Below are 44,048 nucleotides of genomic sequence, written 5' to 3' on the forward strand. Positions count from 1 at the left end.
AATGAAAATATTTTTATTTAGTTTTCAAGGAGCTTTATTTGCTTCTAAATATATAATACGAGGAGGAAAACAGATGAATAACAAAAACATTGTAGCAAAAGCCATTTACGACGTTGTTAAAGATGATTTAACGCTTGAGCAAGTCACACAATTTTTAGAAAATCCAAAATCAGCAAGCCATGGGGATGTGGCTTTTCCAGCCTTTGGTTTAGCCAAAGCGTACCGCAAAGCACCCCAACAAATTGCCCAAGAATTAGCAGAGAAAATTGACGGTAGTCACTTTGAAAAGATTCAAGTTGTGGGACCTTACTTAAACTTCTTTATGGATAAAGGCGTTGTCACACAAGCGATTTTAGCTAAAGTCATTCAAGAGAAAAATCATTACGGCGATCAATCGATTGGTAATAATCAAAATGTACCGATTGACATGTCTTCACCAAATATTGCTAAACCAATTTCAATGGGACATTTACGCTCAACCGTTATTGGGAATTCAATTGCTTTTATTTTAGAAAAAATTGGTTACCAACCAATCCGGATCAACCATTTAGGTGACTGGGGTACGCAATTTGGGAAATTAATCGTAGCTTATAAAAAATGGGGTAGCGAAGAAGCCGTTAAAGCTCAACCAATTAATGAATTACTACGTTTATACGTTGGTTTCCATGAAGAAGCTGAAAAAGACGCGACTTTAGAAGATGAAGCACGTGCTTGGTTTAAAAAATTAGAAGACGGCGATGAAGAAGCATTGCATTTATGGCAATGGTTCCGTGACGAATCAATGAAAGAATTCAACAAAATTTATGATATGTTAGAAGTTTCGTTTGATTCATTAAACGGCGAAGCTTTCTACAATGATAAGATGGATGAAATCGTTGAAATGTTAGAAGAAAAACACTTATTGGCAACAGACCAAGGTGCAGATATCGTAGACTTATCAAGCTATGATTTGAATCCGGCCTTGATTCGTAAATCAGATGGCGCGACTTTATATATTACGCGTGATATGGCAGCAGCTTTATACCGCAAACGTACGTATAACTTTGCTAAATCATTGTATGTTGTGGGGAACGAACAAAGTTATCATTTCAAACAATTAAAAGCTGTGTTAAAACAAATGAACTTTGAATGGTCAGATGATATGCACCATATTCCATTTGGTTTAATTACGAAAGATGGTAAGAAATTATCCACTCGTAAAGGGAAAATAGTCTTATTAGAAGAAGTTTTAAATGAAGCGATTGCTCTGGCCCATGCTCAAATTAGTGAGAAAAATCCAACGCTTGAAAACAAAGATGAAGTTGCTCGTCAAGTTGGGGTTGGCGCGGTTGTTTTCCACGATTTAAAAAATGATCGCTTAAATAGCTTTGACTTCACCCTTGAAGAAGTGGTTCGCTTTGAAGGTGAAACGGGTCCATATGTTCAATATGCCCACGCTCGTGCGATGAGTATTTTAGAAAAAGCAGCATTTGAAGTCGATGAAAAGGCTGCTTATCAATTGAATGATGAAGGTAGCTGGGAAGTAATGAAATACATCCAAAGTTACCCAGATGTAGTCATGCAAGCGGCTGAAAAATATGAGCCATCAATTATTGCAAAACATGCGATTAAACTAGCACAAGCATTCAATAAATACTACGCAAACACTAAAATCTTAGTCGAAGATTCTGAAAGAGATGCGCGTCTAGCTTTAGTATATGCGGTGACGGTTCTATTGAAAGAAGATTTAAGGTTATTAGGGTTACATACTCCAAATAAAATGTAATTAATCTAAAATTAATGAGATAAAAATATGTATCAGAATGGGGATATGGCCGATGTCATGTCCTCATTTTATTTGTCTAGCGGTTAACTCTAATACCTAATTGGCCGATTGAAGAGGTAAGATAACGACGTCTTATTAAGAGAAAAAGGGGGAGTATTCAATGATGTATTTAGTTGTTGCTGTCACGTACAACAAGCAAAAGAAAGTTAAAAAGTTCAAAACGTATCGAGAGGCTCTATCTTACGCCACGAACTATCGTGTTGTTTCTCAAAGTCAGGTGATTAAAAATGAGGTCGTCATTGCTGATTTTATATTTTAAACTAAAAAAGGTTTTTCGTAGGTAATAGTACTACGAAAAACCTTTTTTATTAGTGTGATTGTTTGAAAAGCGTTTCCAAATGGATGGCCGCTTCTTCGTTCGGTGAGATAATAACCACGATATCAAATCCCGCAAGCGAACAAACTTTCTCTTTCATTTCGACTTCGTCAATGGCAGCCGCTAAAATCGGTGCATTGTTTGGAATCGTATGTAAAATGGTCATAAATTGGACACGATCGATCTTTGTGACAACATCTTGAACCATTTGGTTGAGATGGTTATTTTCAGCGACATCATCATTTGTTTTTTCTTCGAATTGTTGAAAAAAGGTTTGACCGGTAGCATCAACAGTTTTGACGATTTTTAAATCACGAATGTCACGAGAAATTGTAGCCTGTGTGGCATTAACCCCATGCTCCTGTAATAAATGGCGCAATTCATCTTGTGTTCGGATAGTGTTTTTCTGAATGAGATCACCAATAATCGCGTGGCGTTCACTTTTTTTCAAATGACTTCCTCCTTGTATAATATTCAGACCTATCATACCAAAAATGTATAAATTTTCATAGAAATAAATGAGGAGTCTAATGGAAAAGCATGTTAAAATAATACACACAAGAAAGTACGAAAGATTAGGAGTGTTTTTGTGTTAGAAGCTTATTTAAATATTTTAGTTGTTTTTGCTATCATGTTGGTTGGCTATGTGCTAACTTGGCGCAAATGGTTTGATAACCATATTGCCGATGTGTTTTCAAAACTAGTCTTAAATATCGCCTTGCCGCTAAATATGTTCTTAAATATGACTGAACGCTTTACGAAGGAAGAATTTTTAGGATTGGCCAAAGGGATATTATTACCAACTGTATCAATCGTGATTACTTATTTGATTAGTATTGCCTACGCGAAGTTAACAAAAGTACCGGCTGGACGAATTGGTGCATTCAAAACGATGTTTACCGCATCAAATACGATTTTTATGGGATTGCCAGTCAATATCGCGGTCTTTGGTGAAAAAGCAGTGCCATACGCATTACTATATTATATTTGTAACACGACGTTCTTTTTTACCTTAGGAATTTATTTAATTCAAAATGATAACCTTGAGCGAGCGCACATCAGAGAATCATTTGATTTACGTTTCCTTTTGAAAAAATTATTGTCACCAGCACTGCTAGGTTTCTTTGTCGGTTTATGTTGGATGTTACTAGAAATTCCATTAGCGACCCCTTTACGCGATTTTTCACGTTATTTAAGCCAATTAACGACACCGCTGTCATTATTTGTGATTGGTATTATTATTTTCCAAACGGGAATTAAAAACTTAAAATTAGATAAAGACACGCTTGGCGTTTTACTTGGACGATACGTCATTAGTCCGCTAGTAATTATCGGGTTATCCAAATTTATAGAAGTGCCAACATTGATGTTAAATGTCTTTATTTTACAATCCGCGATGCCAGTCCAAAACTCAATGCCGATTCTTGCGAAAGGTTATGGTGCTGATGAAGGTTTTGCAACAAGTGGACTCGTTTATTCGATTATTAGTTACTTATTCGTCATTATCATCTTGTTAAAAGTTATTTACTAGAGGGTACAAGGCTGCTAAATAGGAGCAAGTTCTCGATTAAAAAAATAAGAGAACAACAAGAAGAGGTAATGATTATGAACTGGCGGTTATACTTTCGCGTGAAAAGGTCGTTTATGTTCAATCTGGTTCAAAAATCAAATAGTAGTTATGTGAAGTTTAGCTTCTGTTGTACGAAAAATTGTTGTCTACGCAATTCATTTTGTCGTTACTACAATCTATTAAAACAAAGCGCTGTCAAGCGAAAGGTAAAATGTCCTAAACCTTAGGCTCACATTAATGCAAGCTTTTCCTTCGTAAAAACTTGCATTAATGTGACCGCATTTGGTAAAATAAGATTTAAGCTGCTCGTTCAGCTTCATATTCTTCGAGTGTTTTTCCGATGCTGCGAAGATATCTTTTGAAAGACTCTAGTTTCCACGGGTGAGATTGTGGGGGAATATACTGGCGTCTTTCTTTTTTTTGCTCTGGAATCGGGTCAAACTCTGTTGAATAGTCGTCATGTTCTTTCAGTCTCCTTGTTGTGTATATTTTTTCAGCGATATTTACATAGATTTCGCCGTTAAATGCTTCGATGACGAGGGCTTTTGATCCGCGTGTAAAGTACTGATCTTCGCTACCCTCCGTCGGTAAATAGTAGTTATTTTGATACCGAATGTGATGACCACTATCGATTTTTCTATTTGCGACTCGTGCTAATAATAAATTCATCTCTGATTTCGTAGGTGCCTTCTCATAGATTGATTCCTTCGTCTTATTACCAAACTTCCTATTAAATGATTGAATCCATTTTGTTAAAAAATGATTGGCTTCCTCAATAGATTGGATCCCTGCTAATTCTAAATCTACAGGAAGTCGTGATTGAACCGTGCCGTTTAATCGTTCTACACGGCCTTTCGCTTGTGGAATAGAGGAGGTACGAATGTCAATACCGAGTTGATGGCAGGCAAAACCAAATTGCGTGAAGGTATCTTCCTCAACGACTTTCTTGGTTTTGGATTGATAGTCAAAAACGGTTCGTTTATCGGTTAAAAAAGCTAAAGGAATCCCTCGGTTACGGAGGATCTGATGGAGCACATGATAATAGCCATTGAGCGTTTCTTGCGTGTCGAAATACCCACCAACGATATCCCCAGAAGCGTCATCAATCGCTAAGTGAAGATGGGTGACGTCGTTCCCGAACCAATTGTATGAACTGGCATCCATTTGAATCAGCTCTCCTTGGTATTTTTTCCTAGAGCGGCTAGGATGGATTTTTTCGGGTGAAGCCAGTTGATCTTCGGCTCTTGGAAGCAGTGGATTATCAAGCTTTGTCTTTGCTTTCATTGATTGTGCTTTGATTCGAGCTTTTATTTTTTTTCGTGTCTTTCTTTGTGTTTTAGGTGAGATAATATTCGCTAGGTATAAAATATTTCGAATCGTTGTATCGGTGTAACAGATCGCATAATCCTCCTTTAATATTTCAGTAAAGTGCTTCACATTCGGTTTTATATTAAACTGTTGATAAAGCCCAATGATTTGTTTTTTTACATCCTCCGGTACGGCATGCATCTGTTTTTTTCCTCTATTGCCGTGTGAAAAAACAGCCTTTCCTCCTTCTTGATATTTTTGGATTAATCGATTGACTTGTCTGATCGAGAGATCTAGTTCAACACAAGCTCTCTTCTTATCTTTTCTTTTTTCTGTGACAGCTTTTATTACGTTATATTTCTTATCTTCATTCATTGTTAGTATTATCCTTTTCATGGTTTGATTTTATCACGAAGGGACATTTTGTGCTTCGATTACATTAAGACATTATCATGTTCGAACGATATACTACAATCTATTAAAACAAAGCGCTTGAAAAATCTATCAATCTATATTATACTATTTGAGGTTGTGTTTGTTCGAGTAACAGATAACAACTAAAAACCACATCTCAAAAGATGCGTGGAGTGGTGCTTGCGTGCAAGTTCTTCACACAGTTGACTTTGAGAGAGGAAAAATAAAAACCAAATGGAGGAAACAAAAATGGCAGTAATTTCAATGAAACAGCTTCTAGAAGCTGGTGTACACTTTGGGCACCAAACTCGTCGCTGGAACCCAAAAATGAAGAAATATATCTTCACAGAAAGAAACGGAATCTACATCATCGACTTACAAAAAACTGTTAAGTTAGTAGATGCAGCTTACGAGTACATGAAAAACGTTGCAGACGAAGGCGGAATCGCTTTATTCGTTGGTACAAAAAAACAAGCTCAAGAAGCAATCAAAGACGAAGCAATTCGTTCAGGTCAATACTATGTAAATCACCGTTGGTTAGGTGGAACGTTAACAAACTGGGAAACAATCCAAAAACGTATCACTCGCCTAAAAAACATCAACAAAATGGAAGAAGATGGCACTTTCGAATTACTTCCTAAAAAAGAAGTTTCTGGCTTAAACAAAGAACGTGAACGCTTAGAAAAATTCTTAGGCGGAATCGCTGACATGCCAAGAATTCCAGACGTAATGTACGTAGTAGATCCTCGTAAAGAGCGTATTGCAATTCAAGAAGCTCGCAAATTAAATATCCCAATCGTTGCTATGGTTGATACTAACTGTGATCCAGATGAGATCGATGTAGTTATCCCATCAAACGACGATGCTATCCGTGCAGTTAAATTAATTACTGCAAAAATGGCTGATGCATTTATCGAAGCAAACCAAGGTCAAGACGAAGTGGCAGCTGAAGATTTTGCAACTGAAGCAACTGTTGAAACAGCAACTTCAATCGAAGAAATTGTTGATGTTGTTGAAGGAAACAACGCTTAAGCTAAATAAGTCGTAACGAACGAGCTGTTTCAAAGGCTAGGCGCAAAGCCTTAACACTCTTTGAAGCAGCTTTTTTAAAAATAAAGAAATGATAATCATTCAGGAGGAATAGTAACATGGCTCAAATTTCAGCTAAATTAGTTAAAGAATTACGCGATATGACAGGCGTAGGTATGATGGATGCCAAAAAAGCATTAGTCGAAGTAGATGGCGATATGGACAAAGCAGTAGACTTTTTACGTGAAAAAGGAATGGCAAAAGCGGCTAAGAAAAATGACCGTATTGCTGCTGAAGGTTTAGCAGCAGTTGCAGTTGTAGGAAACACTGCTGCAATCGTTGAAGTAAACTCAGAAACAGACTTTGTAGCGAAAAACGAAATGTTCCAAGACTTAGTTCAAGAGTTAGCAACATTAGTAGCAACTAACAAACCAGCTGACATGGATGCTGCAATGGCATTAACAGCTTCAAAAGGAACTGTTGCTGAAACAATTATCGAAGCGAACCAAGTAATTGGTGAAAAAATCAGCTTCCGTCGTTTTGAAATCGTTGAAAAAGAAGATAACGCAGCATTTGGCGGATACTTACATATGGGTGGACGCATTGCAGTGTTAGCATTACTTGATGGAACAACTGACGAAACAGTTGCTAAAGACGTTGCTATGCACGTTGCAGCAATCAATCCTCGTTACGTTGACGAGTCTCAAATTCCTGCAGAAGAATTAGAGCACGAAAAAACTGTTTTAACAGAACAAGCATTAAACGAAGGCAAACCAGCAAATATCGTTGATAAAATGGTTATCGGCCGCTTGAATAAATTCAAAGCAGAAATCTCATTAGTAGACCAACCATTCGTTAAAGATCCAGACATGACAGTAGCTAAATATGTTGCAACTAAAGGCGCAACTGTGAAATCATTTGTCCGTTTTGAAGTTGGCGAAGGTATCGAAAAACGTGAAGAAAACTTTGCGGAAGAAGTAATGAGCCAAATCAAAAAATAATTCTATTTCCAATGGAATAGAAGGGAACGCATGCTTGTGCGCTCCCTTTTTTTAGGAAAAAAATAGAAATCAACTGATAAAACGAAGTGATTATGCTACAATAGAAATAGAGAATTTACGGAGGAATCATCATGACAAAACCAAAATATCAACGCGTTATTTTAAAATTAAGCGGTGAAGCTTTAGCTGGAAATGAAGGCTTTGGTATTAACCCACCAACGATTCAAGAATTTGTCACTGAATTAAAAGCAGTTCACGACTTAGGTGTAGAACTAGCAATTGTTGTTGGCGGCGGAAATATCTGGCGCGGACAAATCGGTGCACAAATGGGGATGGAACGAGCGCAAGCAGATTATATGGGCATGTTAGCGACAGTCATGAATGCTTTAGCGTTACAAGACACATTAGAAAATGCGGGTGTACCAACACGCGTACAAACGTCAATTGAAATGCGTCAAATCGCAGAACCTTATATTCGTCGTCGTGCAGAACGTCACCTTGAAAAAGGACGTGTCGTAATCTTTGCTGGTGGTACAGGAAATCCATATTTCTCAACTGATACAACAGCCGCATTACGTGCAGCAGAAATCAATGCAGACGTGATTTTAATGGCGAAAAACAATGTTGACGGTGTTTATTCGGCAGATCCAAAATTAGATGCAAATGCTGTTAAGTTTGAAGAATTAACACACTTAGACGTTATCGCAAAAGGTTTACAAGTAATGGATTCAACCGCAAGTTCTTTAAGTATGGACAATGATATTCCATTAGTAGTCTTCAATTTAAATGAGCCAGGTAATATTCAACGAGCAATTTTAGGTGAAAATATCGGAACAACCGTAAGGGGGAAATAAACATGGCAGGCCAAATCCACACAGAAGCAAAAGAAAAAATGCAAAAAGCTGCAGACGGTTTACAACGTGAATTAGGACAAATTCGCGCAGGACGTGCAAACGCAAGTTTATTAGATCGTATTTCAGTTATTTACTATGGTGCACCAACACCGTTGAACCAAATGGCGTCAATTACGATTCCAGAAGCACGTGTTTTAATGATTACACCATTTGACAAATCAATCTTAGGTGATGTTGAAAAAGCACTACAAGCATCAGATATCGGCATTACACCAACAAACGACGGTTCAGTTATTCGTTTAGTGATTCCTCAATTAACGGAAGAACGTCGTAAAGAATTAGCTAAAGAAGTGAAGAAACTAGCTGAAAATTCAAAAGTAGGCGTACGTAGTGCTCGTCGCGATGCCATTGATGCATATAAAAAAGCAGAAAAAGCTAGCGAAATTAGTGAAGATGAATTAAAAGTTGCTGAAAAAGAAATTCAAGCATTAACAGACGAATTTGTTAAAAAATTGGATGAAATTGCAGCTGAAAAAGAAAAAGAATTGTTAGAAATCTAATACAAGTAAACCCCTCGGTAACTTTTAGAAGCCGAGGGGTTTTTATTTGTGCCATTTCAATAATATGTTTGAGGTCTAAAAAAATTTCGAGTTCTTTTTAAATAATTTGTGGATAATGAAACAAGGCTATACAGTAAATAAAAATTGAAAGATTTCCACTCGGTTGCGTTTCCAACTTTAATGAAGTAATACAATTTAGCAATGTAAAATCTTACAATTAAAGCTTGAGGTGTTGGATTATTTCATTTTAATTTAGTTTCAGGTGGAATATTATAATTCATTTTTTCTATTCCAGAAAATAAATTTTTTAATCGTTTGTTTTATGTTGTTACAAAACTCATGAATCGTTGAGGAATTTAGTGAATTATCTGGTAAAGAATGAGAGGATTTCTGTGGTCAAACACACAAAGGCCGAATCGCCATACTAAAAAAAATAAATTGCCAAAATCAGATTATTTAATTAATAAATGACTATTTCAGAAATAACTTATGACCGATTTGTAAATAAGTGTCCCAATGGTTTTGTTCACTCATGGCAGAGTAATTATTTGTTTTTTTATTTAAAAATTAATAATACAAAAATAAGTATTACTCGAAAAAAAGATCGAAAAAAATAGTTTGTAATGGTACCGACCCCCGAAAGTTAGATTTATTACTTTAACTTTCGGGGGTCGGTACCGTACAAACCTTTTTTTATTTTTTGAAGATTATATTCAGTCTCAAAAATATACATAGTTATCATTCAAGACTTTTCCATATGATAAATTAAAAAAGCGTAGAGGAATAGAAAAAGGTGAAATCAGAATGAGAACATAAATCATAAAAAATTTATCTGATGGACTTTTTATAGCGCAATAAAATACATTTCATACTCTACCGACAACATGTACATTTTGTAATCCAAATTGGATAAAGAGAAAATAATTTTGGATAAAATCGACATTGAAAACTAAATTATTTTTTAAAAGGCTTCTTTTTCATAGGAAATAAGGATTTTTATTGTTATAATATTTAAGATAACTTTTTATTCTTTATTAATAAAAAAGTGATAGAAGCCAAGACGGATACAAAAATGCTCGTATATAATGAGATACAGAATTTACCAGTAATAAGACTTTTAAAAAAAAAGCGAAAAATGCTTTCAAATAAATGAAACGAGGAGTGAAGTTCATGTTGCGTTTTTTGCCGCAAAAAAATAAATATGTTCCCGAGGAAAGTGAATTTACTTTCTCAGCGGATCTACCGGTTCCTCAACATTTGGCAATTATTATGGATGGGAATGGTCGTTGGGCCCAAAATCGACGTTTGCCTAGAGTGGCGGGTCATAAAGAAGGAATGGAAACTGTCAAAAAAATAACAAAGCATGCCTCAAAATTAGGTATTAAAGTATTGACGCTCTATGCTTTTTCGACAGAAAACTGGAAACGACCCACTGAAGAAGTGGATTTTTTAATGCAATTACCGGTTGATTTTTTTGATACCTTTGTTCCAGAATTAATTAAAGAAAATGTGCGTGTCGAAGTGATGGGCTATAAGGAGTTCTTACCAAAGCATACTCAAAAAGCGGTTGAAAAAGCCATGAAACAAACACGTGACAATACCGGTTTGATTTTGAATTTTGCTTTGAATTATGGCAGCCGTGCAGAAATCCTTTCAGCAGTTAAAGCTTTATATGTTGAAATGGAAGAATCAAATGGATCGATTGATCAACTCGATGAAGCAATGTTTGGAAAACACTTAATGACCGGTTTTTTACCGGAAGAATTACGAGATCCCGAGTTATTGATTCGTACAAGTGGGGAAGAGCGAATTAGTAATTTCTTACTTTGGCAATTAGCGTATAGTGAGTTGTTCTTTACGAAAGCTTTATGGCCTGATTTCGATGAGCATGCATTGGAAACAGCGATTGCCAGTTATCAAAATCGTGATCGTCGTTTTGGTGGAATTAAACAAGAGGAGAATGAAAAATGAGACAACGTGTAATTACAGCAGTTGTGGCGTTAGCTTTGTTTTTACCGATTATTTACTTTGATTTTAAAGGGATTTCGGTTGATTTATTAGCTGTGGCACTTGCGGGAGTTGGGGTTTATGAACTATTTCGAATGAAAGGTCTAACCGTCATAAGTTTTGAGGGTATCTTATCAATTATCGGAGCGGCCATCTTAGCTTTACCGATGGATCCTTGGTTTACTTTCCTACCGGAGGGAACCGATAAATTTGCACTATTCTACTTTATTGTTTTATTGTTCTTAGGTATTTCGGTTGTTTCGAAAAATATGTATACGATCGATGAAGCGGCTTTTCCTGTCTTAACAACTTTATATGTTGGTACAGGTTTTGGAGCATTTGCGAGCGCGCGGTCAGAAAGTTTAGTTGTCTTATGTTTTGGTTTATTTATTGTTTGGGCAACAGATATCGGAGCCTACATGGTTGGTCGTGAATATGGAAAAAACAAATTATGGCCAGAAATTTCACCAAACAAAACGATTGAAGGAGCGCTTGGTGGGATTTTAAGTGCCGTTGTCGTGGCGATTGTTTATTTAATAGCTTTCCCAGCGCAAGAATATTTTGGTTATGCGACCTTGCCACTGTTATTAATGACCGTTGTATTTTCAATTGTTGGTCAATTTGGCGATTTAGTCGAGTCTGCTTTTAAACGTCATTATGGAGTGAAAGATTCAGGAATTATTTTACCAGGACATGGTGGTATTTTAGATCGATTCGATAGTATGTTATTTGTCTTTCCAATTATGCACTTGTTCGGTATTTTTTAAGAAGTAAAAGAAAAAGAGAGGTTAGAAAGTGGCTGAAAGGGTGGCTACTTTTTAATCTCTCTTTTTTCTGATTTTTTCATATCCCAACAATTAAAAATGAGGTCTTACGTTACGTTCTCGTTACAAAGTGGTAGATTAATTGTGAAATTTGTCAGTTATGATAAAATAATGGGGGGAGTGTCATATAAAAGATATAAAATCAGATGTTATTAGTGAAAGTGAGGAAAATATATGAAGACGATCTTAACGTTTTTAATTGTCTTCTCTGTTGTCGTTGTCGTTCATGAGCTTGGACATTTTTATTTTGCAAAACGTGCGGGAATTCTTGTCAGAGAGTTTGCAATTGGTATGGGTCCGAAGTTATTTAGCCATCAAGGAAAAGATGGGACGGCCTATACGATTCGTATGCTGCCAATGGGTGGCTACGTGCGAATGGCAGGTTACGAAGAAGATGAAGAGATGAAACCGGGAACGCCGATTAGTTTATTGTTAAACGATGAAGGTGTTGTCACAAAGATTAATACGAGTAAGAAAGTACAACTAGTCAATGCCGTACCAATGGAAATTGTACGCTATGATTTGGTTGATAATTTAACAATTACAGGTTTTATTAATGGTGATGAAAGTCAAACGGTCAGCTATCCTGTTAATCGCGAAGCATTTATTATCGAAGAAGATGGAACGGAACTTAGAATTGCACCGCGTGAGGTTCAATTTCAGTCAGCTAAATTATGGCAAAGAGTTTTAACCAACTTTGCCGGACCGCTAAATAATTTTATTTTAGCAGTTATCTTATTTGGAATCTTAGTTTTTTCTCGCGGAGGTGTCGTTGATTTAAATTCAACAGTCATCAGTGGTGTCGCTGAAAATGGTCCAGCAGCAGTTGCAGGCTTAAAGGCAGGCGATGAAATTACCGCAATTGATGGTGTGGCGATTGAAAATTGGCCTGAAATGCAAAAAGAAATTCAATCCAAACCGAATCAAAAAATATCCGTTGATTTTTCACGAAATAATGAAGAGAAAACCGTTGCTATTACAACGGATGCCATTGAATCTCAAGGTCAAAGTTTTGGCCAATTGGGGATTCAAGCACCAATGAAAACAGGATTTATGGACAAAGTGAAGGGTGCCTTTACAGAAAGTATCGCTAGTTTCACACAAATTTTATCTGCGTTACGTAATATTATTTTTAATTTTGATGTCGACCAATTGGGCGGTCCAGTTGCTATTTTCCAAATGTCCTCTCAGGCTGCAAGCCAAGGGATTACAACGATTATTTATTTAATGGCAATGATTTCAATGAACTTGGGTATTTTTAACTTATTACCAATTCCCGGTTTAGATGGCGGGAAATTAATTTTAAATTTGTATGAAGGTGTTCGTGGCGAGTCGCTAAGTCAGGAAAAAGAAGGATTAATTACCATTATTGGTTTTGGCCTATTAATGTTGTTGATGATTATTGTTACTTGGAATGATATTCAACGCTTTTTCTTTTAGAATAGTTTGTTGGTAAAGGAGAAAAAAATGAAACAGTCAAGTCTGTTAATTCCAGATTCCCATGCGACACTAGGAACCAAGGGGGAGGATCCTAGTCAGTTGTTTCTTGTTAATGCCGGATTTTTAAGTGCCTTTCAAGAACAGCAATATGTATTTTTACCATTGGCAATGCGTGTCATCGATAATATTAAATATATCGTTACCGAAGAATTAGAGAAACTCTCTGCTGTTGAGTTTCAGTTGCCTGTCCAATCATCTGTATTAGGAGAAGAATATTTAACGAAGTTTTTATCGAAAGAACAAAACAATACATCCGTTGAAATCCCAATTCATTTATATCAAATTCAAACGGCTTTGGTACCAACGACTGATGTCAAAAGTCCTTTTTTAACGAATGTTGAATCGACTTTTTTAGATGTTTTTTCTTTCCATGATTCACAAAAAAGTTTACAAGAAAATTATCACCAGTTCGAAAAAATGTTTGAACGAATTTTAAAACGCTGTGAACTGGCCTTTCAAAGCGTCTTAGCATTAGATGAAAAGCCTGAAGAAAAAGATACAAAAGAATTAATTGCGCTTAGTGATTTAGGTGATGAAACGTTTGTTACTTCAACTGTCGGTGAATATCGAGCAAAACTAGATATTGCTACACGCTTATCCACAACTAAGAAATCACATGCGACATTTTTGCCACTTGTTCACGAAGCATTACCAAGCGAAATTGACACGACATCAGATAATTGGTTAAGTTATCGTTTGTTGCGTATTGGAAAACAACCAATCATTCTTTTTTATAAAGCAAAAGATCGTTTAAACTTAACTAAAGTCCGCCAGTTTTTAGATGGAAAAGTGATGGAAGTTCGAAAAGTAGATACACAAAAGTATTTTGGTCAACCACTTGCGTCACTTGATTTTCGACGATTACCCGAAAATATTTGGTATCTTGGAGATCTTGAAGTTGAAAATATGACGAATGCGAATCTGCTATCTCCAATTGAGGGTACGTATTATAAAAATGTGAATCCTTTACGTGAATTTACAAACGCGAAGTTTGCTGATTTTGTTTATGTTAATGAAGGTGACACTGCACCAGATGGAACTGGCGAACTTCATTTAAAAAAAGGAATGAAAATTGGTAAGTTATTTCAAAAGCGATTGCTTGATGATTCAACATTAAAAGGAGAGAAACGCTTTAACATTGGTCATTATCAACTTGATTTGAGTCGTTTATTCTTAATGATTGCGCATCAGCATAGTCATGAATCAGGCATTTTATGGCCGATAGAAGTCGCGCCTTTTGATGTCCATTTAATTCCTGAAAATTTAGGAGATGCATATCAAGTTCAATTGGCAAAAGAAGTGGAAATGATACTTGCGAATCAAGAGTACGAAGTCTTGCTCGATGATCGTGAATTAATTATTGATGAAAAAATTCGAGAAGCTACTTTAATCGGTTGTCCGATAGTAATCCTTATTGGTAAAAAAGCAGTTGAAGGAATTGTTGAGCTAAAAATTGCTGCAAGCAAAGCAAATATTGAAGTTCGAAAAGAAGAACTGATGGATACACTGGAAATTCTTTTGCAAACAGCAGAATAATTTAAAAAGTCTGGGCGTCCTATTTGTTAGGATGTCTAGACTTTTTAGTGTGAAAAATCGTATACTTGTATTATTGAATAGAAAAGGGTGAACAGCAATTGTCGACGAATAAAGAAAAATTCGATATATTATTAGATCAAATGAATCTAAGTCCAGAATTACGGGATCATCCAATTATCCAAACGGGAGAGATCCTTCAAGTTTTAGTACATAAACAGTCAAAAATATGGGAGTTTACATTTAGCTTTTCAGAAATTTTACCTGCAATGTTATTCCAAGCTTTTTATCAACATTTAGTTGTAACATTTAAAGAAATTGCTACAACGGTGATGAACGTTCAAACGCCCAATAATCATTTTAATGAGCAGTTATTACAAGATTATTGGTTATTATCAATGGCGGCTGACGAGTTTGATACGCCATTTGTTAAACAAGTATTAAAAACGCAACTTCCAATAATCAATGGAGATAAAATTTATTTATCTGTTTCAAATGGAGCTGTTATCGGGAATTTACAACAACAATATTTTCCAGTAATTGAAGCCAACTACCAAAAATTTGGTTTTAAACGTTTCCGGATTTTACCCAAAGTAGATAAAGAACAAATTGAAGAAGATTTAAAAGCTTTGGCAGCTAGACAGCAAGAACAACAAGAAATGTACATGCAACAAGCAGCTGAAGTGATTGCTTCAAATGAAAAACGTAAAAAAGATAGTCAAGATTTGGCACCATTAAGTGGTCCAATTCAGTTAGGTCGAAATATCCCTGCGGATGAATTGATTATGCCGATGGGGAATATTTTGGAAGAAGAACGTCGTGCGACGATTCAAGGTTATGTTTTTGATGTTGAAGTTCGTGAGCTACGTTCAAAAAGAAAAATTATTATTATCAAAATGACGGACTACACATCATCGTTTATCGTTAAAAAATTCTCTAACAATGAAAAAGATGAGCAAGTTTTTGATGCGATTAAAAAAGGTATGTGGCTAAAAGTTCGTGGCAGTGTGCAAGAAGATACGTTTATGCGCGATTTAGTCATGAACGGGCAAGATATTATTGAAGTGGCTCATGAAAGTCGTAAAGATTATGCGCCAGAAGGTCAAAAACGGGTCGAATTGCATTTGCACTCAAACATGAGTACGATGGATGCGACGAATAATGTGGGGGATCTAGTTGCTCAGGCAGGCAAATGGGGGCATAAGGCGATTGCGATTACTGATCATGGTGGCGCACAAGCATTTCCAGATGCCCATCAAGCTGGAAAAAAAGCCGGCGTTAAAATCCTTTATGGTGTTGAAGCCAATGTGATTGATGATGGTGTTGAAGTGGCCTACAATGCTCAACCCGTTCCATTAAATGACGCGACTTACGTGGTATTTGACGTCGAGACAACCGGACTTTCCGCTGTTTATGATACGATTATCGAGTTAGCTGCGGTTAAAATGCATAAGGGGAATGTCGAGCAAACTTTTGAAGAATTTATCGATCCTGGGCACCCTTTATCAAAAACGACGATTGAACTGACTGGTATTACCGATGAAATGGTTCGTGGCTCAAAAAGTGAAGAAGCGGTTATCCGTGCGTTTCGCGAATTTAGTGAAGGCTGTATTTTAGTTGCACATAATGCCTCATTTGATATGGGATTCTTAAACATGACTTATAAAAAGTATGGATTACCAGAAGCAGACAATCCTGTCATTGATACGTTAGAGCTTGCACGCTATTTGTATCCAGAATTTAAACGTTTTGGTTTAGGGGTCTTGTCGAAAAAATTTGGTGTTGGCTTAACCCAACATCACCGAGCGATTTATGATGCCGAAGCAACAGGACATTTAGCGTGGATTTTTGTTAAAGAGGCGATGGAAAAACATGAAATGCTGTTACATGAAGATTTAAATCGTCATGTTGGTGGAGCCAATTCAATTAAAGCTGCTCGACCATTCCATGCAACGATTATGGCCAAAACGCAAGCGGGACTGAAAAATCTCTTTAAATTGATTTCACTTTCAAATATTCAATATTTCCATAACAAATTACCACGTATTCCGCGTTCAGAGCTGAATAAACTACGTGAAGGTTTACTTGTAGGAACGGCCTGCGATAAAGGGGAAGTCTTTGTGGCAATGATGCAAAAAGGTTATGAGGCAGCAAAAGAAAAAGCTGCTTTTTATGATTATATTGAAGTCATGCCTAAAGAAGTCTATGCCCATTTAATCGAGCAAGAGTTAGTCAAAAGTGAACAAGATTTAGAAGATATTATTGCTAATTTAGTTCGCATTGGTAAAGAGTTAGGTAAAACAGTGGTTGCGACTGGAAATGTTCATTATATGAATGAAGAAGATGCGATTTATCGTAAAATTCTAGTCAATTCGATGGGGCATGCGAATCCATTAAATCGACATTCGTTACCAAAAGTCCATTTCCGTACAACAGATGAAATGTTAACGGCTTTTCAATTTTTAGGCAACGACGTGGCGGAAGAAATTGTGATCACCAATCCTAATAAAATCGCTGAACAGTGTGATGAAGTCACACCAGTCAAAACGGATCTGTACACGCCGAAAATTACAGGGTCAGAAGATGAGATTACACAATTAAGTTATAATCGAGCAAAAGAACTATACGGTAGTCCTTTACCAGAAATTGTTGAAAAACGTTTAGAGAAGGAATTAAAATCGATTATTGGCAATGGTTTCTCGGTAATCTATTTGATTTCGCAAAAATTGGTACTAAAAAGTAATGATGATGGGTATTTAGTTGGTTCACGGGGATCGGTTGGTTCAAGTTTTGTAGCGACGATGACGGGAATTACAGAGGTCAATCCTTTGGCGCCACATTACCATTGTCCAAACTGCCAATATTCAGAGTTCTATGAAGATGGTTCTTATGGTTCCGGTTTTGATATGCCTGAAAAAGATTGTCCAAATTGTCAAACAGCTTTGAAAAAAGATGGACACGATATTCCTTTTGAAACATTCCTAGGTTTCCATGGAGATAAAGTTCCCGATATCGATTTAAACTTTTCAGGAGAATATCAACCAGTCGCGCATAATTACACGAAAGAACTCTTTGGTGAAGAATATGTTTATCGCGCAGGAACGATTGGTACAGTCGCTGATAAGACCGCCTATGGCTATGTAAAGGGCTATGAGCGTGATAATAATTTACATTTACGAAGTGCCGAAATCGATCGTTTAGCAAAAGGTGCTACGGGTGTACGTCGGACAACTGGTCAGCATCCGGGTGGGATTATTGTAATTCCAGATTATATGGATGTTTATGATTTTACACCGATTCAATTTCCAGCCGATGATTTAGATGCTGAATGGAAAACAACCCATTTTGACTTCCATTCGATTCATGATAATATTTTGAAACTTGATATTCTTGGACATGATGATCCAACCGTTATTCGGATGTTACAAGATTTATCTGGGATTGATCCAGTTACAATTCCCACACACGATCCTGAAGTCATGCGTATTTTTGAAGGAACCGATGTTTTGGGAGTAACGCCAGAACAAATTTACTCTAAAACGGGAACGCTAGGAATTCCTGAATTTGGTACACGTTTTGTTCGAGGCATGTTAGAACAAACTCATCCGTCAACGTTTGCTGAATTGGTTCAAATTTCAGGTCTTTCTCATGGAACCGATGTTTGGCTAGGTAATGCCGAAGAGCTAATCCGTAACGGTACAGCTGACTTAGCGAATGTAATTGGTTGTCGGGATGATATTATGGTTTATTTAATGCATGCGGGTCTTGATGACGGGATTGCCTTTAATATTATGGAAGGCGTTCGTAAAGGGAAAGGGATTCCTGATGATTGGCAAGAAGAAATGCGTAAGCAAAATGTCCCAGAGTGGTATATTGATTCTTGTTTAAAAATTAAATACATGTTCCCGAAAGCCCATGCGGCAGCCTATGTTTTAATGGCCTTGCGTGTTGCTTATTTCAAAGTTCATTTTCCGATTCTTTATTACTGTGCATACTTTTCTGTTCGTGCAGGCGACTTTGATTTAGTAGCGATGTCAAAAGGAAAAGACGCAGTCAAAGAGGCAATTGATGAAATTAATCATAAAGGGTTAGATGCTTCAACGAAAGAGAAAAACTTATTAACTGTTTTAGAAATTGCTAACGAAATGCTTGAACGTGGTTATGAGTTTACAATGATTGATTTGTATAAATCAGATGCGGACAACTTCATCATTGAAGGCAATAAATTAATTGCACCATTCCGAGCAGTTCCAAGTTTAGGGGCCAACGTGGCAAAACAAATTTGTGAGGCAAGAAAAGATGGTCCATTTTTATCCAAAGAAGATTTGGCTAATCGTGGAAAAGTGTCAAAAACCTTAATCGAGTATATGACTGAAAATGGTGTATTGAAAAATTTACCAGATGAAAATCAATTATCATTATTTGATGATCTTTTCTAAAATCAGTAAAAGAATCTAAGTTATATAAGAAAAATCGGTTGTTCGTCCAATTGTGTTGATACGCACAATTTGAGTAAAAATAATCATCAAAATCGGTAGAGGAATTTGATTCTCTATCGATTTTTTTGGGCATTAGCAAAGAGGGGCAGAGTCTCCCGCTCCCCTGCGAAAAATCACCTTGTTGGCAGAAGCTACGAGATCGTTTCGAGCCATGGTCTCTCGACTCGAAAGCTTCAAACTCTAGCTAAGTGCTAAAGCACCAACCTATAGTAATTCACATTTCGTCTTTTGGCGTAGCTACACAAGGCGTTTTTCTCCGGTCTGCTAGTGTGTTATTTGTTGATTCTTTAAATTGCTTCAGATTGTGAGAAAAATAATCTCTGAACGATGCAGATTCAATTTCTTAAATGGTAGAAATTACGAAAACCATAGGAAACACGTCTAATTAATTTAATTTTATTATTCAAGTGCTCATTGACGCCTTTTAGTTTTGCATCCTCCAACCAATCTTCTGGGAAAGTAATATTTTCATCTGTTAATCCAAGTATTTTTCTAGTATTATTGTCCGTGAGGCTTCACTCCTGATTTGTGTTTGTTTTCGACGACTACATTTTATCAGTTCGAAACCTCTTCTTGTTTGTAAAATAAAAAAAGTGATGAAAGAAAATCTCTATGACATTTTTCCATCAACACTAAATATTATACAACCGAAAAAACGGGGTGGGACGTTTGTCTCAGCCCGTTTTCTTATATAGTCAATTTATCGATAAAAATGCTATTTAATGGTCAACATTTTTATTAGAATAGGAGTATTAAAGCTTGTAGGGAGGTTTATTGATGTTTAAAACGCAACGATTGATAATTTAATTAGACCGTTTGAGAGTAACGAGGACGATTTGAATGCGTTACAACAAATTCTGGGTGAGGAAACGGTCAATACGTATTTACCGTGGTTTCCGATTAAGACACGCACTGAAACGATTGCATTTTACCAAGAGAAAATTGCAAAGCGAACAATATTTGCAGTATCTCGCTTCTTTTTGGCAGTTTGTTTGAAAATTGATAATCGGCCGATTGGCTATGTATCTCTTTCAACTAATGAGAATCATGACTTTGGCTATGGTCTACGTAGTGAATATTGGAATCAAGGAATAATTACCGAAGCGGCTGAAGAGGTATTGGAACAATTAAAGGCTCAAGGTTTGGATTATGTGACAGCCACGCATGATAGAGAAAATATCGCAAGCGGGCAAGTGATGAAGAAATTAGGAATGAACTATCAATATTCTTGTGCAGAAAATTGGCAGCCAAAAGGAAAAATGGTGACGTTTAGAATGTATCAGTTAAATTTTAAAGCGTCTGTTGAGACGTATAAAAAGTACTGGGATGAAAGTGAAGAACATTTTATTGAGACTGAACTTTAGTGTCTAATCTTCTATAGACGGAGCAGGGGTCTAGTTAGTATCAAAAAGCCTAATAAAATGACTAAATCATCATTTTATTAGGCTTTTTCAAATTATTATTTAACTGTTTGTTTTTTGTCTTCAAGCGTAATATTTTCAAAAGCAATTAGCTGCTCATCTGAAAAAGTTAGCTGGTAAGCATCTGGCATCTTCATTTTCAAAAAATCAGTATAACCAAATTGACCATTAGTCAAAGAATGGAAAAGGACCGATAGGGCAGTGCCATGTCCACAAATCAAGACGGATTCATTCGTGTCTTTTAAAAGTTTTTTAAAAGGTGGTAGAACTCGGTTTGCTACATCATTTAACGATTCACCACCGAGTAATTTGTAATCAAAGTCTTGCCATTGTTGTAGAGCAAAAGAATCAAAGTCTGCAAGCCACTCACCGACAGATCGTTCTCTAAATAAATCAATTGTTTGAATCTCTAGAGCTAGTTTTTGCGCAGTTGGTTTGACGGTATCAATCGTGCGTTGAAACGGACTTGAATAGATTTGAGTAATTTTTTTATCAAGAAAGTAGGCACTGATTTCTTCAGCAAGTCGTTGACCTTCTAATGTTAACGGTGCTTGTTCATGATGAACCGTTGTATCACGGATGGAATGGCGTAGAAAATAAATTTGTTTCATTAGCAAAGCGACTCCTAAAATTTATTTTTTAGTCAATTTTACAACGACTTCACAACGAGCCGTTTGTGGAAACATATCGACGGATTGCAAGTAATCCACATGATACGTTTTAGTCAGTACTTTTAAATCACGGGCTAATGTTGATACGTTACATGAAACGTAGACCAGTTTTTTTGCTGGATAGTTGGTTAGGGCTTCAAGTAACGGTTCACCTAAACCAGTTCGTGGCGGATCAACGACAATCGCATCTGGTTTAAAACCAGCGGCTAACCATTGAGGTAGTAGCTCTTCAGCGGTTCCGACTTCATAGCGTGTGTTTGTAAAACCTTTACGCAAAGCATTGGCTTTAGCATCTTCAATCGCTTGAGGAATAATATCCATTCCTCGAACTTCTTTTGCAAGGTGAGCAAGACTCAGACCAATCGTTCCAACGCCACAATAAGCGTCAACTAACGATTCATTTTTACTTAAATCTAGTGCGCGACGTGCTTCCTCGTATAAAACTTTTGTTTGTTTTGGATTCAATTGGAAGAAAGCTCTTGGCGATAAATCAAAAGTTAAATCATTGATTTTTTCTTCGATGGCTTCTTGGCCCCACAAGTGGATCGTATCATCACCCATAACAAGTGAGGTTTTTTTATTTTGTACGTTTTGCATAATTGAAACAACTTCGGGTAATTTCTCGTTAATTTCACGAATCAAATGATTTTTCTTCGGTAGCTTTGGTGTCGAAGTAATAAAAACTAATTGAACTTGTCCTGTTTCAATTCCGATTCGAACCATCAGCGTTCTTAAAATACCGCTATTTTTATGTTCGTTGTAAATTGGTAGTTGATAATGGTTAATCAGTTCTAGGACAGTATTTAAGACTTTTTGGGTTGTTTCTTCTTGTACCAAACAATTATCGATTGCTACTAAGTGGTGAGAATTCATTTCATAAAGTCCAGCTTCAGCTTGTTGAGTATGATCGTTAAATTGTAGTTGGAACTGAGCTTTATTACGGTAGCGCCATGGATCGTCCATTCCGATAGTATCTTTTAATTTATAATTACGAAAATCGGCGGGTTTAAACTTTTCAAGTGATTGTTTCAATAAGTCTTTTTTAAAGTCGAGTTGTTTGTTATACGCTAAATGTTGTAATTGACAGCCACCACAACGATCGTAAAATTCACAAGGAGGCTCAATTCGGTCTGGACTGACTTTAATGATCTTAATTAGTTCAGCCTCAGCAAATTTTGGTGAGGCTTTTGTTACACGGACTTGAACATCTTCTCCCGGTAAAGTGCGTGGCACAAAAATAATCAGTCGTTTGTAATAGCCAATGCCTTCACCGTTAATTCCTAGGCGTTTAATTTTAATTTGTAATGTTTGATTTGTGGTTACTTGTACTTGGTTCATAAGAAGGCCTCGATTTCTTTATTTGTTTTTCTCGCGTCTCTTTTTTACATTTTAGCACAGTTTTCAACCGAATTGGGAAAAGTATGATAGACTAGAAATTGGCTATTAAGAGGTGAGATAAATGGAAATTAAACAAATTAAATTAGAAAAAAATAATTTTTATACGGTGATATTTTCTGAAGGGCAAGAAGTCCAAGTCTCGGAAGATTTACTAGTGAAACATCGCCTATTAAAAGGTAGTGAAATTACGCCGGAACTTTTTGAAAAATTAAAAGCAAGTGCTGGTTATCAAATTGGATTACAAATGGCTTATAGCTATGTCAGTTACCAATTACGTAGTCAGTTAGAAATGCGTCAATATTTAAAAAAGAAGGAAGTTTCATCGGCTGATATCCAAGAAATCATGCTTCGTTTAAAGGAGCTTTCTTTAATCGACGATCAAGTCTATGCCGAAAGCTATATTCGGACGCAAATGCGAATGAGTGATAAAGGACCTTATGTTTTAACGCAAAATTTAAAGCTAAAGGGCATTGATTCTTTGATTATTGAACAAGCCATGTATTTATATACGATGGATCAACAGCTAGCCGTGGCTACTAAAGTTGCTGAAAAAGCTTGGCGTAAAAATCAAACAAAAAGTTATCAAGAAAATTTACAAAAAATCCGTACGACTTTAATGCAAAAAGGTTTTGGCAGTGAAGTCATTCAACTAGTACTTGATGAGCTAGCTTTTGAAAAGGATGAAGAATCGGAACAAAATGCGTTAATGATTGAAGGCAATAAGTTACTACGTCGTCATCAACGTTTAGAACGTAGTAAGATGATTCAAAAAATAAAAGGCCAATTGTATCAAAAAGGTTTTTCGTTGGATCAAATCCAACATTTTATTGATGAGGAAGTTAAAGAAGATGAGTAGTCAGTTAAAAAAATGGAAATCAGCAGAAATTGCGGCTTTTCAAGAGCAATTTTTATTTTGGTATTATCAACATAAGCGTACCTTACCATGGCGCGGGACGAATAATCCTTACTATATTTGGATTTCTGAAATTATGTTGCAACAAACACGGGTCGATACAGTAATCGGTTATTATTATCGTTTTATTGATAAATATCCAACGATTCAAGCGCTAGCCGAAGCCGAAGAAGAAAGTCTTTTAAAAGTTTGGGAGGGGCTAGGTTATTATTCACGTGCCCGAAATTTAAAAGTGGCTGCGCAGCAAATTGTTGCAGAATTTGATGGCCGCTTTCCTGAGACGTTTGAAGAAATTCAAACATTAAAAGGAATTGGCCCCTACACAGCGGGAGCGATTAGTAGCATTGCGTTTGAATTACCTGAACCTGCGATTGACGGCAACTTGATGCGAGTGGGTAGTCGGCTCTTTGGTATTGATGCTGATATTGCGAAAGCGAGTAGCCGAAAAATTTTTGATGAAGCTTTTAGAGAGATTATTTCACATGAAGCGCCTGGTGATATGAACCAAGCATTTATGGATTTGGGTTCGAGTATTTGTACACCAACCAGTCCAGATTGTGCCAACTGTCCTTTAAAAGACTTTTGTCAGGCCTATCAAACAAATACGCAGCTAAATTATCCGGTAAAATCGAAAAAAGTCCCGCCTAAAGACGTTTATTATGTTGCAGGTATCATTGAAAACAGCCAAAAAGAATTTCTAATTATCCAGCGACCGGAAAAAGGTTTGCTAGCTAAGTTATGGCATTATCCATTAGAAGAAGTGTCTGAAGCAACTTTTAAAGAATATCAAACGAACTATGTCAAACAGGAACAAAAGCTGTCACTAGATCTTGTGGCCGAATCAGAACTTTTTGAGATTTTTAACGAATTACCGATTGTTTGGCAAACGAGACATTTGGGTGAAGTGAAGCATGTTTTTAGTCATTTGCGTTGGCATGTCTTGATTTTTTATGGACGAACCAATCAAAAATTTGATTATGAGGGTGGACACTGGATTGCAGGAAAAGATTTTGAAACGATTACTTTTCCAACGATTCAACAAAAATTAGTTGCCAAATTTCTAGAAAATCAGAAAGTTCGTAAAGTTTTGTAGGCAAATAGCATTTTTATTGCTATAATGTTTACGATGTTGGTGTGAAAAGCACCCAAACAAATGCGGTTATTCGCTGAGGGAAGGTTGACTATGCGCGTTCCAAAAGAAGGAGAGTTTGTCAGCATTCAAAGCTACAAACATGATGGCAAGTTGCATCGTACGTGGCGTGATACCATGGTGTTGAAGACCAGTGAATATTCCATGATTGGCGTTAATGATCATACATTAGTTACAGAGTCAGATGGAAGACGATGGGTTACCCGTGAACCAGCGATTGTTTTTTTTCATAAAAAATACTGGTTCAATGTCATAGCAATGATTCGTGAAAAAGGTGTGTCCTATTATTGTAATCTAGCTTCACCCTACTTATTAGATGAGGAGGCGCTAAAATACATTGATTATGATTTAGATATCAAAGTTTTTCCTGATGGTGAAAAACGATTACTAGATGTGGATGAATATGAGTTACACAGTAAGCTTATGGGCTATCCCGATGATATCGATTATATTTTAAAAGAAAATGTCAAAATTTTAGTGGATTGGATTAACAATGAGAAAGGTCCTTTTTCTCAAGGGTATATCGATATATGGTATGACCGCTACAAGCAATTGTCTCAAAAATAACAAAAAAAACTGGATAATTATATCCAGTTTTTTTATTTTTTTTATAATTTTTTTGTTAAGGTGAAATGAGGAATACCTGCATCCATAAAGCGTTCGCCTTCAACATGATAGCCTAATTTTTCATAAAAGGGGATTGCAGATTCTTGTCCACCAAGTGTGATGCTAGTAAACTGTTGTTCTTTACAGAAGTTTTCGGCAAAGGTCATCAGCTTTTGTCCAAGGTGTTTTTGGCGTGCTTCTTTAATGACAGCCATCCGTTGTAATTTAATTTGACCATCCTCTAAAGGAAGTAATCGTAAAGTTGCTAAAGCTTTATTCTCTTCATAAAGGACAAAATGAAGTGTTAATGCTTCGTACTCATCAATTTCAAGTTCTAACGGCACGTTTTGTTCGTGAACAAAGACCTCATTACGAATGCGTAGAGCGTCAAGATAAATTTGACTCATCGTGTCTCTCGTATATTTAATTATCATGTTTTTCATCACCTCTCAACGTTAGTATAACTGCAAAAAGTCGATATGCAAACAATTGTTTTTTAAGTCAAAGAAAGTGAACGTTAGTTATTGTTTTTTGATTGCAAAGAATCTTACTTTATGATACGATTCTCTCGTGGATAATTCCACGCTTTTTTTTATCATTAATGAAAAATAAGGAGAGAAAGAAATTATGAATTCTGACCCCGATAGTCAGTCGATGATCGCGCAGATATTATTATTAGTTTTGTTAACAATGATAAATGCCTTTCTATCAGCAGCAGAAATTGCCGTTGTTTCTACCAATCGTAATCGCGTAGAACAAAAGGCAGAAGATGGCGACAAATCGTCACAAAAACTTTTGGAAATTTTAAATGAACCAACAAATTTTTTATCAACAATCCAAGTAGGGATTACACTCGTTAACATTTTATCTGGGGCGTCTTTAGCCGACAGTTTTGCGAGTCGTCTAGCACCACTAATTGGTACAAGTGCTGCAGCGCGTAGCATCGCAACATTTATTGTATTAGCAATTTTAACGTATGTCTCAATCGTATTTGGGGAACTATACCCTAAACGAATTGCGATGAATAAATCAGAAGAAATTGCCCGTTATACTTCAGGTGTGATTCAATTCCTTGGGGTATTAACGAAGCCATTCGTTTGGTTACTATCAGCTTCTACTAATTTATTGTCTCGGATTACGCCGATTACTTTCGATGATGCAGATTCTAAAATGACACGTGATGAAATGCGTTACATGTTGGCAAGTGAAGGCATTCTTGAAGAAGATGAACTTGAAATGTTACAAGGTATTTTTTCTTTAGATACAAAAGTCGCACGTGAAGTCATGGTTCCTAGAACAGATGCCTTTATGGTAGACATACAAGGTGATGTGCCGACAATTTTAAACAAAATTTTATCAGAGAACTTTTCACGTATTCCAGTATACAATGAGGATAAGGATAAAATAATTGGTGTTTTACATACAAAAACCTTATTAAAAGCCGCTTATGATGTAGGATTTGAAAATTTAAACTTTATGGAAGTTATGCAGGAACCGCTTTTTGTTCCTGAAACAGTTTTTATTGATGACTTACTTTATGAATTGAAAAAAACACAGAACCAAATGGCAATCTTACTTGATGAGTATGGTGGTGTCGTTGGGATTGTGACACTTGAAGATTTACTTGAAGAAATCGTCGGTGAAATTGATGATGAATCCGATGAAGTTTCAACATTGTATGAAGTTATTAGTGATCATGAATATATTGTTCAAGGTAAGATGTTAATTACTGAATTTAATAGTGAATTTGGTACGAAAATCGATATGCCTGATGTTGATACAATGGCTGGATATTTGATTACAGCTTTAGGAACGATTCCAGAACCAGATGAGAAATTAACATTTGATGTTGAAAATATGACATTGGAACCTTTTGAAATTGAAGGCTCACGCGTCATAAAAATCCGCGTGATGTTTCATGATAATCAAGAGGAAGAAAAAGAGCCTGAAGAAGAAAAACGTTTCTTCCGCAAAGACTCCGATGAAGATGAATCGAAAAAATAACGAAGGGGAGTTGTGACAATCATTGTCGCGACTCCTTCTTTTCTGAATAAATTAGTCAATAACCTTTTTCTATCATGGAATCCATGGTAAACTGTTCTAGTTGACTAAGAACGAATCGAAGTTTAGGTGATGATTTTATCACAAAGAAAGGAATACTTATATATATGAATAATCCGAATTTAAAAGAACAAGTTGAAAGTCGTCGTACCTTTGCGATCATTTCCCATCCGGATGCTGGTAAAACGACAATTACTGAACAATTACTCCTTTTTGGAGGCGCAATCCGTCAAGCCGGAACTGTTAAAGGAAAAAAAACCGGTAACTTTGCTAAGTCTGACTGGATGGAAATTGAAAAACAACGTGGGATTTCGGTTACGAGTTCCGTTATGCAATTTGATTATGATGGCAAACGTGTGAACATTTTAGATACCCCAGGACATGAAGACTTCTCGGAAGATACATATCGGACGTTGATGGCGGTTGATAGTGCGGTCATGGTTGTTGATAGTGCCAAAGGGATTGAAGCTCAAACAAAGAAACTTTTCCAAGTCGTTAAACGACGCGGAATTCCAATTTTTACTTTTATTAATAAATTAGACCGTGATGGTCGCGAGCCGTTAGAGCTATTAGAAGAGCTTGAAGAAGTTTTAGGGATTGAATCCTTTCCGATGAACTGGCCTTTAGGAATGGGAAAAGGTTTAGAAGGAATTTATGATATCCACAATAAACGTGTAGAATTTTATCGACCTGAAAAATATGACAATCAAAAATACATTGACTTAGATGAAAATGGCGAAATTCCAGCAGATCACCCATTACGAAACAATAGTATTTACAATCAAGTTTTAGAAGAAGTTGAATTAGTGACAGAAGCTGGCGATGAATTTGACCCAGAGAAAGTATCTCGTGGCCAACAAACGCCCGTCTTCTTTGGTTCAGCATTAACCAACTTCGGTGTGCAAACTTTCTTAGAAACATTTTTACAGTATGCACATGCGCCTTACGATCATGAAACAAAAGATGGGGAATTAGTGAGTCCTTATGAAGAAGAGTTTTCAGGATTTGTCTTCAAAATCCAAGCAAATATGAATCCAGCCCATCGTGACCGGATTGCTTTTGTTCGTGTATGTTCAGGAACCTTTGAACGCGGTATGGACGTAACCTTAGAACGGACAAAGAAAAAAATGAAACTTAGTAACGTGACGCAATTCATGGCTGATTCACGTGAAAATGTCGAAGAAGCAGTTGCCGGTGATATTATTGGTGTCTATGATACTGGTAATTATCAAATTGGTGATACGATTTATGAAGGGAAAAAAGCCGTTGCTTATGAAGACCTTCCTTCATTTACACCAGAACTATTTATGAAAGTTGCCGCTAAAAACGTGATGAAACAAAAATCATTCCATAAAGGAATTCTCCAATTGGTACAAGAGGGTGCAATCCAGTTATACAAAACATACTTGACTGAAGAATATATTCTAGGTGCCGTAGGACAATTACAGTTTGAAGTTTTCCAACATCGGATGTTAAATGAATATAACTCTGAAATCGTTATGACACCAATGGGAAGTAAAATCGCTCGCTGGATTGAACCAGAAGATCTAGATGAAAAAATGAGTTCAAGCCGTAACATCTTAGCGCGTGACCGTTTTGATCAACCATTATTCTTGTTTGAAAATCAATTTGCCGAACGTTGGTTTGCTGATAAATATCCAAATGTGAAATTGAAACAATTGATGTAAAAATAACACAGAGGTTAAATCAAACAATCACTTCGTATGCCTAACATATGAAGTGATTGTTTGATTTTTTTGTAATGACTAGATCTAAATAGGTATAGGATGTTGCGCTTACATTTGGTATAATAATCTAGAAAACATTATAATAATTTATTGATTTTAAATAATAAACTGGAAAAGGAGTTAGTCAAATCATGGATTATGGGAATCCTGAAATAAAAGAGCACAGTAATAGTCGAAGCAATCATAAAAAAAATGAAAAGAAATCAAAAGAGTCGACGAACGTCAATAAACTAGTGACAGGATTATCAAAAATGACGATAGGCAAATTTAAAGCTTATGCGATCATTGTGGCATCAGTACCGGTCATTGTAGCAGCCGTTTGGTTCATAGGAATACCCGCTTTTTCATCAATGTTTTATAGATTATCTCCTTGGTCTCAACAGACTAGTGAAATTGCGGCAAAAAACAATATCCGTGATGCGTATTCGGCAATTATCGGGACGGATGTGGGGCTAGTTTCTCAAAAAGGAATTGTTAAGTGGTTTAGTAGTAAAGAGGCGAAGGAAGTTGACATTTTTATTCCCAAGTTGATTAATTACTCGGGTCTATTTGATGATGATAGTCGTCGTGAGGAATTGAAAAATACGTTTGAAGAATCAATTAATTCGGACGTTATGAAAGAATCAGCTGTTTATTATCGGATTTTTTACGATGGTAGTACGCTTGGTCAATGGAAAAATGGTGAAAAAGTTAGCAGCTATAAAGATTTGAAAACGGCGGATAAAACGGCAATTATGAAAGATCTACGTCTAAAACTTCGAACCGAAGAAGCGATTGAATTTAAGAACTGGGAGAAAAAGAACGAGCTTGAATCCGTCAGTTTTGAATTTGAACCGAGTAGTAATAGTGTCAATGTTCAAGGAATTTTTGAAAGTGATGGTACATTGTGGTTATCACCAGATTATAAATTGTCTGCTAAGTATCAATATGAGGATGGTTCTTGGAAATTGGCAAATAGTAGTTTGAAAGTTGATAAGGTGAAGTAATGGAGAAAGACAATAAATGGGGAATAAGATTATTCATAGCGCTGACTGTGGGATGTGCTGCTTCTGCTTTTTTGGGTTATCGGGAGTACAGTCAAAAAGAAATCATGAAGCAAGAATTGAATCTCAATGGTTTGTTTATTAATATTAAAGGTGTCGAGATTGATACGACTAATGGCGAATTTTTTTCGGAAAAACCATATAAAGATATTACAATCAAGATCCCTTCAATCGCATCTACAGGTGATGATGCCACGAAAGAAAATGATGACCAAGTCAATCAAATATTGGATCGCGAGAAACTAGACAAAGGTTTTTCTACATGGCTGGTTAATACTTTCGATCAAGATTTTGCCTCAATCTATACTGATAAGGTTCAAGTTTGGTATCGAGATCACAAAATTATTGATTTTTCGAGCTACGACGAGAAATAGAAGTTGTTCAATCTACAAGGATTTTTTCTTGTAGATTTTTTGATGCTTGCGTTAAACTTTTGCTCAAACGAAAAAATGATTTTATGCTATGATAAACAGAGTGAATAAAGGGGTGAACGTCTTGTCTAGAAAATTATCAGAAATCATTCCTAAAAATAATTGGCCAGGCTTAAGGAAAGTTGGTCATCAACTTAGTCAGATGTTAATGCCTCACTTAAGTATTTTTATCGCTTTGGCTTTAATGAACTTGATTGCAAGTTTTGGATTTGAAGCGCTACGTGTTTTTTTGGATTCATTGGAATATGCATTAATTTCCTATTTATTACCGCTTTTAATTGGTTATACCGGGGGAAAACAAATTGAGCCTAAACGCGGAGGCACAATTGCTGGAATTGCCACCATCGGGATGATTTTAGGGACGAATAGTCCACAAATTATCGGAGCCATGATTGTTGGACCACTTTCGGTGTGGAGTTATGTTTCAATCAGAAAACATTGCTTACAAGCATTTAAAGACGGTTATGAAATGCTAGTAACGAATATTGTCGCTGGGGTGATGGGGGCTATTTGGTGTTTAGTTGCGCTCTTTTTTATTTCACCGATTATCAATACTTTGATGGAAAGAATCGCCATTTTAATTACAGAACTTATTCATCTCAATTTATTACCCTTGGTGAGTTTTGTCATCGAACCTTTAAAAATTTTCTTTTTTAATAATACGATTAATCATGGTGTCTTAACACCGATTGGTTTATCAATGGTTGAAAAAACGGGGCAATCGATTTTATTTTTACTGGAAACAAATCCAGGTCCGGGATTAGGTGTTTTGCTTGCTTATTATCGTTATGGTAAAAAGAAAGCGCAAACAGGTGGAGCGGCTTTGATTCATTTAATCGGTGGCATTCATGAAGTTTATTTTCCTTATGTGTTAATGGAACCGCGTCTTTTTATCGCGATTATTTGTAGTGGAATGACGGGAACGGCCATTTTTAATTGGTTTAATGTTGGTTTGAAAAACCCAATTTCACCAGGATCGCTGATTTTAATGGTTGCCAGTACACCAGTTAAAGAATTATTTGGATTGTTTTTAGGAATAACGCTCAGCACGTTTGTTTCTTTTGCGGTTGCACAATTTTTCTTAAAGCAAAAAAAATGGGAGGAATCCGATTTGAATTTTGAAGAGTTACCAGTTAGACGTAATCAAGAAATTACCCGAATAATCGTCGCGTGTGATGCCGGAATTGGCTCAAGTGCTATGGGTGCTAGCCTTTTAAGAAGAAGCTTAGAACAAGAGGGGAGCAAATTGATAGTTGATTACCAATCGGTTTATACGTTAGAAAATCGTCAAGATACATTAGTCGTCGTTCACCCACAATTAAAACAAATTGCTGAAAAAAAAGTGCCGGCAACGCAAATTATCACAATTGAAAATTTTTTAGAAACGAAAATACTTCATCAACGTGTAAAAGAGGCTTTGGGTATTTCAAAAAGAATCGAGACAACGAGCTATCAAGTGAGTCAACAAGGTGCACTCCTTCCGAAAATTGTTTTTCTTTATGCTAATCAGATGAGAGGTTCGCAAACAATGGCGATTGAGTTGTGGTCCCAAAAAGCGCAACACTATCAAAGAATCTTTGATTTTCAAAAAGAGGCGATTCAAACGTTGAATCCTAATCGTGAAACGATTTATGTACTAAGTCAAAGTCTAATGGAAAAATATCCAGAACTGAGCAACCTTGCACAAAAAATAGTAGTCGCCGATATCTTACAGGTGGCAGACTTTGAAACTTTATTAGAGAAGGGGGAAATTTAATGTTCTTGTCTCCTAGAGAAAAGGAATTATTGACGGAATTGGTTAATCAACCAAATGGGGTATCGATTAATCAAATGATTTCTTTATTAAAAGTTAGCAAACGAACAGTTTATCGTGAAATTGAAAATTTAAGTGAAACGTTAAATAAAATTGATGCCCATTTAAATAAAATTGGTCGAGGGAAATATCAATTATTAACTGATGAGGAAGGACTACGCAAGATTCATCAAGCATTACAGGTGGAAAATTGGTTGGAAATCCCAACTGATCAACGACAACGTTTGATTTTATTTGAATTATTATTAACCGAAGAACCGATTAGCTTGAACTATTTTTTAGAAAGTTATTTGATTAGCAATACAACTTTTTATTCGGATATTAAACAATTAGAGGCTCGTTTAATAAAATCCCCACTTAAAATTATCCGTAGTTTAGGTTATGAAATCGAAGGATCGGAAAAATACCGTCGATTGTTAATGGCAAGTATTTTGGAATTGGAAATTAGCGAGTATCAATTTTTTCATTATGAAGTATCAACGGCGAAGCAAAATATCTTTTTATCTTTCTTAAATCAATCACATATAGTCTATGTTCGGGAACTGCTTTTAGAAGAATTAAAAGTAGCCATCCCTCAACTCAGTGATCGTAAATTAGCGCATTTATCATTTGTCCTGATTTTGACGATTCATCGCGTTAAAAAAGAACATTTGATTGTTGAAGAGGCTTATTTAGAAGCCTTAAATAAAGAGATGCTAAATAGTAGTAAGCGAATTTTTGCTAAGTTGGCGATGGAGACGAAGCAATTATATCCAGTCAATGAAATTGTTTTCTTCGCAAGTTTGTTGAGTAATTTTGGTAATTCTTTTGAAGAAGATTTTTTTGAAGAAAACTTTGATACGGAATTAGCCTATCAAATTAAGCAATTGATTGAAGAGGTCAGTCGTGAAACGGAAGTTGATTTTTTTGAGGATTCACATTTGTATAAAATGTTATTGACCCATTTGTCTGGAATTTTTTCACGGGTTATTTTAGAAGAAGAGACAATAACGAATCCGATTTTGGAACGGATTATGCAACAGTATGAGGAAGTGGCTAGAGGAATTCGTATTTCTTTACCAAAAGTCTTTCCTGATTTGAAAATTTCTGAGGAAGAAATTGCTTATATGGTTTTACATTTTGCCAATTCACTGGAACGCAGTCCGAAAACGATTGCCATCGATATTGCAGGCTTCTCACCAAGTGGATTAGCATCAACAAGTATGTTAGAGATGAAATTACGTTGTTACTTCCCTTTTGTTGATCAAATTCACTTTTTTAGTTTGGCAGATTTAGGAACGGTCGACTTAGAAAATGATTATGACCTTGTTGTTTCGACGGCTTTGTTAGCCGGTTATAGTGGGAAATATCAGCTTGTATCGCCGTTGTTATTAGAAGATGAAGTCAATCAACTAAAAGAAGAATTCAAAAAGATTAGTCGCAAGCAAAAACGTGGGCGAGTAAGGCGGAGCGTGAAGGATATACAGCGACCAACTTATGAAGAAGTTCGTGATTTTATGGATGATGTCAACGAACTGTTGGGTTTGTTTTTTCTCACATCAATCGATAATCAAGCATCGATTGAAAATATTATCGAACAAAGTGTCGCGGTATTACCAATTGAAATAGTCAATAATCGAGAAAAAATTATTGCTAAGTTAAGTAAACGACTGAAACAATCACCGGTGGGGATACCTGGCACAGAAATGGCTTTATTTCATGCTGCCACAAGTGGTATTAAGTTTCCCATTTTTTGTATCATTGATTTAGAGCAACCAGTTACTATTTTAGGGATGGATCGACAAGAGATGAATTTACAGCGAGTGTTACTCATGTTGGCACCAAAAGAATTAACGGCAACTGAAAGTCAACTCCTTGGGAAAATAAGTGGTTCAATTATTATGAATGATCTGTATACTGAGATTTTTCGCTCAGGAAATCAAGCGATTGTCTATCAATTACTTTCTTCGTTGTTAGTCGAAGAGATGAAAGCTTAGAGGAGGGTGTCTTATGTGGCAGTTTAGTGAAGCCGATATTTTTTTAAATCAATCGTTTCGATCAGCGACGGAAGCCATTGCCTATGCGGGTGAACAATTAGTACAACGTGGTTACGTAACGAGTAATTATATTGAGGCAATGAAGCAACGTCATCGACAAGTCAGTGTCTATATTGGCAATTTTGTGGCTTTGCCACATGCGGATGATCAAGAAGGAAATATCTTAAAAGAAGGTATCGTGATCATTCAAGTGCCAGATGGTGTTGATTTTGGAACGAAAGACAAAAGACAACTTGCGACAATTATTGTGGCTGTTTCGTTAAAAAAATGGACACAGTTGACTGTCCTACAAGAATTGGCTTTATTCTTTTCGGAGATTGAAAATGTCCGAAAAATGAGCGATGCAACAGAAAAGTCAACCGTTCTAGCAATGTTAGAAAACAAATAATTAAACAAGAGATTTGAAGCGCCTTAAGTGTCAGTGATGATGCTTAAGGCGCTTTTTAGTTTTGGCATAAACGTTTGTGCCAAAGTGCGACTATTTTAACTTTTTGAAAGGGGATACACTTTAGTTGTCAAAGCAAGATAAAAAAGGAGGAAGTTAAAATGCAGACGACAAGTGTTGAAGGGAAAACATCACTAAAAGCCAAAGTACAAAAGTTGGGTAGTACATTATCAAGCATGATTATGCCAAATATTGGGGCATTAATTGCATGGGGAGTTTTAACGGCATTATTTATTCCAGATGGATATTTTCCAAATGAACAGTTAGCAGAAATGGTAGGCCCGATGCTGAACTATCTGATTCCAATTTTAATTGGTTATACCGGTGGGAAAGTCATTGCTGGTGAACGTGGAGCAGTTGTTGGTGGGATTGCTACTATGGGTGTGATTGTCGGAACAGGTATTCCGATGATGCTCGGAGCGATGATTATGGGGCCATTTGCTGGTTTTTGTATGAAACAATTTGATAAATATTTCCAACACCGAATTAAAGCTGGTTTTGAGATGTTAGTCAATAACTTCTCAGCAGGACTAATTGGTTTTGCATTAGCTATTTTAGGTTATATCGTTGTTGGTCCAGTAGTTGATACGTTAACGACAGCCATGGCAACAGGTGTGGATATTATTTTAAATGCTCACTTAATTCCATTAGCAAATATTTTTATTGAACCTGCAAAAATTTTATTCTTAAATAATGCGATTAACCATGGGATATTAACACCACTAGGAACGGAGCAAGCAGCTGAAACCGGACGTTCGATTTTATTCTTACTTGAAGCAAATCCTGGTCCAGGTTTAGGTGTCTTATTAGCCTTTATGTTATTTGGTAAAGGGGCGGCGAAATCTTCTTCACCAGGTGCGATTTTGATTCATTTCTTTGGTGGGATTCATGAAATTTACTTCCCATACGTGATGATGAAACCGTTATTATTTTTAGCAGTAATTGCAGGTGGGATTACAGGTAGTTTTACTTTACAAGCTTTAGGTGCTGGTTTACGTGCACCCGCTTCACCAGGATCAATCATTGCGATTATGGCGATGGCACCACAAGGCGGACATATTCCGGTTCTGATTGGTGTGACAGTAGCAGCAGCAACCTCTTTTGCAGTAGCGGCGATTATTTTAAAAGCGGATTCTAAAGAGGAAGAAATTGATTTTGCGGCAAGTGTTGCTGCCACACAACAAGCAAAAATGGCTTCAAAAGGCATTAACCAAGCGACAAATATTGGTGTAGATAATAAAGTTCAAAAAATCATTTTTGCTTGTGATGCAGGAATGGGTTCAAGTGCCATGGGGGCTTCAATTTTACGTAAAAAAATTAAAGAAGCCAATTTACCACAAGCGGTCACAAACAGTGCCATTAGTCAATTAGTAGATGACGCTTCGGCCTTAATTGTGACGCAAGTTGAACTGCAAGAACGAGCAAAGCAAAAAGCACCGAATGCGACGTTTGTATCAGTTGAAAACTTTTTAAATTCGCCTCGCTACGATGAAATTGTAGCCGAATTAAGTGGCACGGTTGCTGAACAACCATCAGAGAAAAAAGCCGTTAATCCTGTAAGTTCTCCTGCTTACACCAACGTTGCAGAAATTGTTTTGGTTTATGACGAACGAGAAGGATCAGCAACGATGGGACTGCGGATGTTGGAAGAAATGTTCAATAAAAATCATTTGCAAATTCCAATTAAAAAAATGAACTATCGCGAGTTAAAAGTACAACCAAGTACTTTAGTCGTTGCTTTATCAAGTATGAAGTCAGACGTGGAAGCTGTTGCACCAAATGCTCAAATTTTCGAAGTCGAAAATTTTGTTCAATCAAAAAAATATGAAGTACTTGTCGAACAATTGAAACACCAGAAGTAAGGTTTTGAAAGGAGTAATTAAAATGGATGGAATGAATTTACCAATGGATATGATTGAATTAAATCAATCATTTACGACAAAAGAAGAGGCCATTCGTTTTTGTGGTAAAAAATTATTTGAGGCAGGATGTATCGAAGCCGATTACATCGATGCAATGATTGAAAGAAATGATTTGTTGTCGGTTTATATGGGCAATTTCATCGCAATTCCACACGGGACTGATGAAGCCAAACGTTATGTAAAAAAATCAGGGATTTGTATTGTTCAAGTCCCTGAAGGAGTCAACTTTGGTACAGCAGAAGAACCACAAATTGTAACAGTATTATTTGGAATTGCTGGTGTCGGAGATGACCATTTAGCACTAATCCAACAGATTGCCTTGTATTGTAGTGATGTGAATAATGTGGTCTTGCTTGCGGATGCATTAGACAAAGAAGAGATTATTCGTCAATTACAGATGGCTTAGGGGGAAATAAGATGAAAGCAGTACACTTTGGCGCAGGAAATATTGGTCGTGGTTTTATTGGTGAGATTTTACATCAAAACAATTTTGAAGTTACCTTTATTGATGTCAACGACACGATTATTCAAGCGCTACAAACTAGAAAAGAGTATACAATCGGTTTGGCCGATGAATCAAAGGAAAAAATTTTAATTGATCAAGTCTCAGGTATTAATAACCAACTTGCTCCAGAAGCTGTGATTAATGCTATCACGAAAGCATCGATCATCACGACTGCGATTGGGCCCAATATCTTACCATATATTGCAGAGATAGTCGCTCAAGGAATTGAAGCACGTAAAACAGCGGGGATTACTGAACCAATTGATGTGGTTGCTTGTGAGAACATGATTAGGGGTTCAACATATTTTAAAACGGAAGTTGCAAAATACATTGAGAATCAAGATTATTTTGAACAATTTGTTGGTTTTCCAGATGCGGCTGTTGATCGGATTGTCCCAGAGCAAAAACACGAAGATGTGCTTTATGTAGAAGTGGAACCTTTTTCTGAGTGGATCATCAATCGGACACAAGTTAAAAATCAGGTAATTCAGTTACATGGTGTTCAATATGTCGATGATTTAGAACCTTACATCGAACGTAAGTTGTTTAGTGTCAATACGGGACATGCAACCGTGGCATATACAGCTGCTTGGTTTGGTTATGCAACAATTGATGAGGCGATGGAAGACACACTTGTTTTAGCTCAATTAAAGGCAGTTTTGACTGAAACAGGTCGATTACTCGTTGCAAAGTGGGGATTTGACCAAGAAAAGCACGAAGCGTATATCGAGAAAATTATTCATCGTTTTCAAAATATATATATTTCGGATGCGATATCTCGTGTTGCTCGGACGCCGATTAGAAAATTAGGAGCACAAGAACGCTTTATTCGACCAATTCGTGAAATGCATGAACGTAAAATGGAATCGCCTCATTTACTAGCGACCGTTGGGATGATTTTAAATTATAATGATCCGAATGATGCAGAGAGTAAAAAAATCCAAGAAATGATTCGTCAAAAACCGTTAGAAATGGTTATTAACGAAATTACAGGTATCACAGATATTGAATTGATTGAAAAAATTAAAGAAAATGTTTTGCGTTACCGAAAATAAAGATAACAGTCCTTTTGAGAAAATATTTCTTTTAAGGGCTGTTTTTTTTATGAACGATTGTCAAAGTCATGTATACTATTACTGTAGAAGAAAAAAGTATAGATTTGGAGAGGTTTCACTTTGATAATTGAAGGAGCAGATTTAAGTTTAGATGCAGTCGAATCAGGGGAACACTATAAAAATTGTCGTTTTAGTTACTCGCATGAACCATTACGTTTTTCAGATGTCATCTTTGAGCGGTGTGAGTTTCAACAAATAAATTTTGATGACAGCGAATGGTTAGATTGCCAATTTATTCATCTAAATTTTTCGAATTATTCATTTAATAATAGTGCTTTTTATCGTTGTCGTTTTGATAAATGTCAACTAACTGGGACGAATTTTTATTTCAACCACTGGAAAGACAATCAAGTGCTAGAATGCAAAGCAGGATATTTAAATTTTAGTGAATCCGCGCTAGATAATTGTGTCTTTAGTGATTGTGCGTTACAAGAGTCCTATTTCCAAAGTGTTAAAGTCAAAAAGAAATTACAATTTGTCGGTTGTGAGCTCGATGAAGCAGACTTTTTAGATACACCGTTAAATAAAGTCGACTTTTCAAAGAGTATGTTTTCAAGTTTGCGTGTATCACCTAATCAATTAAAAGGTTGTATTATTAATCCACACCAGGCGACAGTCCTCATTCAATTGCTCGGCGTTAAAATTAAAGATTCGTTTTAAACAATATGTTTGTTCAAAAGGGTCGGTAAATATGTGTACAAGTATTACCTATCAGACGAGTGACGACATAAATTTTTTAGCAAGGACAATGGATTTTGGTTTCGAGTTAGAAGGGGCACCAACAATTTTTCCGAGACAGTATCCTTTCCCGCTTGATTTTGGGGGAGAGCTCGTGAATCGCTATGGCTATTTAGGTATGGGACGGAAGTTAGATAAGTTTATCTTTGCCGATGGTGTAAATGAAAAGGGCGTAGCAATTGCCGAACTCTATTTCCCACGTGAAGCACAATATGCGCAAGAGCGTAATCAAAGTAAAATTAATTTAGCGCCGCATGAATTTATTTCTTGGGTATTAGGTGAAATCGGAAGTGTCATAGAATTAAAACAAAGAATAAATGAAGTTTCTATTATGGAGTCTGAAAATTCTTTGTTAGAAATTGTTTTACCTCTGCATTTTATTGTGACCGATTCAACGGGGGAGGTCGTAGTAGTTGAACCAAAAGCAGGACAGTTGGAAATAAAAAATAATCCTGTCAAGGTGATGACGAATAGCCCCGAATTTGAATGGCATTTAAAAAATCTAAACAATTACTTAGGGATACAGCCAAATAATTTTCATAAAAAATATTTTGGAACACATCCGATTTTACCTTTTGGACAAGGATCTGGGACTTTTGGTTTACCGGGCGGTTACACGAGTCCGGAACGCTTTATTCGAGCCGCTTATTTACGTGAATATACTCCATGAGCTGCTTCTGTAAATGAAGGACTCATGAATATTTTACATATTTTAGGTAATGTTAAAATTCCACGAGGTGTCGATATTGAAGAGGATGGATCGGACGATTATACGCAATATATTGCCATATTTAATACAAATGAAAAGATTTATTATGTACAGCCAGAAGACACCAATGCCCTATTGAGTATCTATCTAACTGAAAAGTTACTGGAACTTGAGGAACCCAAAGTATTTAATTATGAAAAAGGCCCACGTTTAGAATGGCTAAAATAATCGTTATACCAATAGTAGAAAAAATAAAAATGCTCACCACTTTTTCAATAAAAGGTGGTGAGCATTTTTTAACGGAATGTTTGGTAGTTTTTTTCTTTTGCGTGTTTTGGAATTGAGATTTCCACCAACATTGGTGTAACACTTGTTTTAATGTCAAGTGGATCGTACTCATCGAGAGAGAGCTTTTTCGTAAAATAATTTCTAATTTCAAGAATTTCACTTTCAGTGATGGGTCTTTTTTTATTAACAATAACAATTTCATTATGTAGCGGTGCTGCGGTATAGATTACTGTGATGTTACCCGAAGTATAAACTTTCACTAATTCAGCATCCGTGTTTTCGAGCTGTTGGCGCACAAGTCCAGAATAGCTATTCGTTACATTTATTAATCGCATATTATTCACCCCAAATGTTCTCTTTCATTTATTATAAGTATTGCTTGTATAAAAGTGAAGTAAAACAGGCCAAAAAGTTGAAATATTTTTAAAATAAAAAATTCGAAGCTATAGCCTTGGCCATAACTTCGAAAACTTAGTTGTTTTAATCAGAAGAAACTTCTACAACTGTTTCTTCTACTTTAAATGGTACGATTGAAATATTACCTTCATTCGTTAAGATAGCTTGGAGGTGATGCTCACTTGGATGGTCAAGATAGAAATCAGCGATACCATCTTCAATTTGTTCTTGAATGGTACGACGTAATGGGCGAGCACCCATCGAAGGATCATAACCGAGTTCGACTAATTTTTCTTGAACATTTAGTGGTACATCAATTTGTAAATTTTGTGTTTTTATTTGTCCGTTGACTTCATCAAGCATTAATGAAACGATTGAGAGCAAGTTTTCTTTGCTGAGTGCTTTGAATTCAATAATCCCGTCAAAGCGGTTAAGGAACTCAGGGGCAAAGTAATGATGCAATTGATTTAGAATTGAACGATTGACACCATCTCTAGTTGCTGCAAAACCAACGTTTGCCTCAACATTTCTCGTTCCGGCGTTACTTGTCATAATAATCAATGTATCTTTAAAGCTAACTGTCCGTCCTTTAGCATCCGTCAAACGACCATCTTCTAAAATTTGTAAGAACATGTGTAGCACATCTGGATGGGCTTTTTCAACTTCATCTAATAAAATTAAGCTATAGGGATTACGACGAACTTTCTCAGTTAATTGACCTGCTTCCTCATAGCCGACATATCCAGGAGGAGAACCGATTAATTTGGCTGTACTGTGTTTTTCCATGTATTCAGACATATCAAAACGAATCATTGATTCAGCAGAGCCAAACATTTCTGTTGCCAACTGTTTAGCTAATTCTGTTTTACCAACACCGGTAGGTCCGACAAAGAGGAAAGAACCAATTGGGCGATTTTGTTTGCTTAATCCAATACGATTACGACGAATCGCTTTAGCCACTTTATCAATTGCTTGTTTTTGTCCGATTACGTGGTCATTTAAGTCTTTTGCTAAGTTTTTCAATTGTGTTTGTTCTTTTTCTTTAAGTTCACCAACTGGAATACCTGTGCGTTCTTCGACAATTTGTTCCATTGTACGTTCAGTAATAATTGGCGTTTCCTCATCGGTTACTTTATGTTGTTTTAACTTTTCGAGTTTAGTAATTTGATCACGGAAGTACGCCGCTTTTTCAAAATCTTCTTCTTTAGAAGCTAGGGCTTTTTGCTCTTGTGAGTGCGCTAATTTTTCTTCAATTTCTTTTGGATCAATCATATTAATCGTTAAGTTTTTCTTCGAACCCGATTCATCAAGTAAATCAATCGCTTTATCTGGTAAGAAACGATCTTGAATGTAACGGTGAGAAAGATTGGCCGCGGCTTCAATTGCCTCGTCGGTGTATTTGACATGATGGTAATCTTCGTAACGTGATTGAAGACCTTTTAAGATGGCAATCGTTTCTTCAACAGTCGGTTCATCAACACGAACTGGTTGCATTCTACGTTCGAGTGCAGGATCTTTTTCAATAATTCGATATTCGCTTAACGTTGTTGCACCAACCATTTGCAATTCACCACGTGAGAGTGCCGGTTTTAAAATATTTCCGGCATCTAAGTTGCCATCGCCAGCATTACCGGCACCGACAATTTCATGTACTTCATCGATAAATAAGATGATATTCTTAGCTGCTTTGACTTCTTCAATTAATTTTTGCATTCTTTCTTCAAATTGACCGCGAATTCCTGTACCTTGAACAAGTGAAGCAACGTCTAAACGAATGACTTCTTTATTTTTAAGTTTTTGGGGTACGTCACCATCAATAATTTTTTGAGCAAAACCTTCAACGACCGCGGTTTTACCAACGCCAGGTTCGCCAATTAAAACGGGATTGTTTTTTGTTCGACGGTTTAAGATTTCAATCAAACGGGTGACCTCGCTATCACGGCCGATAACGGGATCGATTGCACCATTACGTGCTTGATCGGTAATGCTTGTTCCGTATTCATCTAAAAGGCCACCGTTTTGACCACTAGTTGGTGGTGTGCCACCATTAAAAAAGTTATTGCCTCCACCTAGTCCGCCTGTTTGAGTTGGCGGTGTTTTTTGGCTCTGTTCTTTTTGCATTTGTTGTGATAATTGTCTGAATAAATCGTCTAAATTATTAAATCCAAAGGGATCACGAGGGCCTTGGTTCATCATAGGGTTTGCTTGGTTTTTCATTTGTTGATAACAACTTTGGCAATAGTCTATTTGTTGACGTTGTCCACCAACGTTTGCGTATAAATGAATTGTTGCTTCATTTTTGTCACAGTTTTGACAGCGCATAAAAACACAACCTTTCTATTGTTAATCATCTGTATTTTTTGAAAAGTAAAAGGTCGAAGAGTTGTTGACCAATATTGACCTTTCGTAACTTTATTATACAATCTTTTTATAATCGTGCAAGTTTTTTGAATGGAGTGTTTAAAATTCATTTGCATAAGCATAAAATTGCATTAAAATAAATATATGAGTTAAAGTCTTGTGGTATTAAGTCAAGTGATAAGTAGATTTGTTTTCATTGCTTTCATAGATTTTAGGCCGCAAGAAACTAAACCCGACCCAAAACTGATTAAATAACAGTTGTTCGGGATTGTTTTCCAGAGATTTGCGTCATGAATTTTCATTCATGTTCTATCACGCTCCTTGGTGGCGTGTAGAGTTGGTGGTTACGTAGTAGAATATCCACCAAACGCACAAATTTTCTTGCGGTTAAGACGAGGGCTCGTTTGTGTTGCTGTTTTGGAACTTCTTTGTATTTCTTTTGGTAATATAGGCTTTGAACTCAGGTAAGTGCCGTCGTACAGAATTGGTAGCTTCAATTAAGTAATAACGAAAATAGCGATTACCTGTTTTAGTTAGCGGTGTTCGTTCCGATTGGAAATTTCCTGATTGCGAAACTTTCCAAGTTAACCCGGCGTATTTAGCTAGTTTGGCTTGATCTTCAAATCGTTCAATCTGGCCGATTTCAGCTAATAAGCCAGCGGCGTAAATGGGACCGATACCTGGGATACTTCGCAAGCATTGATACTCAGGTAAAATAACCACTAAATCTTCAATCGCCTGATCCAGAATTTTAATCTGTTTTTGAAAGGCTTGAATACTTTTAACGAGGCAGGCCAGAATAATATCAATCGATTCTTGCGCCAATTTACCTAAACGATAAGAGTCGCGAACCGCTTTTTTTATCGCTTCGGCGATTTTCTCGGGTGATTTGAAACGACCCTTGCCATAATGTTGTAAGAGCTCGGCCAGAGCGTCCAAAGACATCGTTGAAAAATCATCTAAGGAATATTCTTCAGTCATTAAAGCAATCATTGCTGCACCAAAAACAGAGGTAGGTGAGTCACCGTTCTTAAGTTC

35 protein-coding genes and 2 pseudogenes are annotated in these 44,048 nt (G+C 36.4%); 28 read left to right on the forward strand and 9 right to left on the reverse strand.

The features are described 5' to 3' along the window. The first annotated feature begins 73 nt into the window (after positions 1–73). Together argS and ACFO3L_RS00520 are read left to right on the forward strand one after the other, a co-directional pair. Positions 74–1,765: an arginine--tRNA ligase gene (gene argS / locus ACFO3L_RS00515; protein WP_379962839.1), complete on the forward strand. Its 1,692-nt coding sequence runs from the start codon at positions 74–76 to the stop codon at positions 1,763–1,765. Positions 1,766–1,925: 160 nt separating this feature from the next. Continuing rightward, entirely contained in the window at positions 1,926–2,084 is a 159-nt protein-coding gene (locus ACFO3L_RS00520) for a hypothetical protein (protein WP_379962840.1), read from the forward strand. A 49-nt stretch (positions 2,085–2,133) separates the two neighbouring features. On the opposite strand, the gene ACFO3L_RS00525 is transcribed toward ACFO3L_RS00520, so the two are convergent. After that, on the reverse strand, positions 2,134–2,592 hold the full coding sequence (locus ACFO3L_RS00525; RefSeq protein ID WP_379962841.1) for an arginine repressor: 459 nt from the start codon (positions 2,590–2,592) through the stop codon (positions 2,134–2,136). Positions 2,593–2,730: 138 nt separating this feature from the next. Between ACFO3L_RS00525 and ACFO3L_RS00530 the strand changes: the two genes are divergently transcribed. Further along, complete coding sequence (locus tag ACFO3L_RS00530; protein ID WP_379962842.1) at positions 2,731–3,672, forward strand: AEC family transporter; 942 nt, start codon at positions 2,731–2,733, stop codon at positions 3,670–3,672. 336 nt (positions 3,673–4,008) lie between these two features. On the opposite strand, the gene ACFO3L_RS00535 is transcribed toward ACFO3L_RS00530, so the two are convergent. Beyond that, positions 4,009–5,394 (reverse strand): ISNCY family transposase, encoded by a 1,386-nt coding sequence (locus ACFO3L_RS00535; protein ID WP_379962844.1) that lies wholly within the window; start codon positions 5,392–5,394, stop codon positions 4,009–4,011. A 288-nt stretch (positions 5,395–5,682) separates the two neighbouring features. Between ACFO3L_RS00535 and rpsB the strand changes: the two genes are divergently transcribed. The 9 genes from rpsB to ACFO3L_RS00580 all read left to right on the forward strand — a co-directional run bounded on the left by rpsB (position 5,683) and on the right by ACFO3L_RS00580 (position 19,180). Beyond that, positions 5,683–6,465 (forward strand): 30S ribosomal protein S2, encoded by a 783-nt coding sequence (gene rpsB / locus ACFO3L_RS00540; RefSeq protein WP_379962845.1) that lies wholly within the window; start codon positions 5,683–5,685, stop codon positions 6,463–6,465. Between the two features lie 116 nt (positions 6,466–6,581). Continuing rightward, complete coding sequence (gene tsf, locus ACFO3L_RS00545) at positions 6,582–7,463, forward strand: translation elongation factor Ts (RefSeq protein WP_379962846.1); 882 nt, start codon at positions 6,582–6,584, stop codon at positions 7,461–7,463. 131 nt (positions 7,464–7,594) lie between these two features. Next, a complete protein-coding gene (gene pyrH, locus ACFO3L_RS00550) occupies positions 7,595–8,317 on the forward strand; it encodes a UMP kinase (protein ID WP_379962848.1) in 723 nt (240 codons plus the stop codon). Positions 8,318–8,319: 2 nt separating this feature from the next. Then, a complete protein-coding gene (gene frr, locus ACFO3L_RS00555) occupies positions 8,320–8,877 on the forward strand; it encodes a ribosome recycling factor (RefSeq protein WP_379962849.1) in 558 nt (185 codons plus the stop codon). Between the two features lie 1,170 nt (positions 8,878–10,047). After that, complete coding sequence (locus ACFO3L_RS00560) at positions 10,048–10,848, forward strand: isoprenyl transferase (protein WP_379962850.1); 801 nt, start codon at positions 10,048–10,050, stop codon at positions 10,846–10,848. After that, positions 10,845–11,651: a phosphatidate cytidylyltransferase gene (locus tag ACFO3L_RS00565; protein ID WP_379962851.1), complete on the forward strand. Its 807-nt coding sequence runs from the start codon at positions 10,845–10,847 to the stop codon at positions 11,649–11,651. Before ACFO3L_RS00560 ends, ACFO3L_RS00565 begins: the two co-directional genes overlap by 4 nt. Positions 11,652–11,882: 231 nt before the next feature. Continuing rightward, positions 11,883–13,148 (forward strand): RIP metalloprotease RseP, encoded by a 1,266-nt coding sequence (rseP, locus tag ACFO3L_RS00570; protein WP_379962852.1) that lies wholly within the window; start codon positions 11,883–11,885, stop codon positions 13,146–13,148. A 27-nt stretch (positions 13,149–13,175) separates the two neighbouring features. Beyond that, on the forward strand, positions 13,176–14,744 hold the full coding sequence (locus ACFO3L_RS00575; RefSeq protein WP_379962853.1) for a His/Gly/Thr/Pro-type tRNA ligase C-terminal domain-containing protein: 1,569 nt from the start codon (positions 13,176–13,178) through the stop codon (positions 14,742–14,744). 98 nt (positions 14,745–14,842) lie between these two features. Continuing rightward, positions 14,843–19,180, forward strand: coding sequence for a PolC-type DNA polymerase III (locus tag ACFO3L_RS00580; protein ID WP_379962855.1), 4,338 nt, complete (start codon positions 14,843–14,845; stop codon positions 19,178–19,180). Between the two features lie 395 nt (positions 19,181–19,575). Here ACFO3L_RS00580 and ACFO3L_RS00585 read toward each other — a convergent pair whose 3' ends face one another. Further along, positions 19,576–19,683 (reverse strand): transposase, encoded by a 108-nt coding sequence (locus ACFO3L_RS00585; RefSeq protein ID WP_379962856.1) that lies wholly within the window; start codon positions 19,681–19,683, stop codon positions 19,576–19,578. A gap of 363 nt (positions 19,684–20,046) precedes the next feature. On the opposite strand from ACFO3L_RS00585, the gene ACFO3L_RS00590 reads away from it, so the two are divergent. Beyond that, on the forward strand, positions 20,047–20,604 hold the full coding sequence (locus ACFO3L_RS00590; RefSeq protein WP_379962876.1) for a GNAT family N-acetyltransferase: 558 nt from the start codon (positions 20,047–20,049) through the stop codon (positions 20,602–20,604). A gap of 95 nt (positions 20,605–20,699) precedes the next feature. On the opposite strand, the gene ACFO3L_RS00595 is transcribed toward ACFO3L_RS00590, so the two are convergent. Further along, a complete protein-coding gene (locus tag ACFO3L_RS00595; RefSeq protein ID WP_379962858.1) occupies positions 20,700–21,272 on the reverse strand; it encodes a histidine phosphatase family protein in 573 nt (190 codons plus the stop codon). A gap of 21 nt (positions 21,273–21,293) precedes the next feature. Beyond that, positions 21,294–22,670, reverse strand: coding sequence for a 23S rRNA (uracil(1939)-C(5))-methyltransferase RlmD (gene rlmD / locus ACFO3L_RS00600; protein ID WP_379962859.1), 1,377 nt, complete (start codon positions 22,668–22,670; stop codon positions 21,294–21,296). 121 nt (positions 22,671–22,791) lie between these two features. On the opposite strand from rlmD, the gene recX reads away from it, so the two are divergent. The 3 genes from recX (at position 22,792) to ntdP (ending at position 25,360) form a co-directional block, all read left to right on the forward strand. Continuing rightward, positions 22,792–23,586, forward strand: coding sequence for a recombination regulator RecX (gene recX, locus ACFO3L_RS00605; RefSeq protein ID WP_379962860.1), 795 nt, complete (start codon positions 22,792–22,794; stop codon positions 23,584–23,586). Then, complete coding sequence (gene mutY, locus ACFO3L_RS00610) at positions 23,579–24,736, forward strand: A/G-specific adenine glycosylase (protein WP_379962861.1); 1,158 nt, start codon at positions 23,579–23,581, stop codon at positions 24,734–24,736. Before recX ends, mutY begins: the two co-directional genes overlap by 8 nt. A gap of 90 nt (positions 24,737–24,826) precedes the next feature. Further along, a complete protein-coding gene (gene ntdP / locus ACFO3L_RS00615) occupies positions 24,827–25,360 on the forward strand; it encodes a nucleoside tri-diphosphate phosphatase (protein ID WP_379962862.1) in 534 nt (177 codons plus the stop codon). A 41-nt stretch (positions 25,361–25,401) separates the two neighbouring features. Here ntdP and ACFO3L_RS00620 read toward each other — a convergent pair whose 3' ends face one another. Continuing rightward, positions 25,402–25,833 (reverse strand): GNAT family N-acetyltransferase, encoded by a 432-nt coding sequence (locus tag ACFO3L_RS00620; protein ID WP_379962863.1) that lies wholly within the window; start codon positions 25,831–25,833, stop codon positions 25,402–25,404. 193 nt (positions 25,834–26,026) lie between these two features. Here ACFO3L_RS00620 and ACFO3L_RS00625 point away from each other — a divergent pair, with 193 nt between their 5' ends. The 12 genes and pseudogenes from ACFO3L_RS00625 to ACFO3L_RS00680 all read left to right on the forward strand — a co-directional run bounded on the left by ACFO3L_RS00625 (position 26,027) and on the right by ACFO3L_RS00680 (position 40,193). Continuing rightward, positions 26,027–27,403: a hemolysin family protein gene (locus ACFO3L_RS00625; protein ID WP_379962864.1), complete on the forward strand. Its 1,377-nt coding sequence runs from the start codon at positions 26,027–26,029 to the stop codon at positions 27,401–27,403. A 164-nt stretch (positions 27,404–27,567) separates the two neighbouring features. Continuing rightward, entirely contained in the window at positions 27,568–29,148 is a 1,581-nt protein-coding gene (locus ACFO3L_RS00630) for a peptide chain release factor 3 (protein ID WP_379962865.1), read from the forward strand. A 191-nt stretch (positions 29,149–29,339) separates the two neighbouring features. Then, positions 29,340–30,194, forward strand: coding sequence for a hypothetical protein (locus ACFO3L_RS00635; protein ID WP_379962866.1), 855 nt, complete (start codon positions 29,340–29,342; stop codon positions 30,192–30,194). Further along, positions 30,194–30,625, forward strand: coding sequence for a hypothetical protein (locus tag ACFO3L_RS00640; RefSeq protein WP_379962867.1), 432 nt, complete (start codon positions 30,194–30,196; stop codon positions 30,623–30,625). The genes ACFO3L_RS00635 and ACFO3L_RS00640 overlap by 1 nt, the downstream gene beginning before the upstream one ends. A 121-nt stretch (positions 30,626–30,746) precedes the next feature. Continuing rightward, the gene (locus ACFO3L_RS00645; protein ID WP_379962868.1) at positions 30,747–32,438 is read left to right on the forward strand and encodes a PTS sugar transporter subunit IIBC family protein; all 1,692 of its coding nucleotides are present in this window, start codon (positions 30,747–30,749) and stop codon (positions 32,436–32,438) included. Next, entirely contained in the window at positions 32,438–34,471 is a 2,034-nt protein-coding gene (locus ACFO3L_RS00650; protein ID WP_379962869.1) for a BglG family transcription antiterminator, read from the forward strand. Before ACFO3L_RS00645 ends, ACFO3L_RS00650 begins: the two co-directional genes overlap by 1 nt. A 13-nt stretch (positions 34,472–34,484) precedes the next feature. After that, the gene (locus ACFO3L_RS00655; RefSeq protein ID WP_379962870.1) at positions 34,485–34,919 is read left to right on the forward strand and encodes a PTS mannitol transporter subunit IIA; all 435 of its coding nucleotides are present in this window, start codon (positions 34,485–34,487) and stop codon (positions 34,917–34,919) included. A gap of 158 nt (positions 34,920–35,077) precedes the next feature. Then, positions 35,078–36,838, forward strand: coding sequence for a PTS mannitol transporter subunit IIBC (locus ACFO3L_RS00660; RefSeq protein ID WP_379962871.1), 1,761 nt, complete (start codon positions 35,078–35,080; stop codon positions 36,836–36,838). A 31-nt stretch (positions 36,839–36,869) separates the two neighbouring features. Further along, positions 36,870–37,304 carry a PTS mannitol transporter subunit IIA gene (locus tag ACFO3L_RS00665; RefSeq protein WP_379962877.1) on the forward strand — a complete coding sequence of 145 codons (435 nt, stop codon included), beginning with the start codon at positions 36,870–36,872 and terminating at the stop codon, positions 37,302–37,304. 11 nt (positions 37,305–37,315) lie between these two features. Next, positions 37,316–38,458, forward strand: a complete 1,143-nt coding sequence (locus tag ACFO3L_RS00670; protein WP_379962872.1) for a mannitol-1-phosphate 5-dehydrogenase — start codon at positions 37,316–37,318, stop codon at positions 38,456–38,458. A gap of 120 nt (positions 38,459–38,578) precedes the next feature. Then, positions 38,579–39,178, forward strand: a complete 600-nt coding sequence (locus tag ACFO3L_RS00675) for a pentapeptide repeat-containing protein (RefSeq protein WP_379962873.1) — start codon at positions 38,579–38,581, stop codon at positions 39,176–39,178. A 31-nt stretch (positions 39,179–39,209) separates the two neighbouring features. After that, positions 39,210–40,193 (forward strand): annotated as a pseudogene (locus ACFO3L_RS00680) (choloylglycine hydrolase family protein). Positions 40,194–40,261: 68 nt separating this feature from the next. Here the strand turns inward: ACFO3L_RS00680 and ACFO3L_RS00685 are convergent. From ACFO3L_RS00685 to ACFO3L_RS00695, 3 genes and pseudogenes are all read right to left on the reverse strand, one after another. Then, positions 40,262–40,588, reverse strand: a complete 327-nt coding sequence (locus ACFO3L_RS00685) for a DUF1827 family protein (protein WP_379962874.1) — start codon at positions 40,586–40,588, stop codon at positions 40,262–40,264. A gap of 145 nt (positions 40,589–40,733) precedes the next feature. Continuing rightward, a complete protein-coding gene (locus ACFO3L_RS00690; protein WP_379962875.1) occupies positions 40,734–42,971 on the reverse strand; it encodes an ATP-dependent Clp protease ATP-binding subunit in 2,238 nt (745 codons plus the stop codon). A gap of 337 nt (positions 42,972–43,308) precedes the next feature. Beyond that, a pseudogene (locus ACFO3L_RS00695) lies at positions 43,309–44,048 on the reverse strand (IS110 family RNA-guided transposase); the annotation flags it as partial.

Source organism: Enterococcus eurekensis, from assembly GCF_042654605.1.
Classification (GTDB): Bacteria; Bacillota; Bacilli; order Lactobacillales; family Enterococcaceae; genus Enterococcus_I; species Enterococcus_I eurekensis.

Bases quoted from the DNA above. Each gene is read 5' to 3' on its own strand.
- argS (WP_379962839.1), top strand. From the start codon at position 74: ATGAATAACAAAAACATTGTAGCAAAAGCCATTTACGACGTTGTTAAA.
- ACFO3L_RS00520 (WP_379962840.1), top strand. From the start codon at position 1,926: ATGATGTATTTAGTTGTTGCTGTCACGTACAACAAGCAAAAGAAAGTT.
- ACFO3L_RS00535 (WP_379962844.1), bottom strand. From the start codon at position 5,394: ATGAATGAAGATAAGAAATATAACGTAATAAAAGCTGTCACAGAAAAA.
- rpsB (WP_379962845.1), top strand. From the start codon at position 5,683: ATGGCAGTAATTTCAATGAAACAGCTTCTAGAAGCTGGTGTACACTTT.
- tsf (WP_379962846.1), top strand. From the start codon at position 6,582: ATGGCTCAAATTTCAGCTAAATTAGTTAAAGAATTACGCGATATGACA.
- pyrH (WP_379962848.1), top strand. From the start codon at position 7,595: ATGACAAAACCAAAATATCAACGCGTTATTTTAAAATTAAGCGGTGAA.
- frr (WP_379962849.1), top strand. From the start codon at position 8,320: ATGGCAGGCCAAATCCACACAGAAGCAAAAGAAAAAATGCAAAAAGCT.
- ACFO3L_RS00560 (WP_379962850.1), top strand. From the start codon at position 10,048: ATGTTGCGTTTTTTGCCGCAAAAAAATAAATATGTTCCCGAGGAAAGT.
- ACFO3L_RS00565 (WP_379962851.1), top strand. From the start codon at position 10,845: ATGAGACAACGTGTAATTACAGCAGTTGTGGCGTTAGCTTTGTTTTTA.
- rseP (WP_379962852.1), top strand. From the start codon at position 11,883: ATGAAGACGATCTTAACGTTTTTAATTGTCTTCTCTGTTGTCGTTGTC.
- ACFO3L_RS00575 (WP_379962853.1), top strand. From the start codon at position 13,176: ATGAAACAGTCAAGTCTGTTAATTCCAGATTCCCATGCGACACTAGGA.
- ACFO3L_RS00595 (WP_379962858.1), bottom strand. From the start codon at position 21,272: ATGAAACAAATTTATTTTCTACGCCATTCCATCCGTGATACAACGGTT.
- rlmD (WP_379962859.1), bottom strand. From the start codon at position 22,670: ATGAACCAAGTACAAGTAACCACAAATCAAACATTACAAATTAAAATT.
- recX (WP_379962860.1), top strand. From the start codon at position 22,792: ATGGAAATTAAACAAATTAAATTAGAAAAAAATAATTTTTATACGGTG.
- mutY (WP_379962861.1), top strand. From the start codon at position 23,579: ATGAGTAGTCAGTTAAAAAAATGGAAATCAGCAGAAATTGCGGCTTTT.
- ntdP (WP_379962862.1), top strand. From the start codon at position 24,827: ATGCGCGTTCCAAAAGAAGGAGAGTTTGTCAGCATTCAAAGCTACAAA.
- ACFO3L_RS00620 (WP_379962863.1), bottom strand. From the start codon at position 25,833: ATGATAATTAAATATACGAGAGACACGATGAGTCAAATTTATCTTGAC.
- ACFO3L_RS00625 (WP_379962864.1), top strand. From the start codon at position 26,027: ATGAATTCTGACCCCGATAGTCAGTCGATGATCGCGCAGATATTATTA.
- ACFO3L_RS00630 (WP_379962865.1), top strand. From the start codon at position 27,568: ATGAATAATCCGAATTTAAAAGAACAAGTTGAAAGTCGTCGTACCTTT.
- ACFO3L_RS00635 (WP_379962866.1), top strand. From the start codon at position 29,340: ATGGATTATGGGAATCCTGAAATAAAAGAGCACAGTAATAGTCGAAGC.
- ACFO3L_RS00640 (WP_379962867.1), top strand. From the start codon at position 30,194: ATGGAGAAAGACAATAAATGGGGAATAAGATTATTCATAGCGCTGACT.
- ACFO3L_RS00650 (WP_379962869.1), top strand. From the start codon at position 32,438: ATGTTCTTGTCTCCTAGAGAAAAGGAATTATTGACGGAATTGGTTAAT.
- ACFO3L_RS00655 (WP_379962870.1), top strand. From the start codon at position 34,485: ATGTGGCAGTTTAGTGAAGCCGATATTTTTTTAAATCAATCGTTTCGA.
- ACFO3L_RS00660 (WP_379962871.1), top strand. From the start codon at position 35,078: ATGCAGACGACAAGTGTTGAAGGGAAAACATCACTAAAAGCCAAAGTA.
- ACFO3L_RS00665 (WP_379962877.1), top strand. From the start codon at position 36,870: ATGAATTTACCAATGGATATGATTGAATTAAATCAATCATTTACGACA.
- ACFO3L_RS00670 (WP_379962872.1), top strand. From the start codon at position 37,316: ATGAAAGCAGTACACTTTGGCGCAGGAAATATTGGTCGTGGTTTTATT.
- ACFO3L_RS00685 (WP_379962874.1), bottom strand. From the start codon at position 40,588: ATGCGATTAATAAATGTAACGAATAGCTATTCTGGACTTGTGCGCCAA.
- ACFO3L_RS00690 (WP_379962875.1), bottom strand. From the start codon at position 42,971: ATGCGCTGTCAAAACTGTGACAAAAATGAAGCAACAATTCATTTATAC.